The organism is Streptomyces cyaneus (assembly GCF_004028635.1).
GTDB classification, from domain to species: domain Bacteria; phylum Actinomycetota; class Actinomycetes; order Streptomycetales; family Streptomycetaceae; genus Streptomyces; species Streptomyces cyaneus.
Genome location: NZ_RQJW01000005.1, coordinates 285,569 through 340,581, shown reverse-complemented (window position 1 = coordinate 340,581; position 55,013 = coordinate 285,569). Strand labels below are relative to the sequence as shown.

Annotated in this window: 57 protein-coding genes and 3 pseudogenes (1 of these 60 cut by a window edge); 42 read left to right on the top strand and 18 right to left on the bottom strand. The window is 69.9% G+C overall.

The genetic code is table 11. The features are described 5' to 3' along the window. Nucleotides 1–345, top strand: partial view of a hypothetical protein gene (locus tag EHO50_RS20130; RefSeq protein ID WP_128431649.1) — the 3' portion only. Its footprint begins 207 nt before the window's first position; the window shows 345 of its 552 coding nt (coding positions 208–552); its start codon lies off the left edge, out of view; it ends in the stop codon at nucleotides 343–345. Between the two features lie 82 nt (nucleotides 346–427). Beyond that, nucleotides 428–1,612, top strand: coding sequence for a DUF418 domain-containing protein (locus EHO50_RS20125; protein ID WP_128431646.1), 1,185 nt, complete (start codon nucleotides 428–430; stop codon nucleotides 1,610–1,612). An 11-nt stretch (nucleotides 1,613–1,623) separates the two neighbouring features. Here the strand turns inward: EHO50_RS20125 and EHO50_RS20120 are convergent, their stop codons facing one another. Continuing rightward, a complete protein-coding gene (locus EHO50_RS20120; RefSeq protein WP_128431643.1) occupies nucleotides 1,624–2,136 on the bottom strand; it encodes a DUF2165 domain-containing protein in 513 nt (170 codons plus the stop codon). Nucleotides 2,137–2,224: 88 nt separating this feature from the next. Between EHO50_RS20120 and EHO50_RS20115 the strand changes: the two genes are divergently transcribed. The 8 genes from EHO50_RS20115 to EHO50_RS20080 all read left to right on the top strand — a co-directional run bounded on the left by EHO50_RS20115 (nucleotide 2,225) and on the right by EHO50_RS20080 (nucleotide 10,079). After that, on the top strand, nucleotides 2,225–4,843 hold the full coding sequence (locus EHO50_RS20115) for a tetratricopeptide repeat protein (RefSeq protein ID WP_246101257.1): 2,619 nt from the start codon (nucleotides 2,225–2,227) through the stop codon (nucleotides 4,841–4,843). Nucleotides 4,844–4,932: 89 nt separating this feature from the next. Beyond that, nucleotides 4,933–5,757, top strand: coding sequence for a class I SAM-dependent methyltransferase (locus EHO50_RS20110; protein WP_128431640.1), 825 nt, complete (start codon nucleotides 4,933–4,935; stop codon nucleotides 5,755–5,757). Next, a complete protein-coding gene (locus EHO50_RS46055) occupies nucleotides 5,642–5,983 on the top strand; it encodes an ATP-binding protein (protein ID WP_425472228.1) in 342 nt (113 codons plus the stop codon). The genes EHO50_RS20110 and EHO50_RS46055 overlap by 116 nt, the downstream gene beginning before the upstream one ends. Before the next feature lie 225 nt (nucleotides 5,984–6,208). Next, complete coding sequence (locus EHO50_RS20100; protein ID WP_246101255.1) at nucleotides 6,209–7,015, top strand: helix-turn-helix domain-containing protein; 807 nt, start codon at nucleotides 6,209–6,211, stop codon at nucleotides 7,013–7,015. Nucleotides 7,016–7,033: 18 nt separating this feature from the next. Further along, nucleotides 7,034–7,339, top strand: a complete 306-nt coding sequence (locus EHO50_RS20095) for a hypothetical protein (protein ID WP_128431637.1) — start codon at nucleotides 7,034–7,036, stop codon at nucleotides 7,337–7,339. Between the two features lie 176 nt (nucleotides 7,340–7,515). After that, entirely contained in the window at nucleotides 7,516–8,631 is a 1,116-nt protein-coding gene (locus tag EHO50_RS20090) for an ADP-ribosylglycohydrolase family protein (RefSeq protein ID WP_128431634.1), read from the top strand. An 8-nt stretch (nucleotides 8,632–8,639) separates the two neighbouring features. Further along, nucleotides 8,640–9,392, top strand: coding sequence for a hypothetical protein (locus EHO50_RS20085; RefSeq protein WP_246101253.1), 753 nt, complete (start codon nucleotides 8,640–8,642; stop codon nucleotides 9,390–9,392). Between the two features lie 156 nt (nucleotides 9,393–9,548). Continuing rightward, nucleotides 9,549–10,079 (top strand): hypothetical protein, encoded by a 531-nt coding sequence (locus EHO50_RS20080; protein ID WP_128431631.1) that lies wholly within the window; start codon nucleotides 9,549–9,551, stop codon nucleotides 10,077–10,079. Between the two features lie 53 nt (nucleotides 10,080–10,132). Here the strand turns inward: EHO50_RS20080 and EHO50_RS20075 are convergent, their stop codons facing one another. Continuing rightward, the gene (locus tag EHO50_RS20075) at nucleotides 10,133–11,707 is read right to left on the bottom strand and encodes a sodium:solute symporter family protein (RefSeq protein WP_128431629.1); all 1,575 of its coding nucleotides are present in this window, start codon (nucleotides 11,705–11,707) and stop codon (nucleotides 10,133–10,135) included. A gap of 126 nt (nucleotides 11,708–11,833) precedes the next feature. Then, entirely contained in the window at nucleotides 11,834–12,619 is a 786-nt protein-coding gene (locus EHO50_RS20070; RefSeq protein ID WP_128431626.1) for an SDR family oxidoreductase, read from the bottom strand. Nucleotides 12,620–12,695: 76 nt separating this feature from the next. Here EHO50_RS20070 and EHO50_RS20065 point away from each other — a divergent pair, with 76 nt between their 5' ends. Continuing rightward, nucleotides 12,696–13,535, top strand: a complete 840-nt coding sequence (locus EHO50_RS20065) for a hypothetical protein (protein WP_128431623.1) — start codon at nucleotides 12,696–12,698, stop codon at nucleotides 13,533–13,535. A 24-nt stretch (nucleotides 13,536–13,559) separates the two neighbouring features. Here EHO50_RS20065 and EHO50_RS20060 read toward each other — a convergent pair whose 3' ends face one another. Together EHO50_RS20060 and EHO50_RS44065 are read right to left on the bottom strand one after the other, a co-directional pair. Then, the gene (locus EHO50_RS20060) at nucleotides 13,560–15,416 is read right to left on the bottom strand and encodes an MFS transporter (RefSeq protein ID WP_128431620.1); all 1,857 of its coding nucleotides are present in this window, start codon (nucleotides 15,414–15,416) and stop codon (nucleotides 13,560–13,562) included. A 198-nt stretch (nucleotides 15,417–15,614) separates the two neighbouring features. After that, nucleotides 15,615–18,605, bottom strand: a complete 2,991-nt coding sequence (locus EHO50_RS44065) for a D-alanyl-D-alanine carboxypeptidase (protein ID WP_164904891.1) — start codon at nucleotides 18,603–18,605, stop codon at nucleotides 15,615–15,617. Nucleotides 18,606–18,861: 256 nt separating this feature from the next. On the opposite strand from EHO50_RS44065, the gene EHO50_RS20050 reads away from it, so the two are divergent. The 3 genes from EHO50_RS20050 (at nucleotide 18,862) to EHO50_RS20040 (ending at nucleotide 21,307) form a co-directional block, all read left to right on the top strand. Beyond that, nucleotides 18,862–19,617 (top strand): GOLPH3/VPS74 family protein, encoded by a 756-nt coding sequence (locus EHO50_RS20050; RefSeq protein WP_128431617.1) that lies wholly within the window; start codon nucleotides 18,862–18,864, stop codon nucleotides 19,615–19,617. A gap of 377 nt (nucleotides 19,618–19,994) precedes the next feature. Then, nucleotides 19,995–20,852 (top strand): helix-turn-helix domain-containing protein, encoded by an 858-nt coding sequence (locus tag EHO50_RS20045; protein ID WP_128431614.1) that lies wholly within the window; start codon nucleotides 19,995–19,997, stop codon nucleotides 20,850–20,852. A 263-nt stretch (nucleotides 20,853–21,115) separates the two neighbouring features. Beyond that, complete coding sequence (locus EHO50_RS20040; protein ID WP_128431611.1) at nucleotides 21,116–21,307, top strand: DUF397 domain-containing protein; 192 nt, start codon at nucleotides 21,116–21,118, stop codon at nucleotides 21,305–21,307. Nucleotides 21,308–21,475: 168 nt separating this feature from the next. Here the strand turns inward: EHO50_RS20040 and EHO50_RS20035 are convergent, their stop codons facing one another. From EHO50_RS20035 to EHO50_RS20025, 3 genes and pseudogenes are all read right to left on the bottom strand, one after another. After that, nucleotides 21,476–22,345, bottom strand: coding sequence for a MerR family transcriptional regulator (locus EHO50_RS20035; protein WP_128431608.1), 870 nt, complete (start codon nucleotides 22,343–22,345; stop codon nucleotides 21,476–21,478). Between the two features lie 65 nt (nucleotides 22,346–22,410). After that, nucleotides 22,411–22,914 carry a glutathione peroxidase gene (locus EHO50_RS20030; RefSeq protein ID WP_128431605.1) on the bottom strand — a complete coding sequence of 168 codons (504 nt, stop codon included), beginning with the start codon at nucleotides 22,912–22,914 and terminating at the stop codon, nucleotides 22,411–22,413. Between the two features lie 297 nt (nucleotides 22,915–23,211). Next, nucleotides 23,212–24,177, bottom strand: a pseudogene (locus tag EHO50_RS20025) (ArsR/SmtB family transcription factor); the annotation flags it as partial. 94 nt (nucleotides 24,178–24,271) lie between these two features. On the opposite strand from EHO50_RS20025, the gene EHO50_RS20020 reads away from it, so the two are divergent. Continuing rightward, the gene (locus EHO50_RS20020; RefSeq protein WP_128431599.1) at nucleotides 24,272–25,465 is read left to right on the top strand and encodes an MFS transporter; all 1,194 of its coding nucleotides are present in this window, start codon (nucleotides 24,272–24,274) and stop codon (nucleotides 25,463–25,465) included. Nucleotides 25,466–25,480: 15 nt separating this feature from the next. Here the strand turns inward: EHO50_RS20020 and EHO50_RS20015 are convergent, their stop codons facing one another. Further along, nucleotides 25,481–25,912 carry an SRPBCC family protein gene (locus tag EHO50_RS20015; protein WP_128431596.1) on the bottom strand — a complete coding sequence of 144 codons (432 nt, stop codon included), beginning with the start codon at nucleotides 25,910–25,912 and terminating at the stop codon, nucleotides 25,481–25,483. Nucleotides 25,913–26,042: 130 nt separating this feature from the next. Here EHO50_RS20015 and EHO50_RS20010 point away from each other — a divergent pair, with 130 nt between their 5' ends. Together EHO50_RS20010 and EHO50_RS44060 are read left to right on the top strand one after the other, a co-directional pair. After that, the gene (locus EHO50_RS20010; protein WP_246101251.1) at nucleotides 26,043–26,990 is read left to right on the top strand and encodes a hypothetical protein; all 948 of its coding nucleotides are present in this window, start codon (nucleotides 26,043–26,045) and stop codon (nucleotides 26,988–26,990) included. Between the two features lie 149 nt (nucleotides 26,991–27,139). After that, nucleotides 27,140–27,280 (top strand): hypothetical protein, encoded by a 141-nt coding sequence (locus EHO50_RS44060; RefSeq protein ID WP_164904890.1) that lies wholly within the window; start codon nucleotides 27,140–27,142, stop codon nucleotides 27,278–27,280. A gap of 40 nt (nucleotides 27,281–27,320) precedes the next feature. On the opposite strand, the gene EHO50_RS20005 is transcribed toward EHO50_RS44060, so the two are convergent. After that, on the bottom strand, nucleotides 27,321–27,791 hold the full coding sequence (locus tag EHO50_RS20005; RefSeq protein WP_128431593.1) for a DUF3592 domain-containing protein: 471 nt from the start codon (nucleotides 27,789–27,791) through the stop codon (nucleotides 27,321–27,323). A 158-nt stretch (nucleotides 27,792–27,949) separates the two neighbouring features. Between EHO50_RS20005 and EHO50_RS20000 the strand changes: the two genes are divergently transcribed. From EHO50_RS20000 to EHO50_RS19990, 3 genes are read left to right on the top strand one after another with little or no spacing between them, the layout of a single operon-like run. Beyond that, a complete protein-coding gene (locus EHO50_RS20000) occupies nucleotides 27,950–28,249 on the top strand; it encodes a hypothetical protein (protein WP_246101249.1) in 300 nt (99 codons plus the stop codon). 5 nt (nucleotides 28,250–28,254) lie between these two features. Then, the gene (locus tag EHO50_RS19995; protein ID WP_128431587.1) at nucleotides 28,255–29,598 is read left to right on the top strand and encodes a hypothetical protein; all 1,344 of its coding nucleotides are present in this window, start codon (nucleotides 28,255–28,257) and stop codon (nucleotides 29,596–29,598) included. Continuing rightward, on the top strand, nucleotides 29,595–29,954 hold the full coding sequence (locus EHO50_RS19990) for a hypothetical protein (RefSeq protein ID WP_128431584.1): 360 nt from the start codon (nucleotides 29,595–29,597) through the stop codon (nucleotides 29,952–29,954). Before EHO50_RS19995 ends, EHO50_RS19990 begins: the two co-directional genes overlap by 4 nt. A 375-nt stretch (nucleotides 29,955–30,329) precedes the next feature. On the opposite strand, the gene EHO50_RS19980 is transcribed toward EHO50_RS19990, so the two are convergent. Further along, nucleotides 30,330–30,551 carry a hypothetical protein gene (locus EHO50_RS19980; protein WP_128431581.1) on the bottom strand — a complete coding sequence of 74 codons (222 nt, stop codon included), beginning with the start codon at nucleotides 30,549–30,551 and terminating at the stop codon, nucleotides 30,330–30,332. A gap of 182 nt (nucleotides 30,552–30,733) precedes the next feature. Here EHO50_RS19980 and EHO50_RS19975 point away from each other — a divergent pair, with 182 nt between their 5' ends. After that, nucleotides 30,734–31,408, top strand: a complete 675-nt coding sequence (locus tag EHO50_RS19975; protein ID WP_128431578.1) for a DUF4232 domain-containing protein — start codon at nucleotides 30,734–30,736, stop codon at nucleotides 31,406–31,408. On the opposite strand, the gene EHO50_RS19970 is transcribed toward EHO50_RS19975, so the two are convergent. Further along, a complete protein-coding gene (locus EHO50_RS19970; protein ID WP_128432488.1) occupies nucleotides 31,409–32,299 on the bottom strand; it encodes a LysR family transcriptional regulator in 891 nt (296 codons plus the stop codon). Between the two features lie 80 nt (nucleotides 32,300–32,379). Between EHO50_RS19970 and EHO50_RS19965 the strand changes: the two genes are divergently transcribed. The 3 genes from EHO50_RS19965 (at nucleotide 32,380) to EHO50_RS19955 (ending at nucleotide 35,237) form a co-directional block, all read left to right on the top strand. Next, on the top strand, nucleotides 32,380–33,387 hold the full coding sequence (locus EHO50_RS19965) for an EamA family transporter (protein WP_128431575.1): 1,008 nt from the start codon (nucleotides 32,380–32,382) through the stop codon (nucleotides 33,385–33,387). Next, nucleotides 33,384–34,070 carry an NAD(P)-dependent oxidoreductase gene (locus EHO50_RS19960; protein ID WP_246101247.1) on the top strand — a complete coding sequence of 229 codons (687 nt, stop codon included), beginning with the start codon at nucleotides 33,384–33,386 and terminating at the stop codon, nucleotides 34,068–34,070. The genes EHO50_RS19965 and EHO50_RS19960 overlap by 4 nt, the downstream gene beginning before the upstream one ends. Before the next feature lie 150 nt (nucleotides 34,071–34,220). After that, complete coding sequence (locus EHO50_RS19955; protein ID WP_128431572.1) at nucleotides 34,221–35,237, top strand: DNA-directed RNA polymerase subunit alpha; 1,017 nt, start codon at nucleotides 34,221–34,223, stop codon at nucleotides 35,235–35,237. Nucleotides 35,238–35,357: 120 nt separating this feature from the next. Here the strand turns inward: EHO50_RS19955 and EHO50_RS19950 are convergent, their stop codons facing one another. Then, the gene (locus EHO50_RS19950; RefSeq protein WP_128431569.1) at nucleotides 35,358–35,747 is read right to left on the bottom strand and encodes a hypothetical protein; all 390 of its coding nucleotides are present in this window, start codon (nucleotides 35,745–35,747) and stop codon (nucleotides 35,358–35,360) included. 551 nt (nucleotides 35,748–36,298) lie between these two features. On the opposite strand from EHO50_RS19950, the gene EHO50_RS19945 reads away from it, so the two are divergent. The 5 genes and pseudogenes from EHO50_RS19945 to EHO50_RS19925 all read left to right on the top strand — a co-directional run. After that, nucleotides 36,299–38,065, top strand: coding sequence for a trypsin-like serine protease (locus EHO50_RS19945; RefSeq protein WP_128432483.1), 1,767 nt, complete (start codon nucleotides 36,299–36,301; stop codon nucleotides 38,063–38,065). A gap of 164 nt (nucleotides 38,066–38,229) precedes the next feature. Next, a complete protein-coding gene (locus EHO50_RS19940) occupies nucleotides 38,230–39,678 on the top strand; it encodes an FG-GAP and VCBS repeat-containing protein (RefSeq protein ID WP_128431566.1) in 1,449 nt (482 codons plus the stop codon). A gap of 153 nt (nucleotides 39,679–39,831) precedes the next feature. Beyond that, nucleotides 39,832–41,424, top strand: a complete 1,593-nt coding sequence (locus EHO50_RS19935; protein ID WP_128431564.1) for an oxidoreductase — start codon at nucleotides 39,832–39,834, stop codon at nucleotides 41,422–41,424. A 315-nt stretch (nucleotides 41,425–41,739) separates the two neighbouring features. After that, nucleotides 41,740–42,825, top strand: a complete 1,086-nt coding sequence (gene chvE, locus EHO50_RS19930) for a multiple monosaccharide ABC transporter substrate-binding protein (protein WP_128432480.1) — start codon at nucleotides 41,740–41,742, stop codon at nucleotides 42,823–42,825. 18 nt (nucleotides 42,826–42,843) lie between these two features. Continuing rightward, nucleotides 42,844–42,942, top strand: a pseudogene (locus EHO50_RS19925) (response regulator); the annotation flags it as partial. A gap of 10 nt (nucleotides 42,943–42,952) precedes the next feature. Here the strand turns inward: EHO50_RS19925 and EHO50_RS19920 are convergent. Then, nucleotides 42,953–43,720, bottom strand: a complete 768-nt coding sequence (locus tag EHO50_RS19920; protein WP_128431561.1) for a hypothetical protein — start codon at nucleotides 43,718–43,720, stop codon at nucleotides 42,953–42,955. Between the two features lie 133 nt (nucleotides 43,721–43,853). Here EHO50_RS19920 and EHO50_RS19915 point away from each other — a divergent pair, with 133 nt between their 5' ends. The 6 genes from EHO50_RS19915 (at nucleotide 43,854) to EHO50_RS19890 (ending at nucleotide 46,878) form a co-directional block, all read left to right on the top strand. Continuing rightward, on the top strand, nucleotides 43,854–44,285 hold the full coding sequence (locus tag EHO50_RS19915) for an Asp23/Gls24 family envelope stress response protein (RefSeq protein ID WP_128431559.1): 432 nt from the start codon (nucleotides 43,854–43,856) through the stop codon (nucleotides 44,283–44,285). Between the two features lie 38 nt (nucleotides 44,286–44,323). Continuing rightward, on the top strand, nucleotides 44,324–44,551 hold the full coding sequence (locus EHO50_RS19910) for a hypothetical protein (protein WP_128431556.1): 228 nt from the start codon (nucleotides 44,324–44,326) through the stop codon (nucleotides 44,549–44,551). Further along, on the top strand, nucleotides 44,548–45,018 hold the full coding sequence (locus EHO50_RS19905; protein WP_128431553.1) for an Asp23/Gls24 family envelope stress response protein: 471 nt from the start codon (nucleotides 44,548–44,550) through the stop codon (nucleotides 45,016–45,018). The genes EHO50_RS19910 and EHO50_RS19905 overlap by 4 nt, the downstream gene beginning before the upstream one ends. Next, nucleotides 45,015–45,701, top strand: coding sequence for a DUF6286 domain-containing protein (locus tag EHO50_RS19900; RefSeq protein WP_128431550.1), 687 nt, complete (start codon nucleotides 45,015–45,017; stop codon nucleotides 45,699–45,701). The genes EHO50_RS19905 and EHO50_RS19900 overlap by 4 nt, the downstream gene beginning before the upstream one ends. A gap of 10 nt (nucleotides 45,702–45,711) precedes the next feature. Then, nucleotides 45,712–46,305, top strand: coding sequence for an alkaline shock response membrane anchor protein AmaP (amaP, locus tag EHO50_RS19895; RefSeq protein ID WP_128431547.1), 594 nt, complete (start codon nucleotides 45,712–45,714; stop codon nucleotides 46,303–46,305). Between the two features lie 339 nt (nucleotides 46,306–46,644). Beyond that, nucleotides 46,645–46,878, top strand: a complete 234-nt coding sequence (locus EHO50_RS19890) for a hypothetical protein (protein ID WP_128431544.1) — start codon at nucleotides 46,645–46,647, stop codon at nucleotides 46,876–46,878. 831 nt (nucleotides 46,879–47,709) lie between these two features. On the opposite strand, the gene EHO50_RS19875 is transcribed toward EHO50_RS19890, so the two are convergent. Further along, nucleotides 47,710–47,892: a hypothetical protein gene (locus EHO50_RS19875; protein ID WP_128431541.1), complete on the bottom strand. Its 183-nt coding sequence runs from the start codon at nucleotides 47,890–47,892 to the stop codon at nucleotides 47,710–47,712. Nucleotides 47,893–47,957: 65 nt separating this feature from the next. Between EHO50_RS19875 and EHO50_RS19870 the strand changes: the two genes are divergently transcribed. The 5 genes from EHO50_RS19870 (at nucleotide 47,958) to EHO50_RS44055 (ending at nucleotide 51,039) form a co-directional block, all read left to right on the top strand. After that, the gene (locus EHO50_RS19870) at nucleotides 47,958–48,599 is read left to right on the top strand and encodes an HAD family hydrolase (protein ID WP_128431538.1); all 642 of its coding nucleotides are present in this window, start codon (nucleotides 47,958–47,960) and stop codon (nucleotides 48,597–48,599) included. A gap of 109 nt (nucleotides 48,600–48,708) precedes the next feature. Continuing rightward, nucleotides 48,709–49,890 (top strand): helix-turn-helix domain-containing protein, encoded by a 1,182-nt coding sequence (locus tag EHO50_RS19865; RefSeq protein ID WP_128431535.1) that lies wholly within the window; start codon nucleotides 48,709–48,711, stop codon nucleotides 49,888–49,890. Between the two features lie 105 nt (nucleotides 49,891–49,995). Continuing rightward, the gene (locus EHO50_RS19860) at nucleotides 49,996–50,190 is read left to right on the top strand and encodes a hypothetical protein (protein ID WP_128431532.1); all 195 of its coding nucleotides are present in this window, start codon (nucleotides 49,996–49,998) and stop codon (nucleotides 50,188–50,190) included. A gap of 337 nt (nucleotides 50,191–50,527) precedes the next feature. Beyond that, nucleotides 50,528–50,875, top strand: coding sequence for a hypothetical protein (locus EHO50_RS19850; protein WP_128431528.1), 348 nt, complete (start codon nucleotides 50,528–50,530; stop codon nucleotides 50,873–50,875). Beyond that, nucleotides 50,872–51,039: a hypothetical protein gene (locus EHO50_RS44055; protein ID WP_164904889.1), complete on the top strand. Its 168-nt coding sequence runs from the start codon at nucleotides 50,872–50,874 to the stop codon at nucleotides 51,037–51,039. The genes EHO50_RS19850 and EHO50_RS44055 overlap by 4 nt, the downstream gene beginning before the upstream one ends. Nucleotides 51,040–51,251: 212 nt before the next feature. Here the strand turns inward: EHO50_RS44055 and EHO50_RS19845 are convergent, their stop codons facing one another. Beyond that, nucleotides 51,252–52,361 (bottom strand): IS701 family transposase, encoded by a 1,110-nt coding sequence (locus tag EHO50_RS19845; protein WP_246101312.1) that lies wholly within the window; start codon nucleotides 52,359–52,361, stop codon nucleotides 51,252–51,254. Nucleotides 52,362–52,528: 167 nt separating this feature from the next. On the opposite strand from EHO50_RS19845, the gene EHO50_RS19840 reads away from it, so the two are divergent. After that, a complete protein-coding gene (locus EHO50_RS19840) occupies nucleotides 52,529–52,933 on the top strand; it encodes a type II toxin-antitoxin system PemK/MazF family toxin (protein ID WP_128431527.1) in 405 nt (134 codons plus the stop codon). 431 nt (nucleotides 52,934–53,364) lie between these two features. Here EHO50_RS19840 and EHO50_RS19835 read toward each other — a convergent pair whose 3' ends face one another. Then, nucleotides 53,365–53,727 (bottom strand): hypothetical protein, encoded by a 363-nt coding sequence (locus EHO50_RS19835; protein ID WP_164904888.1) that lies wholly within the window; start codon nucleotides 53,725–53,727, stop codon nucleotides 53,365–53,367. 414 nt (nucleotides 53,728–54,141) lie between these two features. On the opposite strand from EHO50_RS19835, the pseudogene EHO50_RS45120 reads away from it, so the two are divergent. Continuing rightward, nucleotides 54,142–54,494: pseudogene (locus EHO50_RS45120) on the top strand (ATP-binding protein). Here EHO50_RS45120 and EHO50_RS19825 read toward each other — a convergent pair. Continuing rightward, on the bottom strand, nucleotides 54,406–54,885 hold the full coding sequence (locus EHO50_RS19825) for a hypothetical protein (RefSeq protein ID WP_128431525.1): 480 nt from the start codon (nucleotides 54,883–54,885) through the stop codon (nucleotides 54,406–54,408). The pseudogene EHO50_RS45120 and the gene EHO50_RS19825 overlap by 89 nt on opposite strands. Nucleotides 54,886–55,013 lie beyond the last annotated feature (128 nt).

Sequence of the window (55,013 nt, the reverse complement as noted above, 5' to 3'; positions counted from 1 at the left end):
GTCGTGTACTCCCTCGGCCAGAAGCGGGTCTGGCTGGTCGACGCGAGCGACGCGGCCCGCCGTACCTTCACCGTCTGGCCGGGCACGGTGAGCCCGGACCCCGGCACCTACACGGTGTCGTCGCGCAACATGGCCACCACGGGCTCGGACGGCGTGCAGATCGAGAACATCATCTACTTCGCCGCGAAGTCCGGTGTCTCCATCGCCTTCTCCAACGCCGTGGACGGTTCCTCGCCCCCGCCCGCCGAGGGCAAGCAGACCGGCGGGGTCCGGATGCGCGCGGCCGACGGGGCGGCGCTGTGGACGTTCGGGGAGACGGGTACGACTGTGGTCGTGGTCGAGTAGGGGTCCGCTGCATCCTTCGATGTAGGGCAGGTTCGACTTCGCTCACGACGATTCGGGCCGTTGCCGCCGTGACGATGAATCCATGACGCACACGGACGCGCGCGCCCCGCAAGCACTGGATTCCTCGCCCACCGGACGGCGACTGCCCCTCCTCGACGTACTGCGCGGGGTGGCCATCCTGGGCACGCTCATGACGAACGTATGGATCTTCACCGGTCCGGGCGGGGAGTGGGGAGCCCTGGAGTCCGGTTCGAGCGAGCCGTCGTTCGGATCGCTCGCGGGAGCCGTCGAAGGAACCTTCAGTGTGCTGGCGAACGGCAAGTTCCTGTCGCTGCTGACGATCCTGTTCGGCGTCGGGCTGGCCATCCAGTACGGCTCGGCGGCGCGACGCGGACAGCCGTGGCCGGGGCGCTACCGGTGGCGGGCGCTGTTCCTGTTCGGCGAGGGCACGGTGCATTTCGTGCTGGTCTTCGCCTGGGACGTACTGATGGGATACGCGGTCACCGCACTCCTCGTCGCCTGGCTGCTGACCCGCTCGGAACGGGCCCAGCGACGGGTGATGTGGTGGGCGGCGGGGGTGCACCTGACGGTGATCGGCCTGCTGACGACGGCCCTGGTCCTGACCGGTGACGGCGAGGACGGCGGCACCGTCTCCCGCGAGGTCGTCGACCTGTACGCGCACGGCGACTACCTGGACCAGGTCACCTTCCGCCTGGAGAACGCGATGGCGCTCCGCATGGAGCCGGTGCTGACCTTCTTCCTCCTGATCTTCCTCTTCCTCCTCGGCGTACGGCTGTTCCGGGCGGGGGCGTTCGGCGCGGACGAGACGGCGCGGAGGCTGCGCTCCCGCCTCCTGCTGTGGGGCCTGGGCCTCGGACTGCCGCTCAACGTGGCGGCCACACTGGCCGGCCCGGACCTGTTCCTACTGGCCCGGTACGGCACCGCCCCGCTGCTGGCGCTCGGGTACATCGGGCTGATCGGCGCCGTGGTGGACCGAGTACGGCGCCCGGGCCCCCTGATGACGGGGCTCACCTCCGTCGGCCGAACCGCCCTGTCCGGCTACGTCCTCCAGAACGTGCTCTGCGTACTCGTCTCCTACGGCATCGGACTGGGCCTCGCCGAACGCCTCGGCGACACGGGCCCCTGGTGGGTCGTGGGCCTGTGGGCCACGGTCTGCGCGGTGCTGATGGTGGGCTCCACGCTGTGGCTGCGACGCTTCTCGGCAGGGCCCCTGGAGGCGGTCCAGAAATGGGCCCTGCGCCACTGAACCGATACGCGTCAGCCGGCGTCGGCCTGCCGTCCCTGCCCGAACGGCAGGTGGTTGACGATCAGTACGACCCCGCTGAACACAAACACTCGGGTCGCGGCGTCCAGCCCGTTCCAGTCGCCGGACTGCCACATCGAGAACCACTCACCACCGATGGCGATGAACCCGCCGCCGAACAGCAGCATCAGCATCAGCAGGCCGTAGGTGGAGAAGCGGCGGGCGCGCAGGTCGTCGCGGCGGAACCAGAGCCAGGTGCCGTATATCAGCACGAGGGCGGCGACGGTCTCCCAGACGATGATCGCGACGTACGCCGCGTCCTGAAGTCCCTTGCTGGTGATGGCTCTCCACATCAGGTCGTCGTCCTTGAACGTCGTATCCATCGCCAGGACGTGCCGCACGAACTGCTGGTTCGTGCCGAAGTCGGTGATGTTGCCGAAGGCGACGAGGGCGATGTAGAGCGCGACGGTCGCGGTGAGGAGGGTGGCGGCGAGATGGAGTGCGCTGCGTGGGGGTGTGGTTGGCATGGTGGTCATCTTTCCTGTGGGGGTGCTGTGTTCCGCATGCATTGAGCCAGAATGATGGCGCAGAGGGCCCGACCGAGAGGACGCACGGGTGGCGCAGTCGCAGCCGTCGATGCAGGAGCTGATCGCGCGGCGTCAGCGCGCGGGGTTCGCGGGACGCAGCGCAGAACGGGCTGCCTTCCGGGCGAACTTCGACGTTCTCCCGGAGGACGACAGGCATCGGTTCCTGTTCCACGTGCACGGGAACGCGGGGGTCGGGAAGACCTTCCTGATGCGCGAGCTGGAGCAAGTCGCCCGCGAGTGCGGCGCGTTGACCGCGTTCGTCGACGAGAACGCGGGAAGCGTGCCGGAGGCGTTGGCGGTGATCAGCCGCCAGTTCGCCGCGCAGGGGCGGCGTTTCAAGGATCTGGAACGGTTGCTGGCCGTGCACCGGGAGCGGCGGCACGAGGCGGAGGCGGCCGCGGTCGCAGCGCTCGAACCACGGCCGGAGACGCCTTCGACAGGCAGCATGGTGGTGGCAAGGGCGGGCCTGGTGGGACTGGGGATGGTACCGGTGGTGGGACCCTTCACCGGCGCACTGGATCCGGCCCCACTCGCCCAGGGAGCCGACCGGCTGCGGGCCCGCCTCAGCGCGCGCTTCCGCAGCCACGAGGACGTCGAGCTCGTGCTCTCGCCCGAGAGCGTGCTCACCCCGGTGCTGCTGAACGAGCTGTCCGACGCGGCATCCGCGGTGCCGTGGATCGCCCTGTTCTTCGATACCTACGAACGGACCGGGTCGTTTCTCGACGGCTGGCTGTGCGATGTGATGACCACCGACCGGTACGGCGCGCTGCCGGCCACGGTCGTCGTGGTGACGGCCGGTCAGCTGCCCTTCGACAACGGCCGGTGGCGCGGCTTCGGCGAGTTCATGAAGGACGTACCGCTCGGGCCGTTCACGGACGCGGACGTACGGGCGCTGCTCGCGACCCGGGGAGTGGTGGCCGAGCCGGTCGTCGACGAGGTGCTCCGCCTCACCGGCGGACTCCCGGTCCTCGTGTCGATGCTCGCCGAGGCCCGCCCCGCAGGCCCGGACGAGGTGGGAGACCCGAGCGCCACCGCCGTGGGTCTGTTCCTGGAGCGGGAACAGGATCCGGTACGGCGGGACATCGCCCTGGTGTGCGCGCTGCCCCGGAGGCTGGACGCGGACGTGTTCAGGGCCCTGGTCGACCGGCCGGAAGACGAACTGGATGCGCTGTACGAGTGGCTGCGGGGCATGCCGTTCGTCGGAGAGCGGGGTGATCGACTGCAGTACCACGACGTCGTACGGGCACCCATGCTGCGCTGGCAACGGAGCCGGTCGTCCGTGACGTGGGCGGAGCGGCACCGGTCGCTGGCGGCGGTGTTCCGGGAGCGGCGGACCGAGGCCGCAGCGGGCCGAGGCGCCGAGAAGGCGTGGGCCGACGAGGAGTGGCGCGAGCTGCGGCTGGCGGAGTCGTATCACCTGCTGTGTGCGGGGGAGCGGCGGGTGATGCCGGAGGTGATGCGGGACCTCGTCGACGCCTGCGATCAGGGTGAGTCCATCGCCGGGCGGTGGCTGCAGATGCTGGTGGACGCGGGGCGGGACGCGGCCGTGGAGGCCCTGGCCGGAAGGGCACGAGAACTGTCGCAGGCCCTGTCCGCCGGCGGAACGGCGGCTGTCCTCGGGGTGTTGCTGCGGGAGGCGGGGTTCGACGGGGTGGCCGGTGTGGGCGTCCCTGGTGCGGGGGCGTCCGGCGTGGGTGGCGCGGCGGCGTCCGGCGTGGGTCGGGGCACAGCCGCGGGCGGCAGGGGCGGCGTGGGCGGCATGGGGGCGCCGGGCCGGGGCCGTGGCACAGCAGCCCGGCCCGGTACGCCCCGTGGGCCCCTACCGCCGGGCCTGGGCCGCGGGGCAGGGGGGCGATCACGTGGCGGTGTGGTGGGCGGCGGACGCCGGGGCGTGCCGACCGGGGAAGACTGGAGCGCCGTGCTGCCCCGCGCCGCGGCGGCCCGTGCCTACCGCGTCCGGGCCATGACCCACGACCTCGCCGGCAACCTCCGAGCGGCCGTCGCCGACCTCGACCGGGCCCTGTGGCTGGCCCCACAGGACGCCCGCAGCCTCACCCTGCGCGGCGAGTACCACCGGGCCCTCGAGCACTACGACAGAGCGCTCAACGACCTGGACCGGGCAATCCGGCTCAACCCCACCGACGACTTCGCCTGGGCCTCCCGCGGCGCCACCCGCCTCAGCCGCCACGAACTCGACGAGGCGCTCGCCGACCTCGACCGGGCGGTGGAGCTCAAGCCGGACTACCCCTGGGCCCTGGTCCGCCGGGCCCGCGTACACCGCGCCCTCGGCAACCCCGACCGCCAACTGGCCGACCTCGACAGGGCGGTGGCCGTGGACCCCGACTGGGCCTGGGTCCGCTGCGAACGCGGTGACGCCCTGCGCGCCGCCGGCCGCGACGAGGATGCCCTCGCCGACTACGACCACGCGCTCGCCCTGGAGCCCGACTACCACTCCGCCCGAGCGAGCCGAGGCGCCTCACTGTCCAACCTCGGCCGCCACGCGGAGGCTCTCGCCGACCTGGACCGGGTTGTGGAGCGGAGGCCGTCGTATGCCTGGGCCCTGCGTCAGCGGGCGGCCGTCCATCGCCACCTCGGCGACGACGCCGGGGCCGCCGCGGACGAGGAGATTGCCCAGGCTTACGAGTAGATGCGACTGATCTCGATGGCGAGGGCGCCGAGCGCTTCCTTCTTCAAGGGCGTGGGCGGCACCCCATCCCACCCTCCGGAGCTGCCGACGTGACCGAACTTTCCGCCGCACACGACGCCGCTGTCACCGACCGGGTCCGCCTCGCCGGGAGCGCCTACAGCAGCGACCGGGACCTGGCTGCCCGCCAGTCGCTCTACCAGTGGCAGACGCCTCGTTACGACCTGCCCGGCATCGTCGCGGAGCAGCTGGGGGGTGTGCGCGGACGAGGGCGTGTGGTCGATGTCGGCTGCGGCAATGGCAAGTTCATCCAGCGGCTTCGCCAGGACCGACCCGATCTGGACCTGCTCGGCCTGGACATCGCACCCGGCATCCTCGCAAGTGTCTCCGCCCCGGTCGCGGTGGCGGACGTCACCCGTCTGCCGCTGGCCACGGGGAGCATCGACGCCGCCCTGGCGCTGCACATGCTCTACCACGTCCCCGACATCCCCCAGGCGGTCAAGGAACTGTCGCGCGTCGTCTCCCATGACGGGCTGGTGATCGCCTCCACCAACAGCGAACGGGACAAGGCCGAACTCGGCGACCTGTGGCAGCGGGCAGCGGGCGATGTCCTCGGCACCGGACGGGGCCCGGCCCGCATCTCGCTCAGCGCCCGTTTCACCCTGGAGAAGGCCCCGTCATTCCTGAGGGAGGAGTTCGGCCGGCTGGAGACGATCGGACTGCCCGGCATCGTCACGGTCCACGATCCCGAGCCGGTCATCGCGCACATGGCGTCCTACCGGGCCTGGGCGGACCAACACGATGTGCCCTTCGACGCCACGATCGAGCGGGCCCGCACGATCCTCGTCGATCACATCGCTCAACACGGGGCCTTCGAGGTCACATGCCTGGGCGGCATCCTGGTCTGCCGCCGCTGAGGGCCGACTCGGACAGCTCCACACCGACCGCACCCTCCGCATCGAGGTCACCGACGCCCGGGGCGACCGGATCCCGCAGGTCCGGGACGCGGTGGGCGCCGACGCGGAGTCGGGACGGGGCCTGCTGATCGTGGCGGCGTACGCGGACCGTTGGGGCGTCGACGAGGCTCCCGCCAACTGCAAGACGGTGTGGGCCGAACTGGCGCCGGATCGCGGGGAGTCGTGACCCGGCAGTTCCCGGCGCCAAAAACCAAAGAACCGGGAAAAGAACCAACCCGCCCCCACCGCCCCCGTCGATCACCCGCAGGGGTGAACATCGCCAACTCGGCTGGCGCGCAAGGGTTTCGGTGGTGCAGCGTCAGCCACGGACAACCGCAAACATGAATCGGCCCCCGCCGGGACTGGCATCCCAGTGCGAGGGCCTAACACCGAGGAAGAAGAGACCTTCCCGATGACTGAACAGCACCCTAGCGCGCCCGCGCGCGCCAAGTCCGGCCATTCCGCCGGAGGCGTCGAGCACGTCACCGCACCCCACCACGACCACTTCGTCGTGGTCGGAAACCACCTCGCCCAGCACCCGGAGCTGTCCCTGACGGCGATCGGCCTGGCGGTCCACATCCAGTCGCTGCCCGCCCGGACCCCGATCGGGATCAAGGCGCTCACCGCGAAGTTCCCCGAAGGCGAGATCCGGATCGCTGCCGCCCTGCGGGAGCTGGAGACGCACGGATACCTGGCTCGCACCAAGGAGCGTCTTCAATCGGGCCGAGTCGTGACCCGGACGATCTCGTACAACAAGCCGGGGCGGACGGTGGTCCGAGCCGCCGCGGAGCCCACACCGCGCCCGGCACCGCCGTCCCGCCCGACCTCGCCGCCTCGCCCGGCGGCGCCGGCCGCACCCCGCACCGCCATCGACCTCCTCGCCGGTCTGCGCGCCTACGACTCCCGTCTGCTGCTGCCCGAACGTGACGTACACCGCCTGGCCCCGGCCGTCTCCGCCTGGCTGGAGCGGGGCGTCCCGCCCACCGCCGTACAGCGAACGCTGTCGACCGGCCTGCCCAAGGACCCCATCCAGAACCCGGCGGCATTCCTCGCCCACCGTCTCGAAGCGCTCCTCCCGCCGCCGCTCCCGGCCCCGGCACCCCACCCGACCCCCGTCCGCCCGGTCCCACTCCAGACCTGCGAAGGCTGCGACCGGGCGTTCAGGTCCCCACAGCCGGGCCGATGCCGGGACTGCCGTTCGGTCGGCGTGGCGGCGTAGAGACCCTGGAGTGAGCGCATGCCCGAGCTGACCCCGGACGCGCTGCGGGCTGCGATCGCGCGCATCGCGCCGAGCCGGATCCCGGCCCTGACGCAGCACCTCTTCGAGGCCACGACGAACGCCCAGCGAACGCAGAGCCTCGCACCGCTCCGCGCCTTCGCTCACTCGTGGGCCGTGTTCGTCGCGACCGAACGCCACCCGGAGCGCGCGGCCCGGCTGCGAGAGCTGGAACGCATCGTGGACGTGGGGAAGCAGGACCCGGGGGAGGCCATCGCCGAGATCCGCGCGATCAGGGAGGCGGCCGAGGCGGAGGCCGGACTGTGACGGACTGAGCATGGCGCTGCAATGTCACCTGGTGCGGGTGATAAGTGGCCACCCAGGATCACTCGTGACCATTTAGGCCACACCTCGCATACCATTCCGCCCCCTGAACCGACCGTCCCCATTCGATTACAGTGGCGAATCGTCGTACGGACGGACGCTGTAACGGGGAGGTCTTGGTGGGTGCGACACTCGGCGCCGTCTGGGGCCGTACCGAACAGCAGGACTTCCGCAGCCGGGTGCGCGGCACGCTTCTCGGGGCGGCAGTGGGGGACGCCTTCGGTGCGCCGGTGGACGGGCTCGGGCTGGACGAGATCCGGGAGCAGTACGGGGCCGAGGGTCTTGTCGATCTCGGGTTCGGGTACGGGCGACGCGGTGCCGTGACTCATCTCACTCAGCTCACGCTGTTCAGCGTGGACGGGTTGATAAGAGCGCAGGTCCGGCGGGACACCGGCGCCTGGCATCCGCCCACCGACGTGCACCGGGCGTATCTGCGCTGGGCCGCCACACAGCGGGACTGGGGTCCCGACGAGCGCCGTAAGGACGACGGGTGGCTGGCGCGGGAGGAGTGGTTGTACGCCCGCCGGGATCCCACCCGTGCGCTTCTGCTCGGTCTCGGCGACGAGACCATGGGCACGCTGGAGTCGCCCAAGAACGCCGCCGAGCTCGGACCCGAGGCCGTCGCCCGTTCCGGGCCCTTCGGGCTGCTCGTCGGCTGGGAGCCGCAGCTCGTCGTCCAGCTCGCCGTGGAGTGCGCGACGCAGACCCACGGCCATCCGATCGCCTACCTGTCGGCGGGCGCGTACGCCGTGATCGTGCATGGTCTCGCCTGCGGGGAGAGCCTCGACGGGGCCGTGCAGCGGGCGCTCGCGCTGCTCGCCCTGCGGCCCGGTCACGAGCCCGTGTCGGACGCGTTGCAGCACGCGCTGGGCGCCGTACGGCAGGGCATGCCCACCCCGGCGCGGGTGGAGGAACTCGCGGCCGACGGCTCGGCGGACGGGCTGCTCGCGGCTGCCGTGTACTGCGCCCTGGTGGGGGAGGACGTACGGCACGGGCTGTGCCTCGCCGTGAACCACGACGGCCCCTCCGCCGCCGCGGGCGCCCTCACCGGCGGCCTGCTCGGTGCCCTGCACGGCGAGACGGCTCTCCCGCCCGCCTGGCTGGCCGAGTTGGAGGGCCGCCCCACGATCCTCGAACTCGCCGACGACTTCGCCATGGAGATGACCCAGGGGCCTGCGCTGCACGGGCCTGCGGGGGCGTCACCGGGGTGGCTGGCCAGATATCCGCGGGCTTAGGGAGCACGGTGGGGGCGACAGGGAACACGGTCGTACGGACCGTCATATGGCTGGTGCTGTCTGTCATGGCTCTCGTCGTGGGAGTGGTGATGGCCTTCGAGGTCCGCGGAGCGCTGGAGCGGGAGCGGGAGTTCCGTGCCGCGCCGACGTGCGCCTCCGTCCCGGTGAAGGCGTCGGGGTGCCTGTGGGAGCAGGACTTCACCGTTCGGAAGGCCGATTTGAACCGCGGTAGGAGAAACGGGGGGCCGGAAGCGGAGCTGCTGCTGCCGACCGGAAAACCGTGGGGCGTGACGTTCCGGGATACGGATCCGGTGGTGTCGGAGATGGAGCCGGGCGACAAGGTCGTCGGCCTGATCTGGCACGGTCAGGTCGTCGAGGTCCGGGACGCCGACGGACGACGGCAGCAGACCTCGTCCGGGCCCGTGGGATGGCCCGAGGACCGCCTCGGCGGCGCGCTCGCCTGTATCGCGTTCGGCCTGCCCGCCCTGGTCGGATCGGTGTGGCCGCTCTTCGCACGGGGCAACCGGCGGCACGCGAAAGCGGCGACCGTGGTGCGGTGGCACGGCGTCGGTATCGGCGGCGCGGCCATCCTGACGCTCTGGGCGCAGTCGGCCAACGACTGGCCGATGTGGGCGATCCCGGCGATATGGGGGCCGCTCGCGCTGCTCCTCCTGGCGTGCATGGTGGCCTTCGTCCTCGCCGCCCTGCGCGGCGACCTGGACGACGAGGCCCCGTCCACCCCGCCGGTACTCCAGTCCTGAGCGGCCTGGAGGCCGCGGTCGAGGTGGTGCGGGAGCACGCCGGGCGCGATGTCCCTCGGGACGCCGGGCGCGATGTCCCTCGGGAGGGGTCCCGAGCAGCCGCTGGTACTCCCTGGTGTGCCGGCGCCCTCCATCCCCTCGAGCCAGGGAGCTCCCGTGCACCGTCCCTCCGTAGGTGTCCTCGCCCTTGTGCTGCTCCTGGCCGGCTGCGGCTCCGCGTCGGACGGCGGCACCTCCGCCGATCCGCGCCCCTCCGGCCCCGCCACCGCATCGACGGCCCCCGACCAACCGCCCCCGACGCCCGCCCCGCCCACCACGTCGGCCCCGCCCTCGACCGCCCCGACCGCGGCCGACGGCACGCGGTACTCGGCGTGTACGGACGGCACCTGCGAGATCCGGGTGACCGACGCGGCCAGAATTCCGGTGCCGGACCGGTTCGGCCTCGGCCCGGTCACGGTGACCGCGGTCAGCGGAGGGACGGTCACGATGTTCGCGCCGCTGACTCAGTCCGAGTTCGCCTCCGACGGTGGGTGCGAGGCGTCCTTCACCGGACCGGCGGCGGACTCCTCCGCGGTCGCGCAGCTGACCTGCGACAGGGGCGCGAAGGCGGTGGTCAACCAGATGGGACTTCAGGTCGTCCACGTCGGTGACGGGGCCGCCGTCCTCCGCATCCGGCCCGCGACGTGACCGAGGCCGGTGTGGGCGTCGCCCCGGCAGGCGCCCACACCGGCCACGGGATGTCAGTCCTTCGCGCGCGTGCCCACCGCGTCCTGCACGCCCCCGGCCGGCGTCGGCACCGCGGCCGCCGCGGCCCCGTCCCCGTCGGTGTTGATCTTCTCGATGATCGCGAGCCGCTCCGGGGTGTCCTCCGGCTTGATGAAGCCGACGAGGATGTACAGGACCAGCGACACCGCCAGCGGGATCGAGACCTGGTACTGGAGCGGGACGCCGCCGTCGATCTGCCAGCTGATCGGGTAGTTGACCAGCCAGAAGGCGAGCAGCCCCATCGACCAGCTGGTGAGCGCGGCGGTCGGGCCCGAGCGGCGGAAGGGGCGCAGCAGGCCCAGCATCATCGGGATGGCCATCGGGCCCATCAGGCCGGCGACCCACTTGATGACGACGGTGATGATGTCGCCGAAGGTCGGTGAGTTGACCTGCGTCGCCGCCGCCATGGACAGGCCGAGGAAGACGACGGTCGTGATCCGCGCGACCCGCAGACCCTGTCCCTCGCTCCAGGCCCGCGCCCTGCGCCACACCACCGGCGCGCAGTCCCGGGTGAAGACGGCCGCGATCGCGTTGGCGTCGGAGGAGCACATGGCCATGGTGTGCGAGAAGAAGCCGACGATGACCAGGCCCAACAGGCCGTGCGGGAGCAGCTGTTCGGTCATCAGGCCGTACGAGTCGGAGCCGTCCCCCTTCTGCGACGTGACCAGCAGCGGCGACATCCACATGGGGAAGAACAGGACCACCGGCCAGACCAGCCACAGCAGCGCCGACAGGCGAGCCGAGCGCTCGGCCTCGTACGCGCTGGCCGTGGCCATGTAGCGCTGGGCCTGGTTGAGCATGCCGCCGTTGTACTCGAAGAGCTTGATGAAGAGGAAGGCGAGGAGGAAGACCGTGCCGTAGGGGCCGACCAGCGGCTCGCCGTGGCCCTGCAGCTCCGGCCGGTCCCAGGCGTCGAAGAAGCCGATGCCCTTGTCGTTCAGCTTCATGACCACGGCGACGAACATCGCGACGCCGGCCAGCAACTGGATGACGAACTGGCCGAGTTCGGTCAGCGCGTCCGCCCACAGGCCGCCGATGGTGCAGTAGACGGCCGTGATGGAGCCGGTGATGAGGATGCCCTGGTTCAGCGAGATGCCGGTGAACACGGACAGCAGCGTCGCGATCGCCGCCCACTTCGCGCCCACGTCCACGATCTTCAGCAACATGCCGGACCAGGCCAGCGCCTGCTGGGTCTTCAGGTCGTAACGGTTCTTCAGATACTCCAGCGGAGAGGCCACATGCAGCCGCGACCGCAGCCGGTTGATCCGCGGCGCGAACAGCTTCGAGCCGATGGCGATGCCGAGTGCGATGGGGAAGGACCAGGTGACGAAGGACGTGACGCCGTAGGTGTAGGCGATGCCCGCGTACCCGGTGAACATCACCGCGCTGTATCCGGACATGTGGTGCGAGATGCCGGACAGCCACCACGGCATCTTGCCGCCCGCGGTGAAGAAGTCGCTGACGTTGTCCACCCGCTTGTGCGACCAGACGCCGATCGCCACCATCACGCCGAAGTAGCCGATGAGCACGGCCCAGTCGAGACCGTTCATGTGCGCCCTCCCAGGGTTCAGCCCGGCGCTCATCCTGGGCGCTGTCGCGTGAACACGACAAGTGAGCGTAAGGTCAAGGGAAGGTAAAAGTGTTCGAGATGAGAGTCTGTGTTCATCCATGTGAACTCAGCGCATCAGCTCCCCCGCGTTGACCAGCAACGACTGCCCCGTCAGGGAGCGTGCCCTGTCCGACGTCAGGAACACCACCGCGTCCGCCACGTCCCCGTCCGTGGCGAGATCGGGCAGCGCCATCCGTTCGGTCAGCCGTTTCAGTACGTCCGCCTCGGGCACGCCCTCCGTCTGTGCCGTGAACTGGACGAACGCCCGCACCGGAGGCCCCCACATCCAGCCCGGCAGCACGGTGTTCACCCGGATCCGGTACGGGCCCAACTCCCGGGCCAGCGAGTACATCGCGCTCGTCAGCGCCCCCTTCGACGCCGCGTATGCCGCCTGCCGCACCTGCGAGGGGGCGGCGACCGAGGACTGTGTCCCGATGAAGACGACCGAGCCCCCGCGCTCCTTGAGGGCCGACAGACAGGCCCGTGTCATCCGCAGCGACCCCAGCAGGTTCACGTCGATCACCGACTGCCAGGTGGTGAAGTCCGCGTCCTCCAGGCCGCCGAAGTAGCTGTCCCAGGCGGCCACATGGACGACCGCGTCGATCCGCCCGAACCGCTCCCGCGCGAGCGCCGCCAGCGCCTCGCACTGCGCCTCGTCGGTGATGTCGGTCGCCCGGTACGCCGTGTGCGCCCCGTCCGGATCGATCTCGGCCGCGCTCTTGGCGAGGTTGGCCTCCGTGCGCGCCCCGAGGACCGCGTTCCCGCCGTCGCGCACCACCGTGGCGGCGACCTGGTGACCGAGCCCGGCGCCCACTCCCGACACGACGACGGTCTTGCCCGCGAGCAGTGACATTCCGCTGCCTCCCGACTCTGGACGCAATATCTGACGGTCCGTCAGAGTATGGGTGACCGCAGGAAAGGGGAACCGCATGAGCGAGGACACCCGCAGCGAGACGTACGCCGAACTGGCCGCCGTCGGCCCGTACGGAGTCCGCCCCGGCCATGCCCTGATCACCATGGTCGAACCGCACCCGGGCCACGAGTACGCCTACAACCGCTGGTACGAGGACGACCACTACTACGCCGGCGCGATGGCGATGCCCTGGATGTACGCGGGCCGCCGCTGGGTGGCGACCAGGGACCTCCAACTCCTGCGCTACCCGGAGAAGTCGGCGATCGCCCAGCCGGTCACCGCCGGCTGCTACATCTCGACGTACTGGATCACCGCCGGCCGCTACGACGACCACATGCGCTGGACGGTCGCCATCAACAAGCGCCTCAACCGCGACGCCCGCGTCTACCAGGACCGCACCCACGTCTTCACGGCGTTCCAGGACCACGAGGCGACGGTGTACCGCGACGGCGCGGCGGGCCCCCGCGACTTCCACGCCCTGGACCACCCCTACGCGGGCCTGGTGGTGCAGGTCATCGACGCGGACTCACCGCAGCAGCGCGCCGAGCTGCTGGAGTGGCTGCGCGCCCGTCACCTTCCCAAGCGCCTCGCGGGCTCCCCGGCCGCCATGGTGACGATCTTCCGGCCCACGCCGCTGCCGCTGGACCGCATGTCGTACGTCAAGCAGGTCGAGGGGGTGGATACGCGCCTGACGCTGCTGTGGTTCCTGGAGGCGGATCCGAGGCAGTGCTGGGAGGGGCATTTCTCCGACCTGGACACGGCGGTCGGAGAGTCGGGACTGGGGAGGGTGGAGCTGGTGGCGCCGTTCATTCCGACGGTGCCGGGGACGGAGAAGTACGTGGACCAGCTGCGCTGAGGCGGCAGCCCCCAGAGACGCCGGTCAGCGCAACTCCTCCGGGCAGGGAGTACCTCGCGGCACCGTGTACGGCGCAGCCAACCTGTACTCGCCCGCCCGCGGAGCGACCAGCATCGTCCACTGGTCGCCGAGCGCGTCCTCCTCCGTCTCCATCAGACAGCCGTTGACGTTGTCGTACGACTTCGGCTCGTCGTCGGGGCGGTTCTTGGACGCCTCCGTCTCCTGCGGCGGGTCGAGCTTCTTGCCCTCGGCGTCGACGATGCTCAGCCAGGGCGAGTAGGGGATGCGGATGAGGATGCGGCCGGGCTTGCTCACCCGCATGGTCATCTCGCCCTGCTCGGCCCGCTCGACGACCGCGTTCGGCTCGGCGAGCGGCGCCGGGTGGGTCACCTCGAACAGCTGCCAGTTGGCGTCGCCCCACACCTGCCTGAGGTACGGCATGCCGCGCTGCACCAGCTCCCGCTCACGCTCCGCCGCCGAGGGGTCGGGCTCGTCCTTGGGCAGGACCACGAAGTGCACGGCCCAGCGCTTGAGCCACTCGTAGTAGTTCGCCGAGTTGAGCGTGCCGTCGTAGAAGAGCTGGTTGCGCTTCATGTCGGCCTGGCGGTTCCAGCCGCGGGCCAGATTGACGTACGGCGCGAGGGCGGCGGCCTCACGGTGGGAGCGGGCCGGGACCACCTCGACGCGGCCCTTCTCGGCACCGACCTCCTGGAGCTCGTTGACCAGCGGCGCCAAGTCGCGAGCCCAGGACGCCTCCGGGGCGGCGTGGATGATGTCGTCGATCGTCTTGTAGCCGATCCAGCCGGCGAAGGTGAGGAGCGCCAGCACACCGGTGTACCACTTACGCGAGCGCGGCACCGTGAAGGGCAGCGCGGCCACGAGGGCCGTCCCGCCGAAGAGCATCGCCAGGCGCGTGATGTTGGAACCGATCTGCGAGCTGATCACCCAGACCAGGACGACCGAGAGGCCGTAGACGGCGGACACCAGCCGGACGGTCTTCCACTCCTTGGGCACCAGGACGAAGGTGCCGACGGCGACCAGCAGCGGCAGCAGCACCGAGCCGATCACCATCGGCTGCGTGCCGGAGAAGGGGAACAGCCAGGCCGACACGGCCACGACCGCGGTCGGCGCCAGGCCCAGCGCCCATGCTCCCGGCCGCCTCTTCTGCAGGAACAGCGCCACCGCCACGAAGCCCACGAACAGGCCCGCCACCGGCGACGACATCGTGGCGAGCGCGGCCAGCGGGGCCGCGCACAGGGCCTTCGCCCACCGTTTGTAGCGCCAGCGGTAGGGCCAGCAGAACACGACGGCGACCGCGCCCAGCGCGAACATCATGCCGAGGCCGAAGGTCACCCGTCCCGAGATCGCGTTGCACACCAGGCCGAACACCCCGGCCAGCGCCGCCCACAGGGGGTTCTTCACCGAGCGGCTGCGGAGCAGGACCAGTGTCAGCAGGCCCGCGGAGATCGTCCCCGCGATCATCATCGTCGTACGGACACCGAGGACCGACATCAGATACGGCGACACCACGCTGTACGACACCGGGTGCATACCGCCGTACCAGGCCAGGTTGTACGCCGAGTCCGGATGTCGGCCGACGAATTCGGCCCAGGCGTCCTGGGCCGCGAGATCACCGCCGCTGCTTGCGAACGTGAAGAACCAGATGACGTGGAGGAGTCCGGCCAGAGTCGTGATCGACAGCACCGGATGGCGCAGAAGGCGCTCACGCAGGGTGAGGAGGACAGTGTTCAGACGCGACGGCGGTCTGTTCTGCATAGGGCTTTGACGGTCTTCCCGGCGTGGCGCGGGCACGCGTATTCGCGGACCGGCTCCCCGTCCCGGATCGGCGTCGTCTGCGCGTGTCGGCTCCGCAGTGGCCACCTTTGAGGCACTCCCCGTACTGTCCCGTCTTCTGTTCTGGCCGCGTTCCGTTTCCCGCGTCTTGTCGGCCCAGTCCCTGAAGATTCTTCGGCCGCGCCTCGTGAACGACGACCTGCCCGTTTCGTGACGCTAGCACGCAGCCCGCCGACGAGCGCCGTCGGCGGGCTGCGGTGCGCTGCCGCTGTGCCGTCCCGGGGGTCAGCCGAGACGGGTCAGCTTGTCCGTGAAGCCCGGTTCGGTGAGGTCCTGCTGGAGGGCCACCGGGATCTTGACCGCGCCGCTCGTGCCGTCACCCACGGTGAGCGTGCCCACCTTGGTGCCGGCCTTCGCGGTGTGCGGTACGGCGTCGGAGGCGAAGGTCAGCTCGACCTTCAGCCCGGACCAGCCGACCGCCGTGACGTCCTTGGTGGCGACGACCGGGGTGCGGCCGCCGAGGCCGTCGTCGACGTATCCGACGACGTCGCCCTTCTTCAGCAGCGTCGCCGACTTCAGCGCGCCCTGGGCGGCTCGGATCAGCTGGTCGCCGGAGGTCAGGGCGGCGCTGAGGATGGTGTTGTCGACGCCGCCCGCGGGCTGGCGTACGACGGCGCCGATGATCGTCCGGGTCTCGCCGCCGACCTCCTTCTTCGCGGCGAACACGAGGTTGCCGAGGGCGGAGGTGGTGGTGCCGGTCTTGATGCCGACGACGTCGTTGTGGCCGACGAGCTGGTTCCAGTTGGAGTGGTTGACGCCCTTGTAGTCGTCGTACGACATCATCGCGGCGACCTCGCGGAACGCGGGCTGCTTCATCGCCGCCTTGGCCAGCTTCACCTGGTCCACGGCCGTGCTCACGGTGGTGTTGTTCAGGCCGGAGGGGTCGGTGTACGTGGTGTTCGTCATGCCGAGTTCCTTGGCGGTGGCGTTCATCTTCGTCACGAACGCCTTCTCGGAGCCGGCGTCCCAACGGGCGAGGCGGCGGGCGATGTTGTTCGCGGATGCGATCAGTACGCTCTCCAGGGCCTCGCGCTGGGAGATCTTGTCGCCGGCGGTCACGTCGACGGTCGACTCCTGGCCCGCGTCCGACTGGTCCTCGGCGGCCTGGTCGATCTCGATGTCCGGGCCCTCGGCGCCGCTCTTGAGGGGGTGCTCGCGCAGGATGAGGTACGCGGTCATCACCTTGGCGACGCTGGCGATCGGCACGGGCTTCTGGTCGCCGGAGGAGCCGAACGTGCCGAGGCCGTCCACGTCGAGCGCGGCCTGGCCCTCGGTGGGCCACGGGATGTCGACCTTGCTGCCGTCGAAGGTGTACGTGTCCTCGGCGGTGAGGTCGAGGGTGGGGGCCGGGAGCGGGCGTACGGACTGGACGACGCCGAGGATGATCACGAGCAGCAGGACCAGCGGGGTCCAGATCTTGATCCGCCGGATGATCGTGCGGACGGGGGTGTCCGGGGGCGGAGGCGTGTTCGTCAGCTCGGCGAGCAGGTCGAGCGGGGGCCTGGGGGGCAGCGGCTGCTGCGTGGTGCGCTCGGGGCCGACCTGGGGGACGGCGGCGGTGACGTCGGGGGCCGCCGGAGTGCCCGGGGCCTTCGGGGTGTCCGGGGCCTTCGGGGTGTCCTGCGTGATGTCCGGCTTGAGCGCGATGAACTTGCTGGTGCGCTCGGCGGGGGTCTCGGGCTGCTTGGGCGCCTTGAGGGTGGTGGTGGGCTGGTCGACGGAGGGCTTGGGGCGTACGGGCTTGGTGGGGCGTACGGCCTTGAAGACGGCGGTCGGCTGATCGACGGGCTTGGCTTCGCCTTCGCCCTCACTGTTCCCACCCGCACCACCCGTGCGGCTCTCGTCGCCGGGTGCGGGTGGCCCTTGCGGGGCGCCCTCGCCGTCGGCGGCTGCCGGGTCGTCGTCGGACGTCTCCGCGGCCGCGTCAGGGGCCTCAGCGGGGTCGGTGGGGCTGTCCCCGGCGGCTTCGTCGGCATCGGCCTCCGGCGCCGCCTCGTCGTCCTCGGCGTCGGTGCCGGAAGCCGCCGTTGCGTCCTCGTCCTCGTCGGTGTCGGAGTCGGCACCCTCGGCCTTCTCGGCGCCCGGCGCCACAGCGTCCCCGGCGCCCTCGTCGGTGGCGTCCGCGGAAGCCACCCAAGCCGCCACAGCGGCCCTCAGCCGATCGTCACCCGGCGCGGCAGCCTCGTCACCATCGCCCGGCGCGCCGGACGAGGCCCCGTCCGCAGAGCCCTCGCCTCCGGAATCCCGCGAGCCCTCGGCGTCGCCAGTCTTGGTGTCAGCGCTCCCGGCCTTGCTGCCCTCGGCGTTCCCGGCCGCAGCCTCTGCGCTGTCGGCGTCCGAGTCGTCGGCGTTCCCGGCGTCGGCGTCGCCGGTCTCAGCCTCCGCGTCCCCGGCCTGGGCGCCCTCGGCGTCGTCGCCCGCAGGCACCGCGCTCCTGGCCTCGCTGCGCTTGGCGCTCTCGCCCGCAGCCTCGGCGCCCCCGGCGGACGCGCTCACACCCTCGGCGTTCTCGGCGGCCGTGCTCGCGCCCTCGGCGTTCCCGGCCGCAGCCTCCGCGCTGTCGGCGTCCGAGTCGTCGGCGTTCCCGCCCTCGGCGTCGTCGCCCGCAGCCTCCGCGCCCTCGGCCTGCGCGCCCTTGGCGTCGCCGGTCTCGGCGTCAGTGCTCCCGGCCTCGCTGCCCCCGGCGTTCCCGGTCTCAGCCTCCGCGCCCCCGGCGTTCCCGGCGTCCGAGTCTTCGGCGCTTGCGCCCTCGGCGTCGCCGCTCCCGGCCTGCGCGCCCTCGGCGTCGTCGCCCGCAGGCTCCGCGCTCCCGGCCTCGCCGCCCTCGGCGTCGTCGCCCCCACCCTCGGCGTCCCCGGCGGACGCGCTCACACCCTCGGTGTCCGCGGCGGCCGTGCTCACACCCCCGGCGTTCTCGGCGGCCGTGTTCGCAGCGTCGGCGCCCCCGGCGCCCCCGTTCGCCTCGTCGTCCTCGGCCTTCGCCAGTTCCGCTCTCACGGCCTCCAGCTCTCGCCGGGACAGGACCCTGGTTGCCGTGTCCACGCTGCCGCGGGGCGTGGCGGTCGACTCGCGTGCCACCGCCAGGCGAGGGTCTCGCTTCTCACCGGTGTCGGCTGCGCGCGTGCCGTCGGACTCGGGAACCGGACCCGTACTCCCCGACGTCGGTTCTGCCGACGACTTGCGCTGCTTCGACCTGTCGGGGGACTCGCCCGCCACCGATGCCTCCTCCATGTGCCGCCGCACGCCCTCCGTGCGTCTGCCGAACCGTGAGCCGTCGCCCGGACACCGCGCCCGCACGACCCCCCCCGGTGCCGCTGCCCGAACCATGTACCAGTGTCCTGTGCGCGACCCTCAACTTCTGCGGTAGACGAGAACGACATACCTACTGGTTCCCTTACGAACCGGTCACGCACTCTCGACAGACCAATGTGAGAGGGGTCACCCTGTCATTCATCCACGCGGGGAGGCATGGATGGGCAGGAGCCGCAGAACGATTCCGGAGGAGCTTCTGCTGCTGGCGTTGGACCCGACCACGGGTACCACCGCACAGCCGCAGTCGCTCGACCTCGGTCTGGCCGGAGCACAGCTAGTGGAGCTGGCGCTGGCCGGACGGATAGCCCCAGACGGGGATCGTATCGCCGTGGTCGTACCACGGCCGACTGGAGATCCAACACTGGACTGCGCATTGGAGTTGCTGCGAAGGCGTGGCGCTCCCGTGCGTGCCGTCCACTGGATTGGCGGGCCCCGACTGGGGCTGCGCCAGACCTATCTCTCGCATCTGGAGCGGTGCGGCATGGTGCATGCCGTGGCGGGTCAGATGTGCGGGGTGTTGCCGACGACTCGCTATCAGGCGACGGACAACGAGATCAGCCGGGAGATCAGGGCCCGGCTGGATTCCGCGATCCGCACCGGCGTTCCGCCGGACCCGCGGACCGCGGCGCTCGCCGCACTGGCGCACGCGGTCGGTCTCGGCAAGCACCTGTATCCGGGGAATGAGGGGCGTTCCTCTCGCTCCCGGCTGCGGGACCTGATCAGGCACGACCCCATGGGCGGTCTCGTCGCGCACGCCGTGATGGACGTCCAGAACGGCGTGGGTGCACAGCCACGCCGCAGCCCGGCCCCGGCCGGCCGTCAGGCCGCCCCCGGAGGCAGGGCCGCAGCGGAACCCACCCGTGGCGTTCCGGTGCAACCGCGCCGCGGATCCATGGCGCGCGTCGTGGCCCACTGAGCCGCAGTCCCACGACCCGCACCAACCGGTCCACCGCACGCACCGCTTGCTCCACACGCACCGCTTGATCCACCGCACCGCCTGATCCACACGCTCCACAAGATTCATACGCACGCCACGTGCAGCGCCGCACCGCAGTCCCCAAGACCCGGTACGGGAGCCGCTGGTCCGCGCGGGGCGACGGGACCGTACGTCCGGACGACGACACGGTCCCGCCGCCCCGCGCGGCCGTATTTGCCGGGGGTGTCCCCGAACTGGCGTGTATCCAGCGCATATCCACCGTTTCCCAGCGGTAGTAAGCACCTTGGTGGCAGTCTGCTCAGCAGCAGATACGCAAAGTGGCAATCAGCAGTCACGCAGCCGGAGGTGCACGTCCCGTGGCGTCCAATGTCAATCCCACCGTCAGGCGACGCCGGCTGGGCCAGGAGTTGCGCCGGCTCCGCGAGCTCAAGGGCATGACGGCCGAAGAGGTGGCCGAACGGCTGCTGGTGTCCCAGTCGAAGATCAGCCGGCTGGAGAACGGACGGCGCAGCATCAGTCAGCGCGACGTCCGCGATCTGTGCGGGGTCTACGAGGTGGAGGACCACCGCATCGTCGACTCGCTGATGCAGATGGCCAAGGATTCGCGACAGCAAGGGTGGTGGCATTCCTTCGGCGACATTCCGTACAGCGTCTACATCGGGCTGGAGACGGACGCCGCGAGTCTGCGCGTGTACGACCCGCAGGTCGTCCCCGGGCTGTTGCAGACCAAGCAGTACGCGGAGGCCCTGATCGCAGGGGCGTTGCCGGAGACACCTTCCGCCGAGGTCGAGAAGCGGGTCCAGGTGCGCATGCGCCGACAGGAACGAATCTCCACCGAGGAGAACCCGCTGCGCCTGTGGACCGTCCTGGACGAGGCCGCCCTGCGCCGGGTCGTCGGCAACCGCTCCCTCATGCGCGACCAACTGGAACAACTCGTCGAGCAGTCCCAACTGCCGCATGTCACCGTGCAGGTGATCCCCTTCGACATGGGAGCGCACCCGGGCCTCAACGGGCAGTACGCGATCCTCGAGTTCCCGGACGCGGCCGACTCCAGCGTCGTCTACATCGAGGGCGTCACCAGCGATCTGTACCTGGAGAAGGCGAACGACGTCCAGAAGTACAGCGTGATGTACGAGCACCTGCGGGCGCAGGCCCTGAACGTGGACCAGTCGCGGCAGTTCATCGCGGACATCGCGAAGGAGTACGCGCGCTGATCATCGGCGCCGGTCACTCGTGCGGGGGACCATCCCGGCCGGAGGAGCGCGGCACGGTACACCTTCTCCCGGCCGGGATGGAAGGCTCCACTGGAATATGCCATCCAGTCGAGTGAATAGTCGCTTCGTAAGCCGATGTTGGCTAGTAGCGTCGATCACGCCACCGAGCAACAACGTTGGCGTGAATCGCATTGCGAAGTCCGGTTCAGTCCGGACGGGCAGCGCGGTGACAGCAACTCAACATCTGGCAATTCGGAGCAAACATGGCAATTCGTCAGGGTGCCACGGAAACGTGGACCAAGTCCTCGTACTCCACCGGGAACGGCGCGTGCGTCGAGGTCAAGTCGCCGGTCACAGCGGCCATGGCGGTACGGGACTCCAAAGTTCCCGAGGGCCCGGTCCTGGCGTTCCCCGCGAACGCGTGGAACACCTTCGTGGCGTCGGTCAAGGCGTGAGGGGCGAGGCTGTCTGATCCTCACCCTCGACCGGCCGCTCGCTCAACAACTGCACAAGCACCACAGGAAGAGCCCTCTCGACCAGCCCGCCGTCCTTGCCGAGAGGGCTCGGCCGTGCCCCGGCGAACCAGCCGAGCGCCGGGGTCACGTCGCCGGTCACCTCACCGGTCACCTCACCGGGAACGCCACATCGCACACCGGGTCCTCAGCCCCCGCCGCGGCCCAGTCCGCGAAGTACACCTCCCGGCACGGGCCCGCCTGCCACAGTCCGTGCTCCGGGATCCACTCCTCCACCGCCTCGAAGGCGGCCAGGATCTGCGGATGGGCCACCTGCGCCTTGGTGATCCTGGTGTAGGCCAGCCGCTGGGCCGGCTCCACCCGCACCTTTGTCTCCCGCGCTCGGCCCTGCTTCTCGACCCACGCCCGGGCCGCCGCCTCGTCGGCCACCGGCACACACGACTCGGCCGGTCCGTCGCTCTCCATCGACACGTCGGAGTGGTACACCACGAACGGCGCCGCCGTGATGCCGCCGCACTCCTTCGCCGCCTCCTCGAGGCGTCCCAGCGACGCGCCGATCCACGCCGGCAGCTCGCCCGCCAGCACATGGCGCGTCTCGGTGATCAGCACCTGCTCGGGCACGTCCACCGTCTCGACCACGAACTTCCCGTACATCTCGGAGCTCCTCCCCGACAGTCGTCCACGGAGGTACTCGGCGAGCGTCCGCTGCCCGGCCACCCGCGCCTCGACGTCCGCCCAGTAGGCGGTGAGCCGATCGGCTGCCGCGGCCCCGTCCGGCGCCTCGACGACCTCCGCGACCCGCGCGAGCGGCATGTCCAGCTGGCGCAGGAGCGCCACCAGACGGGCGCGTTCGATCTGGCCGACGCGGTAGTAGCGGTAGCCGCTGGCCTCGTCGACGTGTGCGGGGGGCAGCAGTCCGAGGCGGTCGTACAGGCGCAGCGCCTTGGCCGACAGCCTTGCCCGCGCGGCGAACGCGCCGATGGTGAGCAGTTCGTCGTCCACGGCCTCATCCTCCGTCACCGGGCGGCTCTTCCGCCCGGTGCGAAGGACGTTCCGCCCTGCCCCAGGGGCAAGGTCAACACCGGCTAGCCGAGCGCACCCTCCACCGCCGCCACGAGCTCCGCGGCCTCCGGCTCGGTCTGCGGCGAGAAGCGGGCGACGACCTTGCCGTCGCGGCCGATCAGGAACTTCTCGAAGTTCCAGCGGATGTCCCCGCTGTGCCCCTCGGCGTCCGCGAAGCCGACCAGGCGCTCGTAGAGCGGGTGCCGGGCCTCCCCGTTCACCTCGACCTTCTCGGTCAGCGGGAAGGTCACGCCGTACGTCGCCGAGCAGAACTCGGCGATCTCCTCGGCGCTGCCGGGCTCCTGGCCGAGGAACTGGTTGCAGGGCACGCCGAGCACGGTGAAGCCACGCTCCGCGTACTGCTCCTGGAGCTTCTCCAGACCGGTGTACTGCGGGGTCAGACCGCACTTGGAGGCCACGTTCACGACGAGCACGGCCTTGCCGGCGTACTGGGAGAGGTCCGCGGAACCGCCCTGGAGGGCGCCGATCTCGATGTCGAGGGGGGATGCGTTGGTGTCAGCAGTCATAAGCGGATGCTAGCTCCGGTAGGTGCCGGATCCTGGGGCGGGTCCGCCCGGCCCGTCGGCCCCGCCCGGCTCGTCGGCCCCGCCCGGTCCGCCAGGTCCGCCCGGTCCGTTGGCCCCGCCAGGCCCGCCAGGCCCGCCAGGTCCGTTGGTCCTCCCAGGCCCGCCAGGTCCGCCCGGTCCGCCCGGTCCGCCCGGTCCGCCCGGTCCGCCAGGTCCGCCCGGTCCGTTGGCCCCGCCAAGCCCGCCAAGCCCGCCAAGCCCGCCCGGTCCACCCGGCCCACTCGGCCCGCCGGGCCCCCCGGCCCCGCCCGCCTTCACGAGCACCTCCCCGGCCGCCGTACGCGAATACAGCACTGACCGCCCCGCCCGCCGCCGCTCCACCAGCCCCGCGTCCAGCAGCACCCGCAGATGCCGCCCGACCGAGCCCAGCCCCTGGCCGGTCACGGCGACCAGCTGGGTCGTGCTGACAGGGGAGTCGAGGAGTACGAGCACGGCGGCGCGCGCGGGCCCGAGCAGGGCGCCGAGGCTCGCGGGGACCGTCCGGGCGCCGGGGTCGGTGAGTGCGCCCGCGCACGAGTAGATGACGGCGTACCGGTCGGGCTCCTCCCAGGAGACCCAGCCGCCCTTCGGTGTGACCGGTACGAAGACGAGTTCGGCGCCGGAGATCTCGCGGGGCGGGTACTCGTGCAGGTTCACCTGGAGCCGGTTGTCGCCGAGCCAGCGCGTGCGCCCGGGCCGTAGCGAGTCGAGTACGGCCGCCCAGCCGCCCCGGCTCACCTGCGCCGTCCGCGCCACCACATCGGCCTCCAGGACGCGCCGGCGCCGGTCCCAGTCCGGACGCACGGCCTCGGTCCAGACGTGTTCCAGGAGTGCGGCGGCACGGGCGGGCAGGTCGTCCCGGTCCAGTACGGCGGGGAGGGGGCCGGCGAGGGAGACGGTGAGGTGGGCGCGGGCCTCGCCGGGGTCGGCGGCGCGCACCCGTGCCACGCCCTCCTCGAAGGGCTCGCGGTCCCTCGGGGTCGGGGTGAGGAAGTCGGCGATCCAGTCCTTGCCGAGCCCGGCGCGGACGAGGTGCGCGGTGACCGGGTCGGCGGCCAGGCGGGCCCGGTAGGCGGGACGGTGCGCGTCCAGCCAGGCGCGCTCACCGGGGTGCGCGGCCCGCCCCGAGTGCAGCAGCTTCAGCGCGGCGAAGGTCTCGGCGAGCGGGGAGAGGACGAAACGGCTGCCGGCGAGCGTGTCGGCGTTGATCTGCCACCAGCCCATGCCGCCCCGCCCCCCCGGCCTCCCGGTCCACGCCGACCTTTCGCCCCCGCGCGAAACAATAACGACCTGTCGCCGGCCCTCCCAGACTCCGACTATGCGCAGCTACCGACAGCTCTTCCGCACCCCGGAGTTCACGCCCCTGTTCCTTGCCTCCTCCGCCAACGTCCTTGCCCAGACGGTCAGCGGCCTGGCCCTCGGCACGCTCGTGTTCCGGGCGACGGAGTCACCGCTGCTGTCGGCGGTGAGCATGTTCGGCCCGTCGCTGGCGCAGATGCTCGGCGCGACCTTCCTGCTGTCCGGTGCCGACCGGCTGCGCCCGCGGTCCGCGCTGACCGGCATCTCCCTCGTCTTCGCCGCCACCACCGCCGTCCTCGCGTTGCCCGCCCTCCCCCTGTGGGCGATCTTCGCCGTGATCCTCGGCCAGGGCCTGGTGGCGTCGCTGGGCGGGGGAGTGCGCTGGGGGCTGGTGAACGAGATCCTCTCCAAGGACGGCTTCATGCTGGGGCGTTCGGTCTTCAACATGATGGCCGGGATCGCCCAGATCGTCGGATACGCGACGGGCGGTCTGCTGGTGGCGCTGCTCTCGCCACGCCTGTCGCTGCTGCTGTCGTCAGCCCTCTACCTCGCGGCGGCCGCCGTCCTGCGTCTCGGTCTGACCCCGCGCCCGCCCCGCGCCCAGGGCCGCCCGTCGGTCGCGGCGACCTGGCGCAGCAACGCCCTGCTGTGGTCCTCCCGCCCCCGCCGCCACGTCTACCTCGCCCTGTGGATCCCCAACGGCCTCGTCGTCGGCTGTGAGTCCCTCTACGTCGCCTACGCCCCCGACACCGCGGGCACGTTGTTCGCCTGCGCGGCGCTGGGGATGTTCGTCGGCGACGTGACGGTGGGCCGCCTGCTGCCGCCCCGGCTGCGCCCGCACCTCGGCATACCCCTGCTGGTGCTCCTTGCCCTGCCGTACCTGTTCTTCACACTGCGCCCGACGTTGCCGTGGGCGGCCGTCGCCGTGACCGTGGCCTCGATCGGCTTCGGCGCGAGTCTCGTCCAGCAGGAGCGCCTGATGGCCCTGACCCCGGACGAACTCAGCGGCCACGCCCTGGGGTTGCACGGCGCCGGCATGCTCACGATGCAGGGGGTGAGCGCCGCGCTGGCGGGCTCCGTGGCCCAACTGACCTCTGCGGCCACGGCGATGACGGTGATGGCCGTGGCGTCCCTCGCGGTGACCCTGTCGCTGACGGCGGCGAGCCTGCGCCATGCGGGGGAGGGCGGGCTGGTGGTCCTGGGCCGGGGGTGAGCGGCGGCTGCCCGCTCACCGTCCCCGCTCCACGTACTCCCTGAACTGTTCGAGATCGCTACGGACGAGCCGCTCGATGGCGTTGGCCTGGGCGAACCCCTTCGGCCCGCCGAAGGTCTCCCTGACGATGCCGGGGTCGTACTCGAGCCGTGCCTGCACACGGGTGCGGTTCCGGTCGATCGGCAGCAGCGAGAGGGAACCCGCCAGGTCAGGAGCGCCCGTCGTACGCCACTCCAGCACACGTTCCCCCGCCCGATCGGAAACCTCGGCCTCGAACTCCCGGGCCCGCCCGCCGGCCTCTACGTCCAGATGCGCCCGGCCGTCGGCTTCCGTACGGGCGTCGCGCACTCCCTCCAGGAAGCGCGGATAGTCGTCCACCCGATGAAGGCTCTCCCAAGCCGTGTCGATCGGAACTCCCACATCGACGTGTTCTTCGAGGGTGCTCATGGCCCACCTCCACGTCCGGCTCATAAAGCATGACCTGCTGCTTCCAGTGTGCGCCTGGCCGGCTTTGGGCGAACATGCACCAAAGATGACAAAATCGATATCTGTCTCTGTGGCGCAGAGAGGGACGCAGATGGACGGGGAACGGGCCCGGGACCTGGACGGTCTGGACAGTGTCGCCGACGAGCTGTACGGCCTGCGGCCGGAGGAATTCATCGCCGCCCGCGCCGCACGTGCGGCCGCGGCCCGCACGGCCGGTGATCGCGCCCTCGCAGACCGGATCACCAAGCTGCGGCGCCCGAGCCTGTCGGCCTGGGCCAGCAACCTCCTCGTCCGCGAACGCCACAGCGAGGTCGAACCGTTGCTCCGCCTCGGAGAGGGGCTGAGACAGGCGCATCGCGACCTGGACGGCGCCCAGCTGCGCGAGCTCAGCCGCCGGCAACGAACCCTGATCAACGCGCTGTCCCGGCAAGCCGGGCAGCTGGCTGCGTCGGCAGGCCACCCGATCAGCGACGCCGCCCGGCACGAAGTCGAAGACACCCTGCGCGCCGCCCTCGCAGACCCCGGGGCCGCCCAGGAATGGGCGAGCGGCAGACTCAGCAAGCCCTTCAGCGCGACCACCGACTTCCCGGCCGTCACCGGCTTCCCCGGGGCTACCGACTTCCCCGCGGTCACTGAGAAGGCGACCTCCCGCCGCGCCCCCGCCGCACCATCTCCGACCGAACCCGCTCCACCGGCTCCACCGGCTCCTCGTGACCGCAAGGCCGACGCCGACCGGCGCAGACGTCTCGCCCGAGCCCGCAAGGACGCCGACGAGGCCGCGCGGGACCTACGGGCGCGGGAGGACGAGGCGGCGAGCGCGAGCCGTGAGGCCGACGTGGCCAGGAAACACCTGGATCAGGTGCAGCAGCGCGTCAGCGATCTGACCGCCGAACTGCAACGCGCCAGGGACGAGCAACGACAGGCACGCTCTGCCGAGCAGGCGGCGCGCGACCGGGTGCGTACGGCAGATCGGCAGGTCCGCGAGGCCCGGCGCCGGGCGGAGGCCGCCGCCGTGGCCGTCGAGCACCTCACGGCCTGAGGCCCCGTCTCGCTGACGGCTCTCCCGCCGTCGGCGGCGCGGGACGCTGCCACCGAGCGACTGAATCCGCAGGCTGGGCAGCGTGTCTGGCAGGCGGGGCGGCCGGCTTGGAGCAGGGTGGTCGGTGCTGTCGCCGTAGAGGAGGAACCGTGAAGCGTCGTGTCGTCGCCGCCCTGGCCGTGGCCATCGCCGGGCTGATGCTGTCCGCAGTGCCGGTCGCGGCCCTGAGCGGCCTTGGTGAAATGGGCCGCGACGACTGGAACATCTTCCTCACCAACATCGGCCTGTAGCAGCGCCGGATTCGTAACGCCCGGCCCAGGAACGCCCGGCCTAGGAACGCCACCGCCTCGCCGTGGCTACGGCCGTCCCGACCCCCGCGATCACCAGCCCGATCCCACCGAAGATCAGCGGCAGCAGCCACAGCGAGGCGAACCCGTTGATCCGTGCGTCCTCGGGGGAGTCGGGGCGGTAGAGCACCTCGACCCGCTCACCCTCCTCGTACGACGGTGGATTGGAACCCGTCGAGCTTCGGAACCTCCTCGACGTGCCGTCCGCCGACGCGAACTCGACCACCGGGTACGCCACGGGCTCGTCGTTCGTCCTCTTCTTACGGGACGCGCCGCTGTTGTCGTCCCGCCACTCCAGCGCGACCACCGTGCCCCGGGCACGCTCCGCATCCATCAGGAACGACACCGACATCCCCGCCAGGACCAACCCGACGACCAGGAACACCGCCCCGAACGCGATCGCCCCGAACGCGACCCACTTACGGGCCCCCCGCCCACGCACCTGAACCTGCACGACGTCCCTCTCACTCGCTGGAAGTGAGGGGGACGTTATCCCAGGCGCGTGACAGATTGCATCCGCAACTGGCATGCTCACGGTCGCGATCGATCATTGTCACCATCGGGGGAACGATGACTACGGGGCCTGGAGGGTTCTCGGCACGAGCAGAGTCCTTGGACGGCAGTTCGCATCTCTTGAACGAGCTGGCCGGACTGCTGTACGCCGGGCGCATGGACGGGGAGAACGCCACGCAGTGCCGCGTGCCGCGAGCGCATCCCCAAGTAGCCGAAGCAGTCGAGGACTTCGCGCGCTACGCGCAGGATCAGTACGGGGACCTGGTGACGTTGCTGTCGGCCCTCTCAACGAAGCTGCAGTCGACGGGAAACGCCTACGTGAAGGCCGACGCCGATGCGCAGCGCGCGATGGACGACCTGCTCGACAAGGGGCGTTACGTCGCGCCCGAGGACCGGTGAGCGCCATGGCCTACCGCGCAGACGTGGAGTTCCTCGACGCCTCGAACCCGCAGCTGATCGAACGGACCGCAGCCGAGTACGGCCGCCTGCACACCCTCCTGGCTTCGTGTGACGACGACTTCCGCAAGGCCGGGAAGGTCGAGTGGGAGAGCGAACACCGGGAGCGTTACAGCAAACGATTGAAGGAAGCGCTCGACCTGGCGGAGCACCTCTCGGCAGCCTTCAGCCGCGTACGCAAGGCGCTGGACGCCTACGCCACGGCTGTCGAGCAGGCCAAGGGGCACTTCAAGAGCGGGCGGACCACAGAAGACCGTCTGGTCGAGGTGATGTCCCGTGAAGCCCACGCGATCACTCCCACCGCGCGTGCTGCGGAACCGCTGCATCAGTGGGAGGACCTGCGAGGCACGACCGGTTTCCTCGACTGGGCGGCAGAACTCACCGTCGACGTGGACGCGATCCGCGAAGAGGCCGAGCACTACTACAACGCCACCAGGAACCACTACGGCGACGCCCAGCGTGTGGAGTCCGCGGCCCGAGAGGACTGCGTGCACGAGATAGGGGCAGCCTTGCGTTCCCTGCCGGACTTCCGCGGCGGAGACGCCGACTACCCCGCCCTGCTGGCCGGCGCCGTAGACGCGTTGCGCCAGGAAGTGAGCGACGCGAGCCGCAACCCGAACGCACAGCTTCCCGGCACCGGCATGAAGATCGACTCGATCCCCACGGCGTCGAGCGACACCCCGGTCTCGCCGTCGCTGCAGCGCATTCGGGACAGGCTCGCGCATCTGCCGGGCGCGCAGGACCACTACCTGTATCTGCCGTCCGACGACGACGCCGGCCGCCGCAAGTACATCTCGGGGAACAAGGCGCTGATCAACGATGCCGCGCACAACTCCGGGTTGCCGCCCGAGATGTTGGCGGGCATTGCCTGGCGGGAAGTCGAAGGCGACCCTTCCTGGATCGACGAGGCCGCCTACGGGGTCCGTCGTCACCTCCCCGGCATGGGAGAGGCGGACCAGACCTCCATGGGGCCGATCGCCATCCAGGTGCGCCGGTCTGCCGAAGTGCTCGGCTACGACCCGGAGAACCTCACCGACGCACAGCGTGAGGAGGTGGTCAGCGCGAGCAAGGACCCAGGCCAGAACATCTACATCGCAGCGGAGTACCTTGCCCAGCTCAAGGCCGAGAGCGAGTTCGCCGACGTGCCGCCGGAGCAGCTGACCAGGGCGCAGATGCAGGAGCTCGCAGCGCGCTACAACGGCGGCCCCTATTACCGGAGCGATGACGCCCAGGCATACGGCCGCCAGTTCGACAGGGACGTGGACGACGCGAAGCAGGCACTCGAGTCATGACCGTGCAGCAGGCACCACAGCCGTCACAACCGCCACAGCCACAGCCGTCACGACGGCCACAGGCGTCACGGGCCAAGGGTGTCGTGTGCGCGGTCCTGCTGGTCACCGGCTTCCTCGTGGCGGGAGCCGCAACGGGCATCGCCTATCTGTCGAATCCGCTCGGCCCCTGGGACCACCAGGCTTACGACCACATCCGGCTGTTCGGAAAGCTCGGGCTCTCCTTCGCCTTGCTCACGGCACCGCTCGCCGTTTTGGCCGCCGCACGCCGCTGGCTACGGCTGTGGTGGATCGTTCCGTGTGCGGTGGCCGCGATGGCGGCTTGGGGACGCCTCACGGTGTTCTTTCCAGCACGCTGACGACCTTCGGCTGCGCGCCGGGGTGACGGTGTGTGTGGGGCGCGCGAGGCAGCCCCTCACATCCTGGCCTTCGTATCCGACCCTCAGGGAATGCCGCAGCCTGAGCCGGTCAGAACACCGCTAGGCAGCCTTGCGCCGCGCCGCATGCGGGCCCGGGGCGGGCTCCTGCGCATCCTCGACCTCGGACCAGAGGATCTCGTCTTCTCCGAAGTCCGGGGCATGGAAGGGGTTCGTCGCCGGAGGCGGCGATACTGCGGTGGAACGGCGGGGTTGCCCTTCCGGAGCGGAGAACAGCGACGTGGAGTCGATGAGAGGTCTGCCTTTCGTTACAGGTCCCTGATGGGGCCTGGTGTGCCGTGACCGGGCACAGCGGTCCTAGAGCTTGGTCATCTTGGCGTACGGGCTCAAGATCCGCATCTGGGTTGAGCCGAAATCCACGAGCGCCGCGATTCCGTCCTCGATGCCGACCACCCGGCCGAGGCCGTACACGTCATGTGTGACCTGGTCGTCTATGGCGAAGTGCTTGGGAGCCGGTGCGGACGGGGCCTTGAAGGGGCTGGTGGGCAAGTGACGCTTGGGTGCCGCAGACTTTGTCATGGCTCAGTATGCGCCTACGAGCCCCCTGCTCGCTGTGGCCATCGGCACAGATCCACACGGAACAGCCGCGTCGCAGTGTCACAAGCGTGTTCGGAAACGGCTCCCGCTCGGTGTGAGCAGGCGGAAGCATCGCTGTCATGAGGCACGATCACCGGGAAATTCCAACTCTCGGGGGACTTCTCATGGCTCACGCAGCTCGTTCACGCCGTACCACCGCGGTACTGGCCGCTCTCTCGCTCGGCATCCTGGCACTGACCGCATGCAACGGCGATGCCGAGAAGGGCACGGCCGCTCCGAGCGCGGTGGCGAGCCCGTCCGCTGCGGCTGCGGACAAGGGCTCCGAGACGCCCTCGACGGCCGGCCCGGGTGACGGCGGCAGCGCCGGCGGGGGCTCCTCCGACAGCGGTGGCAGCACCCCGCCGTCGTCCGAGTCCAGGTCCGACGACGGCCAGGACGGCGGAGTGGGCATGTGCGAGACGACCGACTTGAGCTACAACGTCACCGTCGCGTCCAAGCCCGTCAACCACGCCTTGCTGACCGCGACGAACAAGGGCAGCGACCCCTGTCTGCTGCCGACGAACGACCTGGTGATCACGATTCCGGGGCTCGACGGCGCCGCCGAGCACATGGGCCCCGACGGCAAGGACTGGATTCTGAAGGCCGGCGAGCGCGCCTACGCCGGGATCATGTTCTCCCGCGCCGACACCGCGGGCGGCAAGAGCGCCGACAAGGTGGAGGTTGCGCTCACCTCCTCCGAGAGCCCTGCGACAGTGCCGATCGACGGTGGCCCTGTCACGGTCAACGACGGCCAGGTCACCAGCTTCTTCGGCACCGCTGAGGATGCACTCACCTACTGATCACGCCGCGCGCCCGACCCCGAGGACATCGAGCATCGCGCGGGTGGCCGGGCTGGGGTTGAAGCGGCTCCACGCCAGGTACTCGATGCGATGCGGTCCGTCGGCCACCGGGACCAGCGCCAGTTCGGGGTCGTCGGTGGCCCGAGGTCGGATGAACGCCGACGGCAGCAGCGCGATGCCGAGCCCGCGCGCGACCAGCCGGGTGATCAGCTCTACGACGCCGGCTTCGTACGCGACGTCGCGGACCAGGCCCGCCGCGGCGAACGCCTGATCGGACTGGGCCCGGGCGGGCGTCCCGCTGACAAAGTCCACGAAGGTCTCCTCGGCGGTCTCCCGCAGTGTGACCCGGGAAGCGCCCGCCAGCCGATGCCCGGCCGGCACCACCAGCACGTGCTCGTCGTGATCGAGAACAACGCTCTCCACGCCGGAAGGCCGTTCGTTCTCCGGCATGCCGAGGAAGGCGATGTCCAGGTCGCCGTTGCGGACCGCCGCCGCCAGTTCGTCGCTGCGTCCGGAACGGAGGGCGACGCGGACGTCCGGGTGCCGGGCGCGGTACCGCTGCAGCAGATCGGGTACGTCGACGGCAGCCGTCGTCACGATCACACCGACGGCGAGCCGCCCGCGCACCACGCCGGTCGCGGCGGCGGCGTCGGCAGCCGCGCGGTCGGCGGCGGCCAGGCACTCGCGTGCGCCGGCGACGAACGCCGCTCCCGCAGGGGTCAGCTCGACGCGGCGGCTGGACCGGGCGAACAGCTTGACCCCGAGCTCCCGTTCCAGGCCGGCGATCCGGTGGCTGAGCGACGACTGCACCACGAAGCAGCGCTCCGCGGCACGGGTGAAGTTGCGGGTTTCGGCGACGGCGACGACGTAGCGCATCTGCTGGAGATCCACCCAGCCATCGTTCTGGTTCATGGCTGCGATGGCAAGCATGTGTTGGACTCATGGCCGGCCTGGATCTGAGACTTCATCACATGCATACCTCGACCGAGCGGGCACCGGGCCCGCCGCGGATCTCGTACCCGCAGCAGGTGGCCACCGTCGCACTGACCGCACTCGCCCCCGCGACCTGGGGCACGACGTACGTCGTCACCACGGAACTGCTCCCACCCGGGCATCCGCTGTTCGCCGGGATGCTGCGCGCCCTGCCCGGCGGGCTGCTCGCGCTGGCGATCACCCGCGTGCTCCCGCGGGGGGACTGGTGGTGGAAGGCCGCCGTCCTCGGCGCGCTCAACATCGGCGCCTTGTACCCCCTCTTGTTCGTGGCGGCCGAACGACTCCCCGGCGGTGTCGCCGCCACTCTCGGTGCCACGCAGCCGCTGATGGTCGCCGGGCTGGCCGTCGCGCTGCTCCACGACCGGCCGACGGTGTGGCGACTGACCTGGGCCGTGCTCGGCGTGGTCGGTGTCGGACTCGTCGTACTGGGGCCGCAGGCCCGGCTGGATGCCGTCGGCGTCCTCGCCGGCCTCGGTGGTACGGCCACCATGGCCGCCGGGATCGTCCTCACCAAGCGCTGGGGCCTTCCCGCGGGGGTCGGTCCCCTGACCCTGACCGGTTGGCAACTGGCGGCCGGCGGCCTGCTGTTGCTGCCGCTCGCCGTCGCGATCGAGGGGGCTCCGCCGCACATCGACGCCGGTGCCGTCGGCGGATACCTGTGGCTCGGCAGCGTGGGTGGGCTGGTCGCGTCCACGCTGTGGTTCCGCGGCGTCGGAAAGCTGCCGGTCGGCGCGTCCGCACCGCTGGTGCTGCTGTCCCCGCTGGTCGCGGCCGTCATCGGCATCGCGCTGGGGGAGTCCCTGAGCCTGCTGCAGACCTTCGGCTTCGTCCTCGCCCTGGCCGCGTTGCTCGCGGCGCAGCTCAATGGCCCGACCCTGTCGGTCCGCGTGGTGCGCGGCAGACCGACAGAAGCCCGCATCCGAGAAGGCCGGACACAGGGTGAACACGCGCAGGGCGAACACGCACAGGGAGGTCGGATCCGATGAAGGCAGGCATGAAGATCGCCGTACTGGGTGCCACCGGGATGGTCGGCAGCCGGGTGATCAATGAGGCCGGCGCACGCGGACACCAGGTGCTCGCCCTGTCCCGGAAGCCCGCGAGTGAGAACCCGAGGAACCGGAACGTGACGTCGATCGCGGTCGACGCGAACGACTCGCACGCCATACGCGAGGCGCTGGCGGGCTCCGCCTCCCACGGCGCTGCGGACGCCGTCGTACTGACCGTTCGGACCATGCCGGTCGACGAGGAGTTCCTGGTCGGCACCACCCGTACGGTGCTGGACATCGCCGCACAGCTCGGGATCCGCGTCCTAGTGGTCGGCGGCGCCGGCGCATTGCGCAGCCCCGACGACCGCAATCTGCTGGTCGCCGACAACCCGACGTATGTGCCCGCCGAAATCAAGGCCGTCGCCGCCGCCGGAATCGCCCAGCTGCGAACCTGCCAGTCCCATGCCGATGCCGATTGCGTCTACCTGAGTCCACCGGCCCTGCTCGAACCCGGTGAACGAACCGGCCGCTATCGGCGCGGCACCGACACCTTGCTCATCAGCGCCGACGGCCGATCCTGGATCAGCGCCGAGGACCTGGCCGTCGCCGTGGTCGACGAGCTCGAGACCCCTGGTCCCGACCACCTCATCACGGTCGTCCACCGCGGCGAAAGCCGTCAGTGAGCCGGGCCTCCTTGCCTGCCTGGCTGCCTGCCTGACCGCTCGGCGAGGCGCCAATTGCTCATGCCTCGGACTGGAGGCGGCGCCTTGGCCGTACCCTTCGTGTGTCAACGGCGTCACATAGCGGGCGCCAAACACTGGAGGCAATACCTCGTGCTGATTGCTCAGCGTCCCTCACTGACCGAAGAGGTCGTCGACGAGTTCCGCTCACGGTTCGTGATCGAGCCGCTGGAGCCGGGCTTCGGCTACACCCTCGGCAACTCCCTGCGTCGTACGCTCCTGTCCTCGATCCCCGGAGCGGCTGTCACCAGCATCCGCGTCGATGGTGTCCTGCATGAGTTCACCACCGTGCCGGGCGTCAAGGAGGACGTCACCGACCTGATCCTCAACATCAAGCAGCTGGTCGTCTCCTCGGAGCACGACGAGCCTGTGGTGATGTACCTGCGCAAGCAGGGCCCGGGTCTGGTCACCGCCGCCGACATCGCGCCGCCGGCCGGTGTCGAGGTGCACAACCCCGACCTCGTCCTCGCCACGCTCAACGGCAAGGGCAAGCTGGAGATGGAGCTGACGGTCGAGCGTGGCCGCGGTTACGTCTCCGCCGTGCAGAACAAGCAGGTGGGCCAGGAGATCGGCCGTATCCCGGTCGACTCCATCTACAGCCCCGTGCTGAAGGTCACGTACAAGGTCGAGGCCACGCGTGTCGAGCAGCGCACCGACTTTGACAAGCTGATCGTCGATGTCGAGACCAAGCAGGCGATGCGTCCGCGTGACGCCATGGCATCGGCCGGTAAGACGCTGGTCGAGCTGTTCGGTCTGGCCCGTGAGCTGAACATCGACGCCGAGGGCATCGACATGGGCCCGTCCCCCACGGACGCCGCCCTCGCCGCCGACCTCGCGCTGCCGATCGAGGAGCTCGAGCTCACGGTCCGTTCGTACAACTGCCTCAAGCGGGAGGGCGTCCACTCGGTGGGTGAGCTCCTGGCGCGTTCCGAGGCCGACCTGCTCGACATTCGTAACTTCGGTGCGAAGTCGATCGACGAGGTCAAGGCGAAGCTGGCCGGCATGGGCCTGGGCCTCAAGGACAGCCCGCCCGGATTCGACCCGACCGCCGCTGCCTTCGGCGCCGACGACGACGCGGACGCGGGCTTCGTGGAGACCGAGCAGTACTGAACACCGCGCCGGGTTGCGGGGGAGCCGGGACGGCACAGCGGCCGGCGATGAGCGCCGGCCGCCCGCAGCCCGGCTCCCCCAGGGCCCCGGCCCCGCCCTCGGCGCCGGGACCCGGGTGAGCTACTTGCCGAGGACGATGGTGTTGTTGCAGCCCTGGCTCGAGCCGAGGTCGGTGGTCTGCGTGCCGGGCGAGCCCTCGCCGTTGGACCGGTTGGCTTCCCGGCCGTTCTCGAACCCGATCTGGCCCTGTACGTCGACGTTCTCTTCGATCGTGCTGCACGTGGTGCTCTGGGCGATGTAGACCGTCCTGCTCTCTTTGCTGTCGGCCTTGTGTCCGCGTCCGTGCTTGTGCCCCTGCTTGTGCCCCTGCTTGTGTCCGTGCTTCTGTCCGTGCTTGTGTCCCTGCTTGTGTCCGTGCCCCTGCCCGTCGGCGTAGGCGGCGCCGGTGCTGAGGAAGCCGATGGCGCCGAGGAGGACGGCCACGACAGCGGTCTTGCGAGGCTTGCGCATGTCTTCTCCGAGCGTTGAAGCGGACGCGTACCCGTACGCGATCCGCCACGTCATAAGGTGACGAGAGGTTAATCCTCAAATGTCCGAGATATGCTCGTCGGCACGCCGGATCTTCTGATCAACGAGCAAGGGTGTGGGCCCCGCGGTCGGCCCAAGTTCCCTGTACGGCCAAGGCATCACGAAGCCGAACGCGGGCAAGAGGCGCTCCGCGCAGAACCACCCGTGTGGCCGCGCCACGAGCGCGAGGCGGCCCAGGCTCTTCGCCGCTGACCCAGGGCGCCGACGAAACTCCCGTGAAGCGTCGACGAGTTCAACTCGGGCACGGTCGGCTTCGCTCGCCGGGCCTTTGAGGCCGACCTCCGTCATCAGTGACGGAGGTCGGCTTCTCGGCGCTGAGAGGGAGGGGCGCGCCGCGCGTCCCTCCCGTCTCATGTTCCTCTGGGGGGACTTCCTTGACCACGACACCGTCCGGCGGCCGGCACAGACGCCGGATACGCATCGCCCTGCCCGTCGCCGCCGCCGGTGTCGCCGCGGCCGTCGCCGCCGCGGTGATGACCTCCTCCGCCGGTGCGGCCACCGCCGTGCCGACCCCGACGGTCAAGCCGGCCATCGACTCGCCCTCGCTGTCCACCCTGGAGAAGCGCATCGCGGGCGCCCTCGCCGCCGACGACACCGCGGGGCAGGCGACCAAGAAGTCGTCGCTGAGCTCCGGCACGAACACGTCGAGCGTCGAACCGATGGTCATCGGTGGCAGCGAGACCACCGTCAGCACGGCCCCGTGGATGGCCCAGCTCTGGTACCACGACGACAGGAACACCCCCGAAACCACCGACGACGTGGACTTCTTCTGCGGCGGCGCGGTCGTGGCGCCGACGAAGATCCTGACCGCCGCCAGCTGCCTCAGGCAAGACAACAGGGACTACAACTGGCAGGCCCACGGCGCCGTCGTCACGGGTACCGACCAGCTGCCCACCACCGACTCCACCGGCACAGCCGACCTGCACGGCGGGCAGGCCACCGCCGTGCTGCGTCAGTGGTGGCAGCCGGGGTACGACCCGGTGGACAAGGAGGTGGGGAAGAACGAGAGCGACCTCGGCATGCTCACCCTGTCCGTCCCAGTCAAGGCCACGCCGATCCGCATGGTCACCTTCGGCGACACCGCCTCGTACGCCGCCGGTACCCAGGCCAAGTTCTACGGCTGGGGCCGTACCAGCTCCACCAGCCAGGACATCTCCCAGACGCTGCGGACGGCCACGCTGACCCTGCAGTCCGACAGCACCTGCTCAGGCGTCTACGACTCGGCGTTCGTCGCGGGGCGCATGGTCTGCGCGGGCACGCAGAGCGGGAGCGACACCGATACCAGCGCGGTGTGCGACGGTGACTTCGGCGGCCCGCTCGTGGTGGGCGGCAGGATCGCCGGAGTGGCCTCCTGGGGCCATCACAGCGGCTGCGCGGCGAAGGGCTACTACAGCGTCTTCACCAAGATGAGTGCCTACGCCGGTTCCGCCTATCGCCAGATCGACGACACGAACCTGAGCACCTTCAACAACAAGGCCGACGGCAAGGCCGACATCTTCGTCCGGGCCTCCTCCACGAAGACCGGCTACGAGAAGGACTCCAGCGGCAGCTCCTTCGGCGCCCGCGTCTCCTGGGGCAACTGGGGCGGCGCCAACCTGGTCCTCCAGACGGACCTCAACCGGGACGGCTACCAGGACCTGGTCTACCGGGTCAGCTCCACCGGTGACGTGTACTGGACGCACTACGTGCTCAACAGCGCCCGTACGGACGGCTCCTGGACCGACACGAAGATCTTCACCGGCTGGAAGACCCGCACCCGGATCATCGCGCCGGGCGACGTCACCGGCGACTACCTGCCCGACATCCTGTCGGTGGACTCCGGCGGGACCCTGTGGATCTACCCGGGCAAGGGCAACGGCACCTTCGGCTCACGCTTCTCGGTCCGCACCGGCTGGAACCAGTACAACTCCGTGCGCGGCCACGGCGACTTCACCGGTGACGGCAGGGCCGACCTGCTCGCCCGCCAGGCCGGCACCGGCGACCTGTACCTGTACAAGGGCACCGGCAAGACCGGCGCCGAGGCCTTCTCCTCCCGGATCAAGGTGCGCAGCGCCTGGACCGGCTACAACGCCTTCGACGCGGTCGGCGACGTCAGCGGCGACGGCTTGGCCGACTTCCTCGCCCGCACTCCCGGCGGCACGCTCTACCTCTACAAGGGCACCGCGAAGGCGACCACCGAGATCTTTGCCCCACGGGTCTCGGTCGGCACAGGTTTCCAGCAGTACGACATCTGGGGCTGAAACCGAGGTCGGCGTACGTACAACTTTTGCGTACAACCTTTCGGCTGCCGGGTACGTCGTAGAGCGCAGTTGATCAGATCAACCAAATCAACAGATCAACCAGATCAACCAGGTCGACCAGATCAACCAGGTCGCTCACAGCACGATCTCGACAACGGAGACCCATGCGCGCCAGACGTACCGCCCTCGCCGCTGCCGTGGCCCTCGCGGCAGCGGTCGGCACACCGCTCCTGACGGCCCCCGCGGCGTCGGCGGCCCCCGCCAAGCTGTCCGACGACTTCAACGGCGACGGCTACCGCGACTTCGTCATGCTCGGCGGCTCGCACGGCAAGGACGGCCGGGTCACCGTCGTCTACGGCACGTCGGCCGGCCCCGGCACCCGCGTCCAGACCCTCCACCAGGACTCGCCCGGCATCCCCGGCGCGGTGGAGGAGGGCGACTGGTGGGGCGCCGCCGCCACCACCGCCGACCTCGACCGGGACGGCTACGCCGACCTGGTCGTCTCCTCGCCCGGTGAGAACGTCGGCACCATCCAGTCCCGGGGCGGGCTGACCGTGGTCTGGGGCAGCGCGAACGGCCTCGGCTCGGGCACGGTGTTCAACTCGCCGGTCCCGCAGGAGTACGAGAACCAGGGCGACTTCTTCGGCGAGGACGTCGTCTCCGGCGACTTCGACGGCGACGGCGACCCGGACCTCGCCGTGACCAGCAACAGCCAGGTCGGCGTGGTCCTCCTGAAGGGCCCCTTCACGCGCGCCGGCGGCAAGAGCGGCTGGGATTCCCTGGGCGGTGGCTACGGCTATCTGCACGCCCCCAACCTCGTCGCCGGCCGGGTCACCGCCGACGCCGCGACCGACCTGTACATGCTCGGCTCGGATCTGCAGGACGGCGACATCAACATGCGCGCCTACTTCCACCGCGGCGGCAGCACCTTCACCCAGCGTGCGGGCGAGGTGCTGGTACCGGACGACGGCGGCCACCAGGGCGGCGACATCCTCGCCATCGGCGACTTCGACAAGGACGGCTACGGCGACCTCGCCATCGGCCGCGGCTACGAGACGGGCGACGGCGAGCGCGGCTACGTCACCGTCCAGTACGGCGGCTCCGGCGGCCCCAACGCGGCCCGCAAGCCGGTGAAGTTCACGCAGAACACCACCGGCGTACCCGGCTCCTCCGAGAACGAGGACTACTTCGGCTCCGCCATCGCCGCAGGCGACGTCAACGGCGACGGCTACGCGGACCTCGCCGTCGGCGCCCGCGGCGAGGACCTCGGCACCAAGCGCAACGCCGGCTCGGTCACCGTCCTGCTCGGCCGCGCGGGCGGCCTGTCCGGCACCGGCGCCAAGTCCTACTCCCAGGACACCTCCGGCATCACGAGCAGCCCCGAGACCGATGACCAGTTCGGCGCCTACCTCAAGCTCACCGACTACACCCGCGACGGCCGCGCCGACCTGATGATCGACACCAACGAACAGCTGGGCTACGAGGACCGCTGGGGCCTCGTCCACCAGCTCAAGGGCTCCACGTCCGGCATCACGACGACGGGCTCGAAGTCGTACTCCGTGACGTCGCTGAACCTGTCGTACGCACGGCTGGGCGGGCCGTTCGCCCGCTGAGCCCGCTGAGCCACATTGACCCCTGGGCCTTCGGCGACCGCTGAGGAGCGATCCACATCCAGCCCCCTGCCTGCCGGCAACGAGTCGGCAGGCAGGGGGCTTTGCTCGCCCAGGCTTGTCCGACACGCCGTCGTACCAGGAAGATCGTCGGTCATGCGCCTCGACGAACTCAACGCTCCCGAACGGCGGTTGTGGGACTCCTTCTCCCAAGGACGCACCGTCGATGTCGATGCCCTGGACGATCCGGCATCGGCGGAAGCAGTGGTCCGGGCCGACGTCATCGCGGCGCTGTTGCTGGGCGCCGGCGTTGATCACGTACCGGGTGACCGCCCTGCGCTGCGCCTGACCGGTGCACGCGTCACAGGCTGCCTGGATCTGCGATTCACCGAGATCGCCGTGCCGGTGGTCCTCACCGACTGCCGCTTCGACGAGGCCCCCCTGCTGCAGGGCGTCCGGACCCGTGAGTTGGTCATGAGCGGCTGTGACCTGCCGGGCTTGGTCGCCGACACAGCGCAGATCGATGGGCGTCTGGTGCTCTCCCGTTGCCACGTGACGGGGCCCCTCGTGCTCACCCGTACCCAGATCAACGGTGATCTGGACCTGCGTGACATGGTGATCACGTGCCCCGACGGCGAGGCGATATCCGCCGTCCACGCCAAGGTGGGCGGCGATGTGCTGTGCACCAACCTGGCTGTCGAGGGGCGATTCCGGCTGTCCGGTGCGTCCATCGACGGCGAGTTCGATCTGGAAGGCGCTTCGCTGCGCAACCCTGGCGGTCACGCCCTGGACGCCTACCACGTCCAGATCGCCGAGGACTTCACCTGCCACCCGGGATTCAGCGCCGAAGGACGGATCATCCTCTCCGGTGCCACGGTCGCGGCAGCCATCGGCTTCTGCGGCGCCCGACTGAGCAACCCCGGCGACATCGCCCTGGAAGCGGTCGATGTCACGGTCAGCCGCAACTTCGACCTCGGCCGTGGTCTCACCGTCGACGGCGCCATCCAACTCGACGGCACGCGCATCGGTACGGAACTCAGCTTCCGCGACGCCGAACTGACCCACCCCGACGGCACCGCCCTGTCCCTGCGCGCGATCCAGACCCGGGAAACCGACCTGCGCACCCGGCGTCCGATCGCTGGCGTCGTGGACGCACGCAACGCCCAGCTCGGGACGCTGTACGACGCCCCCGACACCTGGCCCGCCGACCTCCGGCTGGCCGAGACGACGTACGACGCCCTCGCGTTCCCCCTGTCGGCGGCCGAGCGAGTCCGGTGGATCCGGCGCACCAGCGGCGGCTACCTTCCACAACCGTACGAGCAACTCGCGGCGGCCTACCGGAAGTTGGGGCACGAAGACGAAGCGCGTACGGTGCTCCTCGCCAAACAACGCCACCGCCGCACCACCCTCTCCCCGCACACCCGCGCCTGGGGCCACATCCAGGACGTAGCCGTCGGCTACGGCTACCGGCCTCTGCGCGCAGGTCTCTGGCTGATGGCGCTGCTCGTCTGCGGCGCACTGTTCTTCGGCCTGCATCCGCCCGCCCCGCTCGAAGCCGGCAAGGCGCCGGACTTCAACGCCGTCTTCTACACGCTCGATCTGCTGGTGCCGATCATCACGTTCGGGCAGGAAGGCGCCTTCGCGCCGCGCGACAGCGGGCAATGGCTGGCCTATGGGCTGATCGCGGCCGGCTGGGTCCTGGCCACCACGGTCACGGCCGGAGTGTCCCGCGCGATCAGCCGTCAGTGACCGACGTTCCACCCGATCGAAGCACGGCGACCCGGCGGCACCTTCTGTAACCGTTCCAGTTCGGACTGTTGACATTTCACGTACTTCCCCTTTAACGTCGCGCCAATATTTCGAACATGTGACTACATTTCGAACGTTGAAAGGCGAGTGCCCTGTGCGTTCCCGGAATCAGCACACATGCGGTCGGAACGCGGCACCGATGCGAACCAGGTCCACCCGCGCGGCACCCATGTGCGGGACCTGACCCTCGACGACATCGCCCGGGAGCGGGTACGGCGCGTCCCGTTCCACGAGAAGAACAAGGAACAAATCACCATGTTCAATCGAAGAACCGTCCTCGCTGGAGGTGCCTCCCTCGGCCTCACCCTGTCCGCCTGCAGTAAGGGCAGTGAGGGCGGCTCAGCGGACAGCTCCGAGGGCGGTACCGTCGGCATCGCCATGCCGACCCGGTCCTCCGAGCGCTGGCTCACCGACGGCAAGAGCATCGTCGAGGACCTCAAGGGCAGGGGGTACAAGACCAAGCTGGTCTACGGCGACGACAACCCGAAAGCCCAGGTCTCACAGATCGAGAAACTGATCCGGCAGGACGTCGACGCCCTGATCGTCGCGGCCATCGACAACAGGTCGCTGAACGGCGTGCTTCAACATGCCGCCGACGCGGACATTCCGGTGATCTCCTACGACCGGCTCATCCTCGGCACCAAGAACGTCGACTACTACGTTTCCTTCGACAACGAGATGGTCGGCATGATCCAGGCCCACTACATCGTCGATAAGCTCGGCCTGGAGGACGGCAAAGGCCCGTTCAACATCGAGTTGTTCGCCGGTTCCCCCGACGACAACAACACCAAATACTTCTTCGACGGTTCGATGACGCACCTGCAGCCGTACCTGGACAGCAGGCAGTTGGTCGTCCAGTCCGGCGAGACCGAGCTCAACCAGATCACCACCCCTCGCTGGGACGGGCCCACCGCGCAAAAACGCATGAGCGGCATCCTCACCAAGTGGTACCGCAGCGAGCGGGTCGACGCGGTCCTGTCGCCGTACGACGGCATCTCGAGGGGCGTTCTGTCCGCGCTGAAGTCGGGCGGCTACGGCTCCGACCTCAAGCCCCTCCCCGTCATCACCGGCCAGGACGCCGAACTGGCGTCGGTGAAGTCGATCATCGCGGGTCAGCAGTCACAGACCGTCTACAAGGACGTCCGTCGGCTCGCCGAGGCCGCCACAACCATGGTCGACGACATACTCAAGGACAGGGTGCCGTGGGTGGACGACTCCACGGGTTACAAGAACGGCGTCAAGGCCGTGCCCGCCGTTCTGCTGCAGCCCACGAGCGTCGACAAGACCAATTACGACGTCCTTGTCACGGACGGCTACTTCACCGCCGCCGAACTCAAGTAGCGGCACGGCCTCTACGTGTCAGAGGCCGCGGAACTCGCCCGCCGTGAACGGCCGGACGTCGTGCTGATGGACGTACGCATGCCCCAACCGGACGGCATCGAGGCGACCCGGCAGATCTCCTGGCTGGTTAGTCCGCGGTTTCCGTGATGAGGACGGCGGTGGTGACCGGGCCCGGCGCGTCAGTGGTGGCCGCGGCGGCTACGGCATCCCGGACGGCGCGGGCGACTTCCAGTGGATGGTGTCCGGGGGCGACCGCGAGGTGGACCTCGATGCGTCGGCCGGGTGGATCGTCATGGTCCTCCACCTTGACCGGGCGGCTTCCCAGCACGGTGGTGAGGCGGGTGACGCCCGGAACACCCGTCGCGACGTCCGCCAGCTCTCCGACGGGCCCCCGCACGGGTCCTGTTCCGGTCACACGGGGCGAGCCCCGTGTGGCCCCCGCTTCCGGCTCGGACCCCACGGCCCTCCCCGCGGTCCGCGACTTCACGCCTGTCTCCGGGCCCCCATGGATATCCGTGACGCGCAGGTCAGCTGTCACGGCGGCCAGGCCGAGCCGTTCGGCGGCTGCGGTGAGCAGTGTGCTCCTCAACTGATCGACGGTCTCGGGGAGGGGCTGCGCGAGGGACGCTGTGAACGCGGCCTCGATCCTGAGCGGGCCAGGCGGTAGCGCGCTGGCCGGCGGACGGACGGCCGGCTCGGACACGGGTTCGAGCGGTGCCGACCCGATGCGGAGAGAGTCCAGCCACACACCGGGAATCTCAGCGGCAGCCCGCCCGAGGGCCCGGACGGCCGCTTGCTCGGTGATCCATGTCCCGTCGTCGGGCCCGCCGAGCGGGAGCAGTCGGCCAAGGCCGAGCTGGTGCCGTACTGCCTGCGTCCACGCCTCGGTTTTCACCGGCCTCTCACCCTCTCTCCCTGGCCGCGGTCCTCCACCCCGCCTCACGTCGACGTTCGGAGCGAAACGTACTAATTCGAATATAATCGTCACAAACGGTGCAAAGCGGGCTTCCGGAGGGAGGAATGCCCTGATGACTGAGAACACCGGCGCAAAGTATGGCGGTGCGCCCGGTTCTCGTGGCCGGACGACCATCGCCGATGTGGTGGTGGAGAAGATCGCCGGAATGGCGGCACGGGACGTGCTCGGCGTCTATGCCCTGGGCAGCGGATTCGTACGCTCGATGGGATCCATGCGGGAGCGGATGCCTGGCGCCGGTAGCGGCAAGTCCGTCACACGCGGGGTCGATGTCGAGGTCGGAGAGCTGCAGGCGGCCATCGATCTGGAGATCGTCGTCGACTACGGCGTCTCGATCACGGACGTGGCCGGTGCGGTGCGGGAGAACGTGATCTCCGCAGTGGAGCGGATGGCGGGCCGGGAAGTCGTGGAAGTCAACATCACTGTCAGCGACGTGAAGCTGCCCGACGAAGAGGACGAAGAGGAAGAGCGGCAGCGGATCCGGTAGCCGAGGCGGAGCAGCCCGGTTGAGTGAAGGAGCGCGTGATGAGCAGGGCCGTGGTGGGCTTGATAGCCGGAATGACCCTGGGTTTCGCCGCGTATTTCGGTGACTTCTGGGCCTTTCTGCTGGTGCTGGGGCTGGGCGTGGTCGGTCTCGTGGTCGGGCGGTTCATGGAAGGCGATCTCGAACCGGGCGACTTCGTCCGCCGCCGAGACCGGCAGGAGCGGATCCGCGATGACCGGCGCCGGGTTCGGGGAGACTGGCGGCAGTGACCGCTGAAGCAGATCGGCGTCCGGGCATTCCCCGCGGAGAGCGCGGCGCGATCACCGTCGCCGACCGGGTAGTTGCGAAGATCGCTTCCCAGGTGGCGCGCGACGCGCTGAGCCGGTTCACCGAATCGGCCGGCCAGGTACCACCCGGCCGCCGGACGCCACGCGTGACCACATCCGTGCGGCGGGCACCGGAGCGGAATACCGCTCGGGCACCGGAGCGGAATACCGCAGGACGAGACGCTGAATCCGCCGCCGGACGGCAGGCGTTGCCCTTCGAGGCGCGGATGCGCATCGCCGTCGAACTCGGCTATCCGTCCGACATCGGGGCGCAGTGTGCCGCGGTGCGCGGGGAGGTGACCGAACGGCTCAGGACGTGGGCCGGCATGGAGGTGTCCGACCTCGTGGTGTCGGTCGAGAGGCTGCACTCGGTGCACGTGCGGCACACGGACCAGGAGAGGGTGAGATGAGCGCGAACACCTGGCGGCAGCCGACCAGTGACAGCGGCCTTCCCTCCGAGTCCGGACAGACAGCTACGTCCGCCGACGGCACCCCGGGGGCGGGCGAGGGCGCGATGACGGCGAGGGATGAATCAGGCCGGTCAGGGCGCCGCTTCTGGTCTTCGCGGCGGATTCCCGCGGCCTTGGTGGCCCTGCTGTCCGCCGCGGCCGTCGGACTGCTCCTGTACGACGTGGTCTCGGTGCGGGCAGACCGGACTGCGATGCGCTGGCGGCGGCGGCTCGCCGAGGAACTGGCCACACGGCCACTGGATGACGTCTGGATGATCGTCGGGGCCGCGGTGGCCATGGCCCTCGGCCTGTGGCTCTTCTGGCTGGCGGTGACGCCGGGACTGCGTGGGCTGCTGCCCATGCGGCAGCCCACCGACATCCCCGGGGCAGAGGAGGTGCGCGCCGCGCTCGACCGCCGCGCGGCAGCCCTGATTCTCCGCGACCGGGCCATGCAGGTGCCCGGTGTCCAGTCGGCACAGGTCGCTGTCGGCCGCCGGAAGGTCAAAGCCCGGGCACGGGCACATTTCCGTGATCTCGAGGACGTCCGCACCGACCTGGACGCCACGCTGGGGGAAGCCGTGACGTCCTTGCATCTCGCCCGGCCACCCACGCTGACCGTACACGTCCGGCGCCCGAAGGGCTGAGGTGATCCCGATGCTCAAGACAGTGAACCGGGTGCTGCTGGGGCTTCTCGGCCTCGGGCTGTTCGCCCTGGGCGGCGGCGTACTGCTGGGCGGGCTGGATCTGCAGCGCCACTGGGATTTCGGCATGCCGGGCTGGTGGCCCTTCCGTGGGCCGGACGATGTGGTGCTGGGCGCCGAGGGGCGCACCCGGTGGCGGGACGAGGGCTGGTGGTGGCCGACCGTCATCGCGGTGCTCGCCGTGCTGCTGGTCCTGCTGCTGTGGTGGCTCCTTGCACAGCGCAGACACCACCTGGGCCAAGTCCTCGTCGACAGCGAAGACGGCGCGGCAGCCCGACTCGACGGCCGCACGCTGGAAGACGTGATCGAGGAAGAGGCGCAGGCCCTGGACGGGGTCTCGCGGGCTCATGTACGGCTGACGGGCCGAAGTACCGCTCCCACCGCACGCGTACGGCTGTTGCTGGAGCCTCACGCGGATCCAGCATGGACCCTGGAGCGACTGAGCCGGGAAACGCTCGCACACGCACGAGACTCGGCAGGCCTGGACCGCCTCCCGTCGAAGGTCCGAATCCGGGAAGCCCGCCACCGCGCCCAACGCGCCGCCTAGGCCCACGTGGGCCGCAGTCTTACGGGGGTACCGGCTGTGAGGCGTCCCGGATTCCTGGAACCCGAGCATTGCCCTGCAGGGGATCGGACGCCCGAGAATGACCATACGGCGCGTTCCAGCGACCTGATCCTGCCTGGACGGTGGATCGTCCGGCCTGCGACGGCACCGCCACGGGACTGGTCCGACCTACTCTGGCATGACGGGGATCCTGACTCTCGACTCTCGTCGGAGGCCCTCCATGACCGCCTCGCAGTCGTCCTTCCCGTCCGGTAGCGGCCTGTGTGCCGAGGCCTTCATGCACCACTCCTCGGCCGACGCGACACCGAGCACAGTCACAGCGTGTCCCGCCATGCTCAAGAGGCCACGCAGCTCTCGCGCGGCCCTTCCCGAGGGCATCCCGTCATGATCCTCTTCCTGACCCTGCTCATCGCCGGCATCGCTCTGGTCGCCATCGGCGCAGCCGTCGACGGCGTGCTCTATGTGTCGTCCGTCGGCGTACTACTCCTCATCGCCGATCTGCTCTACCTGGCGGCCCGCTCTGTGTGGCGCTCCCCGCGGCGCCCGGCCCGTTGAAGAGCCCGACCACGGCGACGGCCCCAAGTGCCGCCGAGCGTGCAGCCGTTCGGGGCTGCCACGGTGCCGAACCGACCGACCGACCGTCCGGCCGAGCCGGCGCGGCGACGGCGGAAAGGGCGGCGATCGGGTCTCGTACCGGTCGCGGGCGGGGAAAGCCGGGCCCCTTGCCAGGGGCGCCATCGGCGAGTCTCCGCCGGTCCGGCTCCACGCCCCACCGACCTGAAAGACAACCAGGAGATGCTCGGCCACTCCTCGATCACCATCACGGCCGACACGTACACGAGCCTGCTTCCCGAAGTGGATCTGGCGACCGTCCCCGATCCCCGATGCCGCGGCCCGGCTGGTGATCCATCGGGAGAGAAATCGGAGACCATCTGCCCGACCGGGCGGAGGTGCCAGTGCCGATCCCCGGGCCGCGCGGAGCGCAGGGGGAGAAGGGCGAACCGGGCGAGCCAGGGCCAGCCGTCACCGGCCCGGTGGTCCGCAGGGGGAGCCGGGCGAGTCGGTGACTGGCCCGCAGGGACCCCCTGGTGAGTCGGTGACCGGACCGCAGGGGCCTCAAGGCGAGCAGGGCCCGCAGGGCGAGCGGCGGGAGCCGGGCCCGGCCTGCCCGGACGGCTATCACCTGGAGGCCCCGTCGTGGGATCCGTATGCACGGTTGTGCAGGCAGGCCGGAGCGCCGCCGGATGAGCCGGGCAACTCGGAGCAGGGGCCGCAGTCGTTGGCGTTGGATCCACAGCGTCGGCAGTACGTTTAGCTGGTGGGCGGCTATGGCTCCCGCCGTTGCCCTTCGGGGCGGCGGCGGGGGCCGCATTGTCGTGCGGGGGATCAGGCGGCGGCCACGACTTCAGCGCGCTCGGCCGCCGCCCACTCCACCACCAGCAGTTCGTAGGCCGCCCGTTCCTCATCCGTGAGCGGTCGCCCCCACGCCGACCGGGCGAGCGCACGAATGTCCTCGTTTACCGCCGCAGCAGGACGCGGCTGGCCAGAGCCAAGGGGGTTGGGGGACATGCGCCAAGCCTACGGGGCGACCGCCGACAGCAAGCCCCGGGTTTCAACGTCGTAGGCTTCCCGAGGTGATTGAGACCATCGTCCTCGACGTCGGCGAGACCATCACCCGCGACGACCGCTACTGGGCATCGTGGGCCGACTGGCTCGACATCCCCCGGCACACGCTCTCCGCCCTCGTCGGCGCCGTGGTCGCGCAAGGCCGCGACAACGCGGACGCCCTGCGCCTCGCCCGCCCAGGCATCAACGTCGCAGCCGAGTACCGAGCCCGTGACGCCGCCGGCCACGGTGAGGCTCTCGACGAAAGCGACCTCTACGACGACGTCCGCCCCGCTCTCTCCGGCCTCCGCCAGCTGGGCATCCGAGTCATCATCGCCGGGAACCAGACGCCCCAGGCGGGCGAATTGCTGCGCGGCCTGAACCTGCCGGCCGACCTCATCGTCACCTCTGGAGAGTGGGGCGTGGCCAAGCCGCACCCCGACTTCTTCCGCCGGGTGGTGGATGTGGCACAGACCGCCCCCAGCGAGACCGTGTACGTCGGCGACCACCCGGCCAATGACGTATTCCCAGCGAAGGCCGTCGGTCTGCGGGCGGCCCACATCCGACGGGGCCCATGGGGCCACCTGTGGGCTGACGACCCGGAGGTGATGGCCGCCGCGGACTGGCGGATCGACGGCCTCACCCAGCTCACCTCGATCATCGCGGACTGATCGTCAACGACACGGCCCCACCTGCGAGACGCGGGCGGGGCCGTTCGCGTACCCGTGCAGTTACGACGCCGGTACGGTCCGGAGTGGACGCATCGAACTGGGAGCCAGTATGCCCGCCACCAGCACGCGCGATGTAGGCAAGAGCATCGCCACCATCCGGCACGCCCGCCGGCTCACGCAGGCCGACCTCGCCCGCGCTGCCTTCCTCTCCCTCTCCACGATCAAAGCCATCGAGCGTGGCGCCCGGACCCCGAGCGTCGGCGCCCTCGACTCCATAGCCGCAGCACTTGCCGTGGACCCCAGCCACATCGTCAACGGCAACACACGCACCGACAGCCGCGTCCACGCAGCCATCCCCTCCATCAGCGCCGCGATCGCTGCCTACGACATCCCCACAGACCCACCCGCCCTATCGCTCGACGAGCTCCATTCCGCCGTCCACGAGGCCGTTAACTGGCGCCTCGGCGCCCAGTACGCACGCATCGCCAAACACATCCCCACGCTGCTCGACCAGACATTGCGCACTCTGCACCACAGTGCAGGCGCGCAACGCCTCCAGGCCGCCCAGCTCCTAGCCTCCACCGCCCGCACCGCGGATGCCGCTGCCTACAAGTACGGCCACCATGACCTCTCCGCCCGGCTGGTCGAGTTGATGCGGTGGGCCGCCCGCCAGGCCGAAGACCCGCTCACTGCAGCGACCGCGGCCTACGTGCGCACGGAGACGTTCTTCGCCGCTCGCGCCCACACAGCGGGACTACGCGCCCTCCAGCACGCGATCGACGCGAGCCCGAGCCCCCGCGGCCGGGAGACCATCGCGTCCCTCGGTGCCTTGCATATGCGGGCGGCGGTCATCGCCGGGCGGGCCGGAGACGGCGACGCGTCAGACCTCCACCTGGGCGAGGCCCGCCGGCTCGGCGACCGAATTCCCGAAGGGGAGTATCACGGGACGGCATTCGGCCCGGACTCGGTCCGCGCCCACGAAGTCTCGGTAGCGGTGAGCCTGGGCAGCGACCACGTCTCCCGCGCGCTGGACGTAGCCCGGGAGTGGACACCGCCAGCCGACCTACCTGCGGAACGGCAGTCCGGATTCTGGATCGAACTGGCACGTGCTCAGCTCTGGGCAGGGCTGGCCGACGACTCGTTCGAGTCGCTGAAGGTCGCCCGGCTGATCGCTCCGCAGCACACGCGTGAACACCCCTGGGCCCGCGATACCGCCGCCACGCTGCGCCGCCTCAAGCGGGCGGACGCCGAGACCCTCACCTCATTTGCCGAGTGGGTCGGCGCCGTCTGACCCACCCAGCCGAGGGACACAGGGGGACACAGCTTGTGTCCCTTGTCGCCCTTGCTGCGTCCCATGATCTGTCTGTCCGTGCAAACAGGCAGATGGGAACGGGGCATGAGCGACACAAGCACCTCCTCACCGGTCCGCGTCGATGGGCCGGTGAGCATTGCACGACTGCATGGCCGGGCGTGCTGGGGCTGCGGCGCCGTCGCCAAGGACCTGACGCCCGCTGGAACGGTCAGGCTCGGCGAAGACGGCCGTGAGTGGGCGATCGTCACCTGCGGATGCCAGACGACGGCGGTGGCGTGAGCGTGACCAGCGATCACAGCCAACAGGCCCCACCTGCGGCCGGGACGCTGCAAGTCCTGCCACTCCCCAGAACATCGACGCTGTCGGACGCGCAGCGCCGCGGCGTGACCTGCGTGTGGTGCGGCAGCACCCTCACCTCCAAGACCGCCCGCGACCTGGGGGTGCGCCCCGCTCCGGGCGGCGGTCAGATGTTCCCCCGTGGCTGCTCCTCCTGCGTCTCCTGCGAGGCAGAGCGCGTCTCCGAGGTGCACTCCCGCAGCTGCAAGCGATGCGCCGCCGATCGCACCGCTTGCGGCACCGGGCGCGCCCTGCAGCGCCTTGCTCGGGAGGGACGCTGATGACCGCGCGCACGCCAGATCGGACGGCGCCCATGGAGGGTGTCGCCCTACTCGTCATCCCGCGCCTGGGCACCCTCTCCGAACGCCAGGTGCGAGGCATCACCTGCGTCTGGGACGCCGCGCTCCTCACTCCCTGCAACGCCGTCAGCCTCGGTCCACGCAGGGCGAGCCGGGCAGGCGAGCGCGTCACCTGGTACCCGCGAGGCTGCCGCTCCTGCGTGGCCGTCGCGGCGCTCATGCGGCTCACCATCCACGTCCGCGCCTGCCCCAACTGCCAGCGTGAAGACGGCGATCCGTGCGACACTGGACGCGTCCTGAATCAGCTCTTCAGGGAGTACCCGCGATGACCTCGGCACAGAAGGCGCTCTTCGCGCTCGGCGACCACTGCTACGACTGCCCCACCTGCAAGCCGATCTGGCAGGGCGACACGGCCCTTCATCAGCCGTGCTCGATTGCCGAACTGCTGTATCAGCAATGGCGAAAGGTCTTCAAGGAGGGGCGCACGGCATGATCTGCGGAGACTGCGACAAGGCGATCCTGCCCGGCGAGCCGTACAGGACGTACAACATCCCGTCCCCGTCTGGGCCTGGCACGACCGTGTATTTCCACACGCGGTCCTGCAAGAAGGTGCCGGTCCAGACGACGCAAGGTCCGATACGTCGTCACTGAGCCCCCGCTACCGGCCCGGCGCCGATCGTGCCGGTAGCGGGACGAGGACGGCCGCTAAGCCCCCCGAGGCGGCCACGGCCCGCCGCCGCGCGTCCCCCTGGGTGCGGGGCGGGTGTGCTCGTCTGCACGGATGACGGCGAGGAAAGCGTGCGCGAGCATGGCGAGGGTGACCCAGCGGGACCAGGAGGTATAGCGGCGGACCTGGTGCTCGTCGAGTGCGGCCAGGCCCTTGCCCGACTGGAAGAACTCCTCCACCCGCCATCTTGATCCGGCGACTCTGACCAGCACGGTCAGCGGCACGGACGCGGGCGAGTAGCAGCGGTAGTAGGCGAGTTCGCCGGTGCTGCGGTTACGGCGCATCAGTAGCTGACGACTCCCGGGGCGGGGGTCGGGGAGGTCGATCACTGCCCAGTTGTAGACGCGGTGCCCCTTGGCCCCGGCCCCTGCGGAGAGCTTCTGCCAGGCCCGCTTGGGCACCTTCTTGGCCAAGATGTCCGCACGGAACTTCCCCGCACCGGTGGTGACTTCGTGCGAGCAGGCCACCGCGAGGACGTAGCCGGTGCCGCGTTCCTCCAGTGCGGTTCGCAGCTTCGGGTTGCCGCCGTAGACCTCGTCGCCGGCAACCCATGCGGCCTGGTGACCGGCGTCCAGGAACCGGGCGACCATACGAGTGGCCAGCTCCGGCTTGGTGGCGAAGGTGGTGTCCTCGGCAAGGCCCGCGGCGCGGCAGCGGTCGGGGTCGGAGGTCCAGGAGCGCGCAACGTAGAGTTCCCGGTCCACTGCGGCGTGGCCGCGCTGACCTGCGTAGACCAGGTAGACGGCGACTTGGGAGTTCTCGATCCGGCCGGCGGTGCCGGTGTATTGGCGCTGGACGCCGACCGTGCCAGTGCCCTTCTTCACATCGCCGGTTTCGTCGACGACCAGCACCGCCCGGTCGTCATGCAGGTGCTCCACCACGTAGCCGCACACGTCGTCGCGGACCTGATCGGCATCCCACTTGGCCCTGCCCAACAAGTGCTGCATGCCATCCGGAGTGGTCTCGCCAGCCCACTCGGCGATGGTCCAGCAGTTCTTGCGCGGCAGATCGGCCAATAGACCGAGCACCAACCGCGCCGCCCTGCGCCGGGGTTCGACCCGGGCGAAGCGCCCCGCGATCCGGCCCATCAGGCCCTCGAACGCGTCCCGCCAACGGGTGGGTTCTATCCTGTGACCTGCGGCCACCGTCTCTTCGTCAGTCCACACAACTCACGATGATCAACGGTGGCCGCAACCGTCTCCACAACGCGTCAGGGTCGCGCAGTTCCGCCTGCCGTCCTGAGTCAGGAGGACATGTGCAATGTGGCGAAGTCTGGTGGGTGGAGTTCGACGAGCGGCGGCTGGTCGTACTGCTGGCGGCAGACAACGCGTCCAGGATCCGGGCGATGCAGGTCGTCACTCCTGCGGGCGTCGACATCAGCGGTCTGGGCGTCGAAGTGCAAGTAGGTGCCATGGAAGGACTGCCCTTTGAAGGCGTGCTGCGGTTCGCGTTCCCGCGCGCGGGCTTTACCCCCTGCACGTGGCTGACCACCGTGTCCCAGGACGACCTGATCGAGCGGGCGGGCGTCCTGTCCTCCGCGAAGCTCAGCGAGATTGAGGACGCCCTCCGTCTCGGCGAACAGGCGAAGGAACGGACCCCGGCGACAACCGCGAAGCTCAGCGAGATAAGGGACGCCCTCCGTCTCGGTGAACTCGGGTAGGCGGAGAGGCGCCACTCACCATCGAGATCACGATCTACGGCTGGAGTATTAGGAGATCAACTCTCGTAGTGAGGGTGTATCCAGGCCGTAGTGAGTGTGTAGCCAGAGTGGGCATGCGGGGCACGAGAAAGACCCCGGACCTCCCTGACCTGGAAGTTCCGGGGCCTTAGCCCTGATCACAGCTGTGCCCCCGGCAGGATTCGAACCTGCGACACCCGCTTTAGGAGTTCGATTCACGCGGCCGCACAGCATGAGCATTAGCGGGATGTGAGGTTGGCGAAGACTGCACGTGGCTGCTGCTGTCCGCCGTCGTTGATGTCAGGCGTGGATGTCAGATGGGGATTGTTCAGGCCGTTTGAGATCCGCCCTGAGCGAGCATCCGAGAGTCAACCGCAGCGCCGTGCTGCAGGCATTGACATGGAAGTGATAGTTCAGAGCGGCTCCTCAAGTACTGACCGCGCCGCTGCGCCAAAATCATCCTTCGCTTGTTCGATTCGTCGCAGGCCTTCATCGCACTGCGCGTCGTAGTTGGGCGCGACGCCGAGACGAACGGCGTCCAGGAGCATGCGGAGGCCGATCACTGCGGACTGGACCCTCCGGGCGGCTAGAGAGACCGACTCAGGGCCAGCAAGGTCAACGCGGCTGGCCGACGCGTACAACTCATGCACTCCACGTTCCACAAGCTCCCTGGCTCGGGCGAGAACTGCGGCATCCTGGCTGGGCACCTGGTTCAGGTCCATCACAAGTATGTTTGCGGCCTGGTCGATGGTCTCCACGGCCTGGAAGAAGGCCAAGTACGCCTCTCGGCGCTCCGTTCTGAGCGAGCTACTCTGAGCGATTCGCCCCTGATCACTGGCTTGCCTTCGCGCCGCCAAATACGTCAGAGCGGCCGTTCCTACCGTTCCGAGCACACCGACACTGGCCCCCAGAATCGCCGATATACCTTGATCCATGTGCTCATCGTGCCTTGATCGTGGGCTCATTGCGCTCGGTCAGGAAGCCTTGGAGTACCGCCTTAGGAGATAGGCGGGGCGTGAGGGCGCTGACCTGGAGCTTCGATACCTGGTCAGGATGCCGAGAACTCGACTGCGAGACACCCCCGTTGACCGTGACTGACCCCCGCATCTGGCACGGCAGCGACACGAACCTAAGCCGAAGACAGTTAGCTACAACGGCGGGTGCCCCGGCCGATTAGGGGTGCGTATGTCATGGCTCCGTACAACCCGGCCTACTCGGTTGAGGACTGCGCGCTGATGATCTCGGAGCTGGTGACCAACCCCATCTGCTACAGGTAAGCGGACGAACCATGGGTCGTGCGGGTGGAGTGGTTCCGAGAGGAGACCTCGCTCCGCATCGAAGTCCACAATCCGGGCTTCCAGCGAACGTGCGGATACGGCGCCCGGACGCCAACGACGCGCATGGGCGCGGACTACTGCTGGTTGACTCGATCGCCGAGTCGTGGCACTCCGGACCTAGTCGTTGCGGCGGAACGGTGGCTTCCAATGTAGCCGCGGACGCTTGGTCGGCCCAGGTGTGTTGCCGATCCCGAGATCTGTCTTGAATAGATCGATCAAGGCGAGGCGACGATCATTCATGGCGGGCTCCTCAGTCTTGGCCACGCACGCGCGGCTGGCGATGCGGGCGTGTAGACGTAGGACGTCGTCCGTCAGAACGCGAGCCGCGCAAGAGACCTTGCTTCCTGAGAGGATCTCGATCTCAGCTGTAGCTGCCAGGAGCCTGGCGTCCTCGGAGCGATCTCTCTTGTGTGACTTGGCTTGAGCGTAGCTCGCACTGATTGACCTGAGATACTCGGTATAGACGCCGCGTTTTACATCCCTGAGCGAGTCTTCGCGTTGCCAGTTGCGACTGCGCGATGCGTGTACCAGCTGGTAGGCGCTGGTGATCGCGACCCCCAACAGGGTTCCGATGACACCGACGATAACGGAGCCCATGCCTCCTCCTGGCGTGCCCGGCAGACGGCTTCCTTGCGGCAGTGTCCGATGGCTGCCCTCTGACGGCCAGGAAGCGCGCTGATCCTGTTGCGCCTTCCGTGCCAAACGCTAGGCGGCTTGAACAGTTC

What these genes read in the sequence shown, in the direction of transcription:
- EHO50_RS20125 (WP_128431646.1), top strand. Translation starts at nt 428, where the DNA reads ATGACGCACACGGACGCGCGCGCCCCGCAAGCACTGGATTCCTCGCCC.
- EHO50_RS20120 (WP_128431643.1), bottom strand. Translation starts at nt 2,136, where the DNA reads ATGCCAACCACACCCCCACGCAGCGCACTCCATCTCGCCGCCACCCTC.
- EHO50_RS46055 (WP_425472228.1), top strand. Translation starts at nt 5,642, where the DNA reads ATGTGCCCTTCGACGCCACGATCGAGCGGGCCCGCACGATCCTCGTCG.
- EHO50_RS20100 (WP_246101255.1), top strand. Translation starts at nt 6,209, where the DNA reads ATGACTGAACAGCACCCTAGCGCGCCCGCGCGCGCCAAGTCCGGCCAT.
- EHO50_RS20095 (WP_128431637.1), top strand. Translation starts at nt 7,034, where the DNA reads ATGCCCGAGCTGACCCCGGACGCGCTGCGGGCTGCGATCGCGCGCATC.
- EHO50_RS20075 (WP_128431629.1), bottom strand. Translation starts at nt 11,707, where the DNA reads ATGAACGGTCTCGACTGGGCCGTGCTCATCGGCTACTTCGGCGTGATG.
- EHO50_RS20070 (WP_128431626.1), bottom strand. Translation starts at nt 12,619, where the DNA reads ATGTCACTGCTCGCGGGCAAGACCGTCGTCGTGTCGGGAGTGGGCGCC.
- EHO50_RS20065 (WP_128431623.1), top strand. Translation starts at nt 12,696, where the DNA reads ATGAGCGAGGACACCCGCAGCGAGACGTACGCCGAACTGGCCGCCGTC.
- EHO50_RS20050 (WP_128431617.1), top strand. Translation starts at nt 18,862, where the DNA reads ATGGGCAGGAGCCGCAGAACGATTCCGGAGGAGCTTCTGCTGCTGGCG.
- EHO50_RS20040 (WP_128431611.1), top strand. Translation starts at nt 21,116, where the DNA reads ATGGCAATTCGTCAGGGTGCCACGGAAACGTGGACCAAGTCCTCGTAC.
- EHO50_RS20030 (WP_128431605.1), bottom strand. Translation starts at nt 22,914, where the DNA reads ATGACTGCTGACACCAACGCATCCCCCCTCGACATCGAGATCGGCGCC.
- EHO50_RS20020 (WP_128431599.1), top strand. Translation starts at nt 24,272, where the DNA reads ATGCGCAGCTACCGACAGCTCTTCCGCACCCCGGAGTTCACGCCCCTG.
- EHO50_RS20015 (WP_128431596.1), bottom strand. Translation starts at nt 25,912, where the DNA reads ATGAGCACCCTCGAAGAACACGTCGATGTGGGAGTTCCGATCGACACG.
- EHO50_RS20010 (WP_246101251.1), top strand. Translation starts at nt 26,043, where the DNA reads ATGGACGGGGAACGGGCCCGGGACCTGGACGGTCTGGACAGTGTCGCC.
- EHO50_RS19995 (WP_128431587.1), top strand. Translation starts at nt 28,255, where the DNA reads ATGGCCTACCGCGCAGACGTGGAGTTCCTCGACGCCTCGAACCCGCAG.
- EHO50_RS19990 (WP_128431584.1), top strand. Translation starts at nt 29,595, where the DNA reads ATGACCGTGCAGCAGGCACCACAGCCGTCACAACCGCCACAGCCACAG.
- EHO50_RS19980 (WP_128431581.1), bottom strand. Translation starts at nt 30,551, where the DNA reads ATGACAAAGTCTGCGGCACCCAAGCGTCACTTGCCCACCAGCCCCTTC.
- EHO50_RS19975 (WP_128431578.1), top strand. Translation starts at nt 30,734, where the DNA reads ATGGCTCACGCAGCTCGTTCACGCCGTACCACCGCGGTACTGGCCGCT.
- EHO50_RS19965 (WP_128431575.1), top strand. Translation starts at nt 32,380, where the DNA reads ATGCATACCTCGACCGAGCGGGCACCGGGCCCGCCGCGGATCTCGTAC.
- EHO50_RS19960 (WP_246101247.1), top strand. Translation starts at nt 33,384, where the DNA reads ATGAAGGCAGGCATGAAGATCGCCGTACTGGGTGCCACCGGGATGGTC.
- EHO50_RS19950 (WP_128431569.1), bottom strand. Translation starts at nt 35,747, where the DNA reads ATGCGCAAGCCTCGCAAGACCGCTGTCGTGGCCGTCCTCCTCGGCGCC.
- EHO50_RS19945 (WP_128432483.1), top strand. Translation starts at nt 36,299, where the DNA reads ATGACCTCCTCCGCCGGTGCGGCCACCGCCGTGCCGACCCCGACGGTC.
- EHO50_RS19940 (WP_128431566.1), top strand. Translation starts at nt 38,230, where the DNA reads ATGCGCGCCAGACGTACCGCCCTCGCCGCTGCCGTGGCCCTCGCGGCA.
- EHO50_RS19935 (WP_128431564.1), top strand. Translation starts at nt 39,832, where the DNA reads ATGCGCCTCGACGAACTCAACGCTCCCGAACGGCGGTTGTGGGACTCC.
- chvE (WP_128432480.1), top strand. Translation starts at nt 41,740, where the DNA reads ATGTTCAATCGAAGAACCGTCCTCGCTGGAGGTGCCTCCCTCGGCCTC.
- EHO50_RS19915 (WP_128431559.1), top strand. Translation starts at nt 43,854, where the DNA reads ATGACTGAGAACACCGGCGCAAAGTATGGCGGTGCGCCCGGTTCTCGT.
- EHO50_RS19910 (WP_128431556.1), top strand. Translation starts at nt 44,324, where the DNA reads ATGAGCAGGGCCGTGGTGGGCTTGATAGCCGGAATGACCCTGGGTTTC.
- EHO50_RS19900 (WP_128431550.1), top strand. Translation starts at nt 45,015, where the DNA reads ATGAGCGCGAACACCTGGCGGCAGCCGACCAGTGACAGCGGCCTTCCC.
- amaP (WP_128431547.1), top strand. Translation starts at nt 45,712, where the DNA reads ATGCTCAAGACAGTGAACCGGGTGCTGCTGGGGCTTCTCGGCCTCGGG.
- EHO50_RS19875 (WP_128431541.1), bottom strand. Translation starts at nt 47,892, where the DNA reads ATGTCCCCCAACCCCCTTGGCTCTGGCCAGCCGCGTCCTGCTGCGGCG.
- EHO50_RS19865 (WP_128431535.1), top strand. Translation starts at nt 48,709, where the DNA reads ATGCCCGCCACCAGCACGCGCGATGTAGGCAAGAGCATCGCCACCATC.
- EHO50_RS19860 (WP_128431532.1), top strand. Translation starts at nt 49,996, where the DNA reads ATGAGCGACACAAGCACCTCCTCACCGGTCCGCGTCGATGGGCCGGTG.
- EHO50_RS19850 (WP_128431528.1), top strand. Translation starts at nt 50,528, where the DNA reads ATGACCGCGCGCACGCCAGATCGGACGGCGCCCATGGAGGGTGTCGCC.
- EHO50_RS44055 (WP_164904889.1), top strand. Translation starts at nt 50,872, where the DNA reads ATGACCTCGGCACAGAAGGCGCTCTTCGCGCTCGGCGACCACTGCTAC.
- EHO50_RS19845 (WP_246101312.1), bottom strand. Translation starts at nt 52,361, where the DNA reads ATGGGCCGGATCGCGGGGCGCTTCGCCCGGGTCGAACCCCGGCGCAGG.
- EHO50_RS19825 (WP_128431525.1), bottom strand. Translation starts at nt 54,885, where the DNA reads ATGGGCTCCGTTATCGTCGGTGTCATCGGAACCCTGTTGGGGGTCGCG.